This is a genomic window from Pseudomonas sp. Xaverov 259 (assembly GCF_019352915.1).
GTDB lineage: Bacteria > Pseudomonadota > Gammaproteobacteria > Pseudomonadales > Pseudomonadaceae > Aquipseudomonas.
This window is the reverse complement of sequence record NZ_JAAAFV010000018.1, coordinates 148,411-206,081: the sequence shown is the minus strand read 5'-3', so window position 1 is coordinate 206,081 and position 57,671 is coordinate 148,411. Positions and strand designations below refer to the sequence as shown.

Below are 57,671 nucleotides of genomic sequence, written 5' to 3'. Positions count from 1 at the left end.
CGGGCGATGGTCTATTCAGGGCACCAGTTCGGCGGCTATACCCCACAACTAGGCGATGGCCGGGGGTTGTTGCTGGGCGAGGTGTACAACCAGGCTGGCGAGCATTGGGACCTGCACCTCAAGGGCGCCGGGATGACGCCGTACTCACGCATGGGCGATGGGCGTGCGGTGTTGCGCTCCTCGATTCGTGAGTTTCTCGCTTCCGAAGCCCTGCATGCACTGGGTATCCCGAGCAGCCGCGCCTTGTGCGTGATTGGCTCCGACACACCGGTGTGGCGCGAGAAACAGGAGCGCGGCGCCATGGTGCTGCGCCTGGCTCACAGCCATATCCGCTTTGGGCATTTCGAGTATTTCTACTACACCAAAAAGCCCGAACAGCAGGCTGAACTGGCCGAACACGTGCTTAACCTGCACTACCCCGAGTGCCGCGAACAGCCCGAGCCGTACCTGGCAATGTTCCGCGAAATCGTCGAGCGCAATGCCGAAATGATCGCCAAATGGCAGGCCTATGGCTTCTGCCACGGGGTGATGAACACCGACAATATGTCGATCCTGGGCATCACCTTCGACTTCGGGCCGTTTGCGTTTCTGGATGATTTTGACGCGCACTTCATCTGCAACCACTCCGATCATGAAGGGCGCTACTCCTTCAGCAATCAGGTGCCGATTGGGCAGTGGAACCTCAGCGCGCTGGCCCAGGCGCTGACGCCGTTTATCAGTGTGGATGCCTTAAAAGAAGCCCTTGGCCTGTACCTGCCGCTGTATCAGGCGCACTACCTGGACCTGATGCGCCGCCGCCTGGGGCTCACCACCGCCGAAGACGATGACCAGCCACTGGTGGAACGCTTGCTGAAACTGATGCAGAACAGTGGCGTGGATTACACGCTGTTCTTCCGCCGCCTGGGTGATGAGTCGGCGGCACTGGCCGTGGCGCACTTACGCGATGACTTTGTCGACCTCGCCGGCTTCGATGCCTGGGCCGAACAGTACAAGGCTCGCGTCGCACGGGATGGCGATTACAGCCAAGAGCAACGCCGTGACCGCATGCACGCGGTTAACCCGCTGTACATCCTGCGCAACTATCTGGCGCAAAACGCCATCGCGGCTGCCGAGTCAGGCGACTACAGCGAAGTGCGCCGGCTGCATGAAGCGCTTTCCAAACCGTTTGAAGAACAGCCCGGGATGGAGCAATACGCCCAGCGGCCACCGGACTGGGGCAAGCATTTGGAGATTAGTTGCTCGTCGTAAGATGATCGTTCCCACGCTCTGCGTGGGAACGATCAGAACGGCACTAAATGAAGGTTTCGACCGTTACGCCAAAACGTTCGGCCAACCAACGAATTTGCCGCAGGTTGAGCTTACGTTTGCCACTCAATACCTCAGAGACGACAGATTGCGCCCCCACTCCGGGTAAGTCGCTCTGAGTGAGACCGTGTTCGCGCATCATGTATCGCAGCACATCAACACCACTGGCGACCGGCATTGGACGGTGCTCATGGTCGTAGGCCTCGATCCAGTCACTGAGAATATCCACCAGGCTCATCAGCGGGCTGTCTTCGTTTTCACCGATCAGGCTCAACAACTCGTCCAAGCCACACACCAGCGCGTCGTAGTCCGACTCGTTTTCTGGTTTGCGCATCACGGGTGAAACAAACTGCCAGTGTTCGGCCGCTACTCGCATAAGCGCGCTCATTTTATCTTTTCCTTCCATTTGTCTTTCTCATAATCTCGGTGATCAAGCAGATACTTGATGTAAACGCGCTGCGTCCGATACTCCACGCTAGCGATCAACCTCAGCTTGTTGCCTCCGATATCGAATACGTGGAACTCCCCGACCTTATCCGTGGCGGGAAACGTGGCTTTCATCGCAGCGAAGTCTTTGGGAGTGTTTCGCCTCATTAGCCGATACCACTGGTCCAACGCTGTTGCTGAACGCGGCCACTTTTCCTTTGCTTCCCAAATCCTTTTCTCAGTGATCACTCGCATGCAACATCCTTATCGCATCTTGCTATGAAGGTTAAACCCGATTCCTGGCTATCGCAATTTGCGATAGCCGCAAACAGACAGATGGCGCAAAACAGAACACGCTCGAACAGCCTAGATACTGGGCCTCGCATCGACACGGGCAAACTGTGAGCGGATGAGTCACTGCCTGCGCATCTTGATAAACCCCGGACCTGGCTCCAAATACAGTCTATTGGCCGTACCTAAGGAGCCCACCATGTCCGAACCTCTTTTAATCCCCTGCCCGCATTGCAACGGTCTCAACCGCATCCCCGGCGAGCGCCTGGATGATGCGCCTAAATGCGGGCGCTGCAAGCAGCCTGTGTTGTTGAACAAGCCTTTCGAGCTGAAACAAGGCGACTACGCCAGCCAGATCAAGGGCGACCTGCCGTTGCTGGTGGATGTGTGGGCTGAGTGGTGCGGGCCGTGCAAGTCGTTTGCGCCGGTGTTTGAGCAGGCGGCTGGGCAGTTGGAGGGCAAGTGCCGATTGGCCAAGCTTGATAGTGAGGCTAATCAACAGCTTTCCGCGCAGCTGGGGATTCGCTCGATTCCGAGTTTGATTCTGTTCAAGAACGGCCGTGAGGTGGCACGCCAGAGTGGCGCGTTTCCGTTACCGCAGTTGATGAGTTGGTTGCGTAGCCAAGGGGTGTAAACCAGCCCCTCAAGCAACGGGGTCAAATGTGGGAGCTGGCTTGCCTGCGATGGCATCACCTCGGTCCAACTGATAGACCGAGTTGTCTGCATCGCAGGCAAGCCAGCTCCCACACTGACCGCGTCTTAGGCTCGGGCTACGGGGGCTTCGCGGTCCATCATTTGGCCTACGAGTTGTACGCCGAGTTCGCTTAATTGATGGATGGCCAGGGCCACGTCACGGTGTTCGCCGGTGAGGTCGTTGGACAGGTTGAGCAATAGGGTTCGAACGGAAGAGAAGGTTTCGTAGCTGTTGAGCACGAGTGTTTCGGTAGGGAGGTTGGGGGTGATGCTGTAGAGGCTGCTAGTTTTCATCGTCATTCCCAGATTGGGCCGCCCTTCCCTCGCTACTAAACGAGGGTGGCAGCTGCGCGCAGGTTAGTAGACCGGGGAACGACGCAAAGCCGGCGCACCCGAAGATGCCCTACGCACAGCCGCCATCAAACACAGACAAAAGTCTGCTAGATGAAGCTCATGCACTCTACGACGCTCTTCGGGCTACTAAACCCGATCACTGAACATTCAGTGACCCGAGAACCTTAGAGACGCCCATCCAGACGCACAAGCCGGGCGATTCTGGCTTAGCTGTAGGCAACGATACAAGCCACAACCCCATTTGCCAGACCCTTCCTACAGCCTTCGTAGGAACAATCCAAATCCCATGCTGAAACACAACATAAATGTGGGAGCGGGCTTGCTCGCGAATGCGGTAGTTCAGTCAGCTCATGTGGCGACTGACACACCGCATTCGCGAGCAAGCCCGCTCCCACAGGGGACTTGCATCGCCTGTAAAATCAGGCATTTTCCAGCAAGTTATGCAGCTCCACAAACTGCAACGTCAGCTTGTGTCGTGGGTCCAGGTGGATCAGCGGCTTGCTCTCCTGGTGCGACTCGCGCATGCGCACCGAGCTGGCCAGGTACACCGGCAGTACCGGCAAACCTTCGGCAATCAACTCATCCAGCATCTGCTGCGGCAGGCTCGCACGGGCCTGGAACTGGTTGACCACAATGCCTTCCACTTCCAGGCCTTCGTTGTGGTCTTCCTTCAGTTCTTCGATTTCACGCAAAAGGCCATACAGCGCCTGGCGCGAGAAGCTGTCGCAATCAAACGGGATCAGCACGCGATCAGCGGCAATCAACGCCGAAACCGCATAAAAATTCAGTGCCGGCGGCGTATCCAGGTAAATTCGGTCGTAGTCTTCGCTCAACTCATCCAGCAGTTTTCGCAGCTTGTTGATCTTGTGCTTGGCCTCAAGCTTGGGCTGCAGGTCTGCAAGCTCGGCGGTCGCGGTGATCACATGCAGGTTGTCGAACGGCGTTTCGTAGATATCCACCTGGTTCTTCTTCGAAAACGGCCCGGAAGACAGGGTTTGCTTGAAGAAGTCGGCAATGCCCATCGGGATATCGTCGCCGGTCAGCCCCGTGAGGTACTGGGTTGAGTTGGCCTGTGCATCGAGGTCCACCAACAGGGTCCGATAGCCTTCACTGGCGCTCACCGCCGCCAGGTTGCAGGCGATGCTGGACTTGCCAACCCCGCCTTTTTGATTGAACACCACACGCCGCATGGAAAAAACCTCCGTGTATCAATGAATGTCCGAGTGTAGAGGGCAAAAGCGCCTGTTAGCTACCTCGTTCATCGCATCAGCCGCCGCACAAAAGGAAGAGTCCTACAATCCACACACGGCGCGGGTAAAGGACAATCTGTAAATCTTTCCGGGCAAATTGTATTCACTCGTGAACAATTCTTTACCAAAGTTTGCTAGAACCCCACGGCACCGGGATAATGCGCGCCATTCGGCCATGGTTCCCTGTCCCGGTATTCGGGGCCAACGGCTGCACATGGAAGCCCGCAGGGGCGGGATAACTTCTCAGTGATCACTTTCAATATCGACCAATGGCGCGCCTGGGCTCCGGGCCTGGAGACTGCGCACGACTGGCGCGCCTGGTGCCAGGCTCCGTTGGTACTGCCGGCCAGCGATGCGTCACCCGACGTGTCCTTCCTGCCCGCCATGCAGCGCCGCCGCCTGAGCCGGCTGGCGCGCATGGCGTTCAGCGTGGGCTGGCCATTGGCCGAGGGTCGGCAAGACCTGCCGCTGGTGTTTATTTCCCGGCACGGCGAAACCCCGCGCACCCTCGACATCCTCAGCGACCTGGCCAACGACGAGCCGCTGTCGCCCACCCAGTTCAGCCTGTCGGTGCATAACGCAGTGATTGGCCTGTGGTCGATCCTGCGCAATGAGACCTGCGAAATGACCGCCCTCGCCGCCGCCGGCGACGGCCTGGAACACGGCATGCTCGAAGCGGCCGCGCTGCTCAACGAAGGCGCGCCGGCGGTATTGCTGGTGATCACCGAAGAACAACCGCCTGCGGCCTACGCCGACTGGATCCATGATGTGCCCTTCCCCTACGCCCTCGGCTTGCTGCTGACCCCGGGCGACGAGTGGCGACTGGAACTAAACAGCGGCGCTGTCCAACTCACTCAAACCCAGTGGCCACACGCCCTGAACCTGCTGCGCACCCTGCTTACCGAGCAGGCCACCTGCCAACATGCCTGGAAGAACCGTGTATGGAACTGGCAACGCAAGCTCTGACCGACAAGCCACGGGACGCCTACTACTGGCGCCTGTTCGCCACCGCCGCGAGCTTCTTCTGCTTTGGCGTCGGCGGGCTGTGCCTGCGTTTGCTGGTGTTCCCGCTGCTCAGTTGCCTGCCAGGCAGCGCGGCCAAGCACCAGCGCCGCGCCCGCCACACCATCAGCAAACTGTTCTGGCTGTTTATTCGCCTGATGCAACGCGCCGGTGTGCTGACCTACAGCGTTGAAGGCGCCGAAAAACTCGGCCGCCCAGGCCAGATGATCGTCGCCAACCACCCGTCGCTGATCGACGTGGTGTTTTTGATCGGCCTGATGCGCCAGACCAACTGCGTGGTCAAGCAGAGCCTGTTCCAGAACCCGTTCACCCGTGGGCCGGTGCGCGACGCCGGTTACATCAGCAATGACGGCAGTGCCGACATGCTCGATGCGGCGGCCGATGCGCTGCGCGAAGGCCAGACGCTGATCATCTTTCCCGAGGGCACGCGCACCACGCCCGGCGCACCACCGGCCTTTCATCGCGGTGGCGCCGCCATTGCACTGCGCGGTGCGACAATCATCACCCCGGTGGTGATCAAGGTCAGCCCCACCACCCTGACCAAGGCCGAACCCTGGTATCGCATTCCCAAGCGCCGTTTTCACTTCAGTTTGCGCGTAGGTGCCGATATAGACCCACAGGCGTTTGCCACACTGGGGCCCGCGCCCCAGGCTTCACGCAAGCTCAACGATTACCTGCATCACTATTTCATTAAGGAGCTCGCCGAAGATGAGCGACCAATACAGCCTTGAGCACGACATAAAGGTGCTGATCATCGAGGCCCTGGGCCTGGAAGACATCAGCCCCGACGACATTGGCAGCGACCAGACCCTGTTCGGCGAAGGCCTGGGCCTGGATTCGGTGGACGCCCTGGAGTTGGGCCTGGCGATCCAGAAAAAGTACGGCATCAAGATCGATGCCGACGCCAAAGACACGCGCAATCACTTCACCAACGTGGCCAGCCTTGCGGCATTCGTCACGGCCAAAAAGGCAGCTTGAGACCGGACCATGCAAACTCGTGACGATATTTTCAACACCCTGCGCGATGCCTTGGTGGAGCTGTTTGAACTGCCGCCTGAGCGCGTCACCCTCGACGCCAACCTGTACCAGGACCTGGAAATCGACAGCATCGATGCCGTGGACCTGATCGACCATATCAAGCGCAAGACCGGCAAGAAGATCGCCGCCGAAGAGTTCAAGGCAGTGCGCACCGTCAACGACGTGGTTGAGGCGGTGTACCGTCTGGTCCAGCCTGCCGCATGAGCCGGCTGATCGGCCTTGGCCTGTTGCTGGCGGGGCTGCTGTACCCTTTTGCAGTGTATTACGGCACCGAGCACTTCGCGCCGTGGCAATTCGGTTTGCTGCTGGGCAGCCTGTGGCTGCTGCGTGCGCTGACCGGTGCGCGCCGCCCCGGCAGCCGCTGGATGGCCGTGGCGGTGATCGTGTTCTGCCTGCTGCTGGCCTGGTTCGACAACCCGCAGTTGCTGCGCTGGTACCCGAGCCTGGTCAGCGCGTTCATGCTGGCGCTGTTCGGCCTGAGCCTCAAATACGGGCCGCCGATGGTCGAGCGCCTGGCGCGCATGACCGACCCGCAGCTGCCGCCCAACGCAATTGTGTACACGCGCAAGGTCACCGTGGTGTGGAGCGTGTTTTTTCTGTGTAATGGCTTGCTCGCCGCCGCCCTCACGCTGTGGGCGCCGCTGAGCTGGTGGACGTTGTACAACGGCCTCATCGCCTACGGGCTGATGGGGCTGCTGTTTGCCGTGGAATGGCTGGTACGACAAAGGGTTCGAGGCCGCGTATGAATGGGTTGAAACTTGAGCACTTGCTGCTTGAGCCGCTGGAACAACGTTCGGTCACCACCGAACCTGCGATGAATCACGCCCAACTCTGTGAGCAGGCCCTGAGCCTCGCGGCGGGCCTGCAGGCGCGCGGTATCCAGCGCTTGGCGGTACACCTGGAAGATGCAGGCGTGCTGGCCATTGCCCTGCTGGGCGCCTGGCGTGCCGGGGTCAGCGTGCTGTTGCCTGCCGACCTGCAACCGCAGACCCGCCAACGCTGGGACGACAGCGTAGACGCCTGGCTGGTTGAGGCCGCCGATCTGGACGCGCTGTATCAAGCGCCGTTGAGCCCTGCCGCGCTCGATCTCGACGCCTGCCAATTGAGCCTGTGTACTTCCGGCTCCAGCGGCGAGCCCAAGCGCATCGACAAGACCCTGCGCCAACTGGCCAACGAAGTGGCAGCGCTGGAAGCGCTGTGGGGCGCCGACCTCAAAGACGCCTGCATCATCGGCAGCGTGGCCACCCAGCATATCTATGGTTTGCTGTTTCGCGTGTTGTGGCCGTTGTGCGCCGGTCGCACCTTTGTGCGCAAGCAGCTGGCCTTCCCTGAAGACATGCAGCGCGCCAGCCGCGAGCATGGGCAATTTGCCTGGGTCGCGAGCCCCGCGCTGCTCAAGCGCATGGGCGACAACCTCGATTGGCCCGCGCTGAGCCAAGTGTCGCGGGTGTTCTCATCCGGCGGCGCGCTGCCGATGGAAGCCGCCGGCAGCCTGTACGACCGCTTACAGCAATGGCCGACGGAAATCCTCGGCAGCTCGGAAACCGGTGGCATCGCCTGGCGCCAGGGCGCACAGCCGTGGCAGCCGTTTGCCGATGTGGAACTGAGCCAGGATGCCGACGGCGCCCTGCGCATTGCCTCGCCGTACCTGCCGGCCGGGCATATCGAACAAACCGCCGACGCGGCGCGCATTCATTCCGATGGCCGCTTCGAGCTGCTCGGGCGCCTGGATCGGATCGTCAAACTGGAAGAAAAACGCATCTCCCTGCCCATGCTCGAACAGGCACTGCTGACCCACGCCTGGGTCGCTGAAACCCGCCTGGGCGTGGTGCAGGAAAACCGCGCCTCACTCGGCGCGCTAGTGGTGCTGAGCGCCGATGGCCTGCATGCACTGCGCAACCAGGGGCGCCGCACCGTTACGCAAACCCTGCGCGAACATTTGAGCCAACATTGCGAAGCCCTGGCCCTGCCACGACGCTGGCGCCTGCTGCGCCAATTGCCGCTGAACAGCCAAGGCAAACTGCCCCAGGCTGACGTAGAAGCATTGCTGCTGGCACCACGACCAAAGGCGCCGCAAGTGCTGGAGCAAGTCGAAGCCAACGGCGAATGGACCCTGCAACTGAGCATCCCGCCGGACCTGGCCTACTTCAGCGGCCACTTCCCGGTCACGCCGGTGCTGCCGGGTGTTGTGCAGGTGGAATGGGCCTTCAACCTGGGCCAGCAACTGCTGGATTTACCCGAGACCTTTGCCGGAATGGAAGTGCTCAAGTTCCAGCAACTGGTGCGCCCAGGTGACCAGATCGAACTGCACCTGCGCTTTGATCAAGAGCGCGGCAAGCTGTACTTCGCCTACCGCAACGGCATCGCAGCCTGCTCCAGCGGCCGGATTCAATTGGTGGCTGCGCATGCTTAAGCTCTTGTGGCTAACAGGCTTAATGTGGCGAGCAGGCTTGCCCTGCGTTGGGCTGCGAAGCGGCCCCAAAACCTGTAATGGAGTACTGCCTGATTCACGGAGGTTACCTTACTGGGGCCGCTGCGCAGCCCAACGCAGGCGGTGCGACGATTCGACAAGCCTGCTCGCCACAGGTTGTTCAATCGCTGGCTGGGTACACCATGCATAACCCCTGCGCCCTCATCCCGGTCTACAACCACGAAACCGCCGTACCCGCCGTGGTGCACAGCCTGTTGAACAGCGGCTTGCCGTGCTTGCTGGTCGATGATGGCAGCAGCCCGGCGTGCGCGGCGATATTGGCGCAACTGGCAACGCTCGATCACGTCACTTTGCTGACCCTGCCAAACAACCAAGGCAAAGGCGGCGCCGTGATGGCCGGGTTCCGCGAAGCCGCGCGCCTGGGCTACACCCACGCCCTGCAAGTGGACGCCGACGGCCAGCACGACCTGCGCGAAGTCGACAGTTTCCTCGACGCCTCGCGCACGCACCCAAACGCGGTGATCTGCGGCTACCCCGAATACGACGACAGCGTGCCCAAAGGCCGCTTGTACGCACGCTACCTGACCCACGTGTGGGTGTGGATCAACACCCTGTCACTGCAGATTCGCGACTCGATGTGCGGCTTTCGCGTGTACCCGCTGGCGCCGACCCTGGCCTTGATGGATTCGGCGTACATCGGCACGCGCATGGATTTTGACTCCGACATCCTGGTGCGCCTGGCCTGGCGCAACCAGCCGATGCGCTGGCTGCCGACCCAAGTGCATTACCCCACTGACGGCGTGTCGCACTTCCGCCTGTTCCGCGACAACGTACGCATCAGCGCCATGCACACCCGGCTGTTCTTCGGCATGCTGGTACGCGCACCGATGATTGTGTGGCGACGGTGGCAGGCATGAGCGACAACACCAAACACTGGGCCGACCGCGAAGAGCGCGGCAGCTTCTGGCTGATGAAACTCACCGCCGTCGCCGCCAAAGTGCTGGGCCGTCGCCTGTTGAGCCCGGTGCTGTACGGCATTGTTTTGTACTTTTTCCTGTTCGGCCGCACAGCGCGCCAAAGCGCCTGGGAGTACCAGCAGCGCCTGGCCGACTGGAGCGGGCGCGATGCGTTGCGGCCCAGCCATAAAAGCGTGTTCGCGCAGTTCATGGCCTTCGCCGACTCCCTGCTCGACAAGCTCGACGTGTGGAACGGCAAGCTGCGTATCGAACAGATCGAAATCAACGATCCGGCGCAATTGCGCGGGCAACTGCGTGGCGAGCGCGGCCAGATGCTGGTGGGCGCGCACTTGGGCAACCTTGAGGTGTGCCGCGCACTCGCAGAGATTGGCGAGCAAGTCACCATGAACGTGCTGGTGCACACCAAACACGCTGAACAATTCAACCGCCTGCTGGGCGAAGCCGGGGCCACGCATTTGCGCCTGATTCAGGTCAGCGAGCTGGACCCGGCGACCATGTTGCTGCTCAGCCAGCGCCTGGACGAGGGCGAGTGGCTGGCGATTGCCGGTGACCGCGTGCCGCTGCACGGCGGGCGCAAAGTGCGGGTGGATTTTCTCGGGTATGCCGCCGCCTTCCCGCAAGGCCCTTGGCTGCTGGCCGGTTTGCTCAAATGCCCGGTCAACCTGCTGATGTGCCTTAAGCACAATGGCCGCTACCGCCTGACCATCGAGCCGTTCGCCGCCTTGATCGAATGGAAGCGCAGCACCCGCGAGCAGGTCATCGCCCAGTGGACCGCCCGCTACGCCGCACGCCTGGGCGAGTTTTGCCTGGAAGCGCCCCAACAATGGTTCAACTTTTACCCTTTCTGGAAGACCGATGACCCCGCATCTTGAGCCGGTAATTTTTGGCGAACGCCATCTGCCAATCGAAGACGTGCTGGCCCTGGCCAACCGCCAGGCGCCCACGCAATTGCAGGCTGACGCCGCTTATCGCCAGCGCATCGCCATGGGCGCGCAGTTCCTCGACTCGCTGCTGGACAAGGAAGGCGTGATCTACGGCGTGACCACCGGCTACGGCGACTCCTGCGTGGTGGCGGTGCCGTTGCAGCACGTCGAGGCGTTGCCGCGTCACCTCTACACCTTCCACGGTTGCGGCCTGGGCAAGTTGCTCGACGCCCAAGCCACCCGTGCCGTGCTCGCCGCACGCTTGCAGTCGCTGTGCCACGGCGTGTCCGGTGTGCGTGTGGAGCTGCTGGAGCGCCTGCATGCCTTCCTCGAACACGATGTGCTGCCGCTGATCCCGGAAGAAGGTTCGGTGGGCGCCAGCGGCGATCTGACGCCGCTGTCCTACGTGGCCGCGACCCTGTCCGGTGAGCGCGAAGTGCTGTTCCGTGGCGAACGCCGCCAGGCTGCCGACGTGCATCGTGAACTCGGCTGGGAACCGCTGGTGTTGCGCCCCAAAGAAGCCCTGGCCTTGATGAACGGCACCGCCGTGATGACCGGCCTCGCCTGCCTGGCCTTCGCTCGCGCCGACTACCTGCTGCAACTGGCCACGCGCATTACCGCGTTGAACGTGGTGGCGCTGCAAGGCAACCCGGAACACTTCGACGAGCGCCTGTTCGCCGCCAAGCCGCACCCGGGGCAGATGCAAGTGGCCGCCTGGCTGCGCAAGGACCTGGCGATTGATGCGCCGACTGCGCCACTGCACCGCTTGCAGGATCGCTACTCGCTGCGCTGCGCACCGCATGTGCTGGGCGTGCTGGCCGACAGCCTGAACTGGCTGCGTTCGTTTATCGAAATCGAACTGAACAGCGCCAACGACAACCCGATTATCGACGCCGAAGCAGAACGCGTGCTGCACGGCGGGCACTTCTACGGCGGGCATATCGCCTTTGCCATGGACAGCCTCAAGACCCTGGTGGCCAACGTCGCCGACCTGCTCGACCGCCAGCTCGCGCTGCTGGTGGATGTGCGCTACAACCATGGCCTGCCGAGCAACCTGTCCGGCGCGCCAGCCGACCGCGCGATGATCAACCACGGCTTCAAGGCCGTGCAGATCGGCACCAGCGCCTGGACCGCCGAAGCGCTGAAAAACACCATGCCGGCCAGCGTGTTCTCGCGCTCCACCGAGTGCCACAACCAGGACAAGGTGAGCATGGGCACCATCGCCGCCCGCGACGCGATCCGCGTACTGGAGCTGACCGAACAGGTCGCCGCCGCCACCTTGCTCGCCGCCAACCAAGGCGTGTGGCTGCGCGCCCAGGCTGAAGACGCGCGCCCCCTGCCACCGGCCTTGGCGGCCATGCATATCGAGCTGACCAAAGACTTCCCGCCGGTGATCGAAGACCGCGCCCTGGAAGGCGAACTGCGCCTGTGCCTCAAACGTATCGCCGAACAACACTGGAGGCTGCATGCGTAGCCAAGGCGTTTTGCACTGCGACACGCAAATCCTCGTGCCGTTTTTTGATATCGACACCATGAACGTGGTGTGGCACGGGCACTACGTGAAGTACCTGGAAGTGGCGCGCTGTGCGTTGCTGGACAAGCTCGGCCACAACTACACGGCGATGCTCGAATCCGGCTACGCCTGGCCGGTGATCGACATGCAGCTGCGCTATGTGCGCGAGGCTGTGTTCGGCCAGACCATCAACGTGCGCGCCAGTTTGGTGGAATGGGAGAACCGTTTGAAGGTGAATTACCTGATCACCGACCTGGCCAGCGGCGAACGTTTGACCCGCGCCAGCACCGTGCAAGTGGCGGTAGAGATCGCCAGCCGCGAGATGCAACTGGCCTCGCCCGCAGTCTTCACCAACGCCGTAGAAAGGGCCCTGAAATGAGATCTAATGTGGGAGCGGGCTTGCTCGCGAAGGTCGTTAACGATAACGCGGGTCCACTGACATTACGCGGCGCCCTCAGGTCCTTCGCGAGCAAGTCGAATCGTCGCACCGCCGCTCCCACATTGATCGCATTCGTTCTGTCGTTTTGTATTCCAGGTCTGGCCCACGCTTTCGACTTGCAACAGCTAAGCAACCAGCTAGCCAAACCCTCTGTAATCCACGGCAGCTTCACCCAGGAAAAACACCTGCGCGCCCTGCCCCAGCCCTTGGTCAGCAAAGGCACCTTCGTACTCGCCAAAGACCACGGCCTGCTGTGGCTGCTGAAAACCCCGCTGCAACAGGACTACCGCATCAGCGCCCAAGGCATCGCCCGGCGTGACGCCAATGGCTGGCAATTGCTGCCGAACAAGAGCGCCGGTGCCGAGCAGAATCGCCTGTTCCTGGCCGTGCTTCAGGGCGACAGCAGTGGCTTGCAGCGTGATTTCGAATTGCAGCTGCAAGGCGAAGCCCAACAGTGGAAGCTGACGCTGGTCCCACGTTCGCTGCTGCTCAAGCAGGTGTTCACCCAGATCAATATCGACGGCGGCGAGCTGGTGCAAAAAATCGAACTGCTCGAAACCCAGGGCGACAGCACCGTGCTGCGCATGCAGGACAGCACTGCCGGCCGACCGTTGAGCGAATCGGAGCAACACGACTTTGCCCAGTGAGCGCTGGCTGCCACGCCTGTTCCTGATCCTGCTGGCGGCGGTATTGGCCCTGGCCGGCTGGCAATGGCGCCATGGCGCGCCGTTGTCGGCCAACCTGATGGAACTGGTGCCGGGCAGCACGCCGGATGCGCTGGAACTCAAGGCCGAACAGCGCATGCAGGAGCCACTGAACCGCGAGATGCTGGTGCTGGTAGGGCATGCCGACCGGCAAAAAGCCGTAGCAGTGGCGCAGCAAATGGGCGAACGCTGGCAAGCCAGCGGGCTGTTTGAAAAAGTGCAGTGGAACCTGCAAGCGGACTTGCCCGCCCTGCGTGAGCAACTGCTGCGCGGTCGGCTGGCGATGCTCTCGGCCAAGGACCGCGAGCAACTGATCGAACAGCCCGACGCGTTCATTCAGCAGCGCGTGCAAGCCTTGTTCGACCCGTTCACCGGGTTCAGCCTGGTGCCGAGCCAGGACGACTGGCTGGGCCTCACCGGGCGCATCCAGAACAGCCAGCCGCAGCACGGTTCGGTGCAGCTGGATATCGGCAGCGGCGCATTGATTGCCGATGCCGACGGCAAAAGCTGGGTGCTGCTGCGTGCGCGCACCACCGGCAATGCCTTTGACATGAAACTGCCGCTGCAAGTGGCGGATCTGCTCCAGGCCAGTCGCGAACAGGCCCGCGAGCAAGGCGCACAATTGCTCGCCGCCAGCGGCCTGCTTTACGCTGCCAACGGGCAGCAACAGGCCACGCGGGAAATCACCTGGGTCGGCGGCGGCGCCACGCTGGGCATCCTGTTGTTGCTGTTGCTGGCGTTCCGGCGCTGGCGCGTGTTGCTGGCGTTTGTGCCGGTGCTGGTGGGCATGCTGTTTGGCGCGGTGGCCTGTGTGGCGCTGTTCGGCCATATGCATGTGATGACCCTGGTGCTGGGCTCCAGCCTGATCGGCGTGGCGGTGGATTACCCGCTGCATTACCTGTCCAAAAGCTGGAGCCTGCAACCCTGGCGCAGCTGGCCGGCCTTGCGCCTGACCCTGCCGGGGCTGAGCCTGAGCCTGGCGACCAGTTGCATTGGCTACTTGGCGCTGGCCTGGACGCCGTTCCCGGCGCTCACACAAATCGCGGTGTTCTCCGCTGCCGGTTTAGTCGGTGCTTACCTGTCGGCGGTGTGCCTGCTGCCCGCGCTGCTCAAGGGCGTGGAACTGCGCCCGGCACAGTGGCCGCTGCGGGTTGCCGAATGCCTGTGGCTATTGCGCGCCGCGTTGCTCAAGCGCGTGCCAAGCCCAGTGCTGCTGGCGCTGTTGCTGCTGTTTTGCGCAGGCGGCCTGTGGCACTTGAACAGTAAAAACGATATCCGCCAATGGATCGGCGCACCGCCACAATTGCTGCAAGAAGCCCAGGCCGTGGCGCGTATCACCGGTTTCCAGCCCACCAGCCAGTTTTTCCTGGTGCGCGCCGACAACCAGCAGCAGTTGCTGGAACGCCAGGCCGCCTTGGGCGAGCGCCTGGATCAGTTGGTGAACATGGGCAAGCTGCAAGGCTACCTGGCGCTCAACCAACTGGTGAGCCTGCCGGCTGAGCAGCAACAACTGCGTGCTGCGCTGAACAACCTCGCGCCGCACTGGCAGCCGTTGCTGGACCTGGGCGTGCCGGCCAGCGCGCTGCAAGCCGAAGTCACGCAACTGCAAGCGCTGCCCACCGAAGACATCGATGCCGCGCTGGTTGGGCCATTGGCTGAGCCTTGGCGCACCTTGTGGCTGGGGCCAGTGGACGGCGGTGTGGCGGCGTTGGTCAGCCTGCAAGGCTTGAACAACCCGGCGCTGTTGCGTGTGCAGGCGCTGGATTTACCCGGCGTGCAACTGGTCGACCGGCTGGGTGATTTGAACCGGGTGTTTGCCGACACGCAGATCAGCGCGGCTGAATTGAAGCTGATGTCGTGTGTGCTGATCGTGCTGTTACTGATCATGCCGTTCGGTGTTGGCGGTGCGTTGCGCATCGTCGCCCTGCCACTCCTCGCGGCGCTGTGCAGCCTCGCCAGCCTCGGTTGGCTGGGCCAGCCGCTGACCTTGTTCAGCCTGTTCGGCCTGCTGTTGGTCACCGCCATCAGCGTCGACTATGCGATCTTGATGCGCGAGCAGATCGGCGGCGCGGCCGTGAGTCTTTTAGGTACGCTGCTGGCGGCGCTGACGACCTGGTTGTCGTTTGGCCTGCTGGCGGTGTCGAGTACACCCGCCGTGAGTAATTTCGGCCTGTCGGTCAGCCTCGGCCTGGCGTTCAGCTTTATGCTGGCGCCTTGGGCCGGGCATCAGAAGCACGCCTTATGAATGTGTTAATCGCCAAAGTGGCAAGGAGCCCTCGTGCCCACAGTTGAAATGGAACGTCGCCAGGTGGTGGTGATCGGTGCCGGGCCATCCGGCGCTATCGCCGCCGCGCTGTTAAAGCGCAACGGGCATGATGTATTGATCATCGAGCGCGAGCATTTCCCACGCTTCTCGATTGGCGAAAGCCTGCTGTCGCACTGCATCGACTTTATCGAAGAAGCCGGCATGCTCGACGCCGTGCAGGCGGCAGGTTTCCAGGTAAAAACCGGTGCGGCGTTCGCCTGGGGCGAGCGCTACAGTGCGTTTGATTTCAGTGACACCTTCAGCAACGGCAAGCCGACCACCTTCCAGGTGCAGCGCGGCGAGTTCGACAAGTTGCTGGCCGATCAGGCAGCACTGCAAGGCGTAGAGATTCGCTACGGCGAAAGCATCGTCGGCGTGGATTTCGTCGGCGAAAGCCGCTACCTGCATGTGCGCCGCGAGAATGGCAGCGCGTATCACCTCAAGGCCAAATTCGTGCTCGATGCCAGCGGCTACGGCCGCGTGTTGCCGCGCCTGCTGGAACTGGAAGCGCCGTCGAATTTCCCGGTGCGCCAGGCGGTGTTTACCCACGTTGAAGATCACATCACACACCCAGGTTTTGATCGCAGCAAAATCCTCGTCACCACTCATCCGACCCAGCGCGATATCTGGTTCTGGACCATCCCGTTCAGCAATGGCCGCTGCTCGGTAGGCGTGGTGGCGGCGAAAGAACATTTCGCCGGCCGCGACAGTGATCTCGATGCTTGCCTGCGCGGTTTCATCGCTGAGACGCCAAGCCTGGCGGGCGTGCTGCAACACGCCGTGTGGGATACACCCGCACGCACCCTCGCCGGCTATTCGGCCAACGTTAAAACCCTGCACGGCCCAGGCTTTGCGCTGCTGGGCAATGCGGCGGAATTCCTCGACCCGGTATTCTCCTCCGGTGTGACCATCGCCATGCGCTCGGCGAGCATGGCGGCGGGTTTGCTCAGTCGCCAACTCAAGGGCGAAACCGTCGACTGGCAAACCGAGTTTGCCGAGCCGCTGAAACGCGGGGTCGACACCTTCCGTTGCTATGTCGAAGGCTGGTATGCAGGCACCTTCCAGGATGTGATTTTTCACCCAGGCAGCTCACCCGAGATTCGCCGGATGATCAGCTCGATCCTCGCCGGTTACGCCTGGGATGAGCGCAACCCGTTTGTCAGCGAGCCCAAGCGGCGCCTGCGGATGCTCTCGGAAATTTGCGCGGATGAGCCAGTATGAGTAGCCAATACCTGAGTAAAAACTACGTCGAAGAAACCCGGTTCGGCTTCTGGTTCCTGCGCAGCCACACCTGGCAGCACCACGTCTTGCGCGTGGCGATCAACGACCTACGCGGCTTGTTCACCGACCCGCTGCCGGTGGCGCCGGTGTTGCTGGATGCCGGTTGCGGCCAGGGCAAGTCGTTCCAGTATTTGCAGCAGGTGTTCGCACCACAGCGCTTGATCGGCCTGGATGCCGACCCGCACAGCCTCGAGCTGAGCCAGGCGGAAGCCAAGCGCCAAGGCTTGGCCATCGAGCTGATCGGCAGCGACTGCGCCACGCTCGATGTGCCGGACGCAAGCGTCGATATTGTGTTCTGCCACCAGACCTTCCACCATCTGGTTGAACAGCATCGCGCCTTAAAAGAGTTCTATCGCGTGCTCAAGCCGGGCGGCTATCTGCTGTTTGCCGAATCCACCGAAGCCTATATCGACACCTGGGTGATTCGCTGGTTGTTCCGCCACCCGATGCATGTGCAAAAAAGCGCCGAAGAGTACCTGCAGATGCTGCGCGAGCAGGGTTTTGAGTTCGGCCCGCAGAACGTTTCGTACCCGTATTTGTGGTGGAGTCGCTCCAGCGATTTCGGCCTGCTGGAACGCTGGGGCCTGCGCAACCCGCCGCCGGTTGGCCAACGCGAAGAAACCCTGGTCAACTGCGTGGCGCGTAAACCTTTAGCGAGCGCCGAAACATGATTCGTATGCTGTTGATAGGTTGCCTGTTGCTGCTGAGCGCCTGTGTCAGCCAGCCGCCGCTGCCCGAAAAAACCCCGGCCCTGGCCTTGCCCATGCAACTGCATGTGCAGCGCCGCGCCGACGGCCAAACCCAGGATTGGCTGCTGGTGATCCAACGCGAAGGCGCGGCCATTCGCTGGTCGATGATGGACCCATTGGGCATTCCTCAGGCCCGGCAAAAGCTGGTCAATGGCCAGTGGCAGGCCGACGGCTTGCTGCCGCCCAATCCGCAGGCACGTGAGTTGTTTGCGGCGCTGTTGTTTGCGCTGACCTCGGCCGATGACGTGCCCACGCTGTACCCGCGTGCCCAGGCGATGGACCTGACGCGCACGCTGCCGGGGCATTGGCAGATCGTCTATCAGTCCTCCGAGGTGTTCAGCGTGAACATGGCGGGCCAGCCGTTGAGCTACCGCATCACGCCACTTGGGGCGGCGCGATGACGGCTTACCTGAATGCCCTGGGCGTGATCTGCGCCCTGGGCCGAGGCCAGGCTGAAGTCAGCCGCAACCTGTTTGCCGGCGATTGTTCCGGCATGCGCGCCGAAAGCGGTTGGGTGCCGGAACGCGTGCTGCCGGTGGGCGGTGTGCGCAGCGAGCTGGTGGCAATCCCGGCTGAGCTACGCCCGCAGAGCAGCCGCAATAACCAGTTGCTGCTGGAAGCGGCCGTGCAGATTGAAAGCGAGCTGCGCCAGGCAATCCACACCTACGGCGCCTCGCGGGTTGGCATTGTGCTGGGCACCAGCACATCGGGCATCGACGAGGCCAGCCGTGGCATCGCGCATTACCTGCGTGGGCAGCAGTTCCCCGGCGACTATGACTACCAGCAACAGGAACTCAGCGCTCCGGCGAATTTTCTCGCCGACTGGTTGCACGTCAGCGGCCCGGCCTATGTGATTTCTACTGCTTGCACCTCCAGCGCCCGTGCGCTGATGAGCGCCCAGCGCTTGCTCGACCTCGGCGTGTGCGACGCGGTGATCTGCGGCGGTGTCGACAGCCTGTGCAAGCTGACGCTGAACGGCTTTACCGCGCTGGAAGCGGTTTCCAGCGAGCGTTGCAATCCGTTTTCGGTGAACCGCAACGGCATCAATATCGGCGAAGCGGCGGTGCTGTTCCTGATGACCAAAACGCCTGCGCCGATTGCCTTGCTCGGCAGCGGCGCCAGTTGCGATGCGCACCATATCTCCGCGCCAGAGCCCAGCGGCAAAGGTGCGTTGCAGTCGATGCGCAAGGCCTTGGCCAGTGCCAAACTTGAACCGGAACACATCGGCTACCTGAACCTGCACGGCACCGCCACGCAGCATAACGACGCCATGGAAAGCCTGGCCGTCGCCAGCCTGTTTCCTCAAGGCGTAGCCTGTTCGTCGACCAAGCCCATGAGCGGCCACACCCTCGGTGCCGCAGGCGCGCTGGAAGCGGCGTTCTGTTGGTTGAGCCTGATGCATGACCGTGTGCCGCCGCATGTGTGGGACGGCCAAGCCGATCCGGCGCTGCCCGCGTTGCAGTGGGCACAGACCGGCGACACCTTGAAAAAACGCTGCCTGATGAGCAACTCGTTTGCCTTCGGCGGCAATAACGTCAGCCTGATAATCGCGGAGGCCCCATGATCGATTGGCCACTCGCCGAACTGCTGCCCCATGCGGGCGACATGATCCTGATCGACCAGGTGCTGTCGTTCGATGAAGAGCAGGTCCACACCCGCGCCACCGTCAAGCCCGGCGGCCTGTTCAACCGGCCAGACGGCAGCCTGCCGGCCTGGGTCGGCATTGAGCTGATGGCGCAGAGCGTCGCCGCCTATGCCGGTTGCCGCGCGCGCCAGAATGGCGAGGCAGTGGAACTGGGTTTCCTGCTCGGCACGCGCAAATTTGAATGCAACGTGGAGCACTTCCCGGCCGGTGCCGAGCTACGCATCCACGGCCTGCGCTCGCTGGAAGACGACAACGGCATGGGTGTGTTCGAATGCCACCTCACCGGCGACGGTATCCAGGCCAGCGCACGCTTGAACGTATTTCGACCGCCCCAGGCGGCCAATTATTTAGAAGAACCGAAGGACGCAACGCCATGACTGAATCCGTACTGGTCACCGGCTCCAGCCGTGGCATCGGCCGCGCCATTGCCCTGCGCCTGGCCCAGGCCGGGCATGACATCGTGCTGCATTGCCGCAGTGGCCGCGCTGAAGCGGACGCGGTAAAAGTCGAGATCGAGGCATTGGGTCGCAAGGCACGGGTGCTGCAATTTGATGTGGCGGATCGCGCCAGCTGCAAGCAAATCCTTGAGGCCGACGTGGAGCAATATGGCGCCTATTACGGCGTGGTGCTCAACGCCGGCCTGACCCGCGACGGTGCGTTCCCGGCTCTCTCGGAAGACGATTGGGATGTGGTGATGCGCACCAATCTGGACGGTTTTTACAACGTGCTGCACCCGGTGATGATGCCGATGATTCGTCGTCGCGCGGCTGGCCGTATCGTCTGTATCACTTCGGTTTCCGGATTGATCGGCAACCGTGGCCAGGTCAACTACAGTGCCTCCAAAGCCGGGTTGATCGGCGCAGCCAAGGCGCTGGCGATTGAGCTGGGCAAGCGCAAGATCACTGTCAACTGCGTCGCCCCAGGCTTGATCGACACGGCAATGCTGGATGAAAACGTGCCGGTGGAAGAACTGATGAAGATGATCCCGGCGCAGCGCATGGGCACCCCGGAAGAAGTCGCCGGTGCGGTGAACTTCCTGATGTCGGCCGAAGCCGGCTATATCACGCGCCAAGTGCTGGCCGTGAATGGGGGCTTGTGCTGATGAAACGCGTCGTCGTCACCGGCATGGCCGGCATGACCTCCCTGGGCAGCGATTGGGACAGCATCGCCGCCAACTTTCGCGCCAACCGCAGCGGTATTCGGCGCATGGATGAGTGGGACCGTTTTACCGAATTGAACACGCGCCTGGCCGGGCCTATCGATGATTTTGTCGTGCCTGCGCACTGGACGCGCAAGCAGCTGCGCAGCATGGGCCGCGTCTCACGCTTGGCGGTGTGGGCGGCGGAGCAAGCGTTGCAGGATGCCGGCTTGCTCGGTGACGAATCGATCAAGGACGGGCGCATGGGCGTGGCCTGTGGCTCATCCACCGGCAGCACCGATGAGATCAAGGCGTTCGGCAATATGCTGCTGAACTCGGTGGCCGAGGGGCTGAATGCCAACTCCTATGTGCGCATGATGCCGCACACCACGGCGGCAAATATCAGCATCTTCTTTGGCCTCACCGGGCGGCTGATCCCGACCTCCAGCGCCTGCACCAGCGGCAGCCAGGGCATTGGTTACGCCTACGAGGCGATCAAGTTCGGCCGCTTGCCGTTGATGCTTGCCGGCGGCGCTGAAGAGCTGTGCCCCACCGAAGCCATGGTGTTCGACGCGCTGTACGCCACCAGCCTCAAAAACGACGCGCCGCAAACCAGCCCACGCCCTTACGACAGCGGCCGCGACGGCTTGGTGATCGGCGAAGGCGGCGGCATGCTGGTGCTCGAAGAACTGGAACACGCCCTGGCACGCGGTGCGCATATCCACGCCGAACTGGTGGGTTTTGGCAGCAACGCCGACGGCCAGCACACCACACGCCCGGAGCAGAAAACCATGCGCCGCGCCATGGAGCTGGCGCTGGAAGATGCCGGGCTTGAGCCATCCGCCATCGGCTACGTCAACGGCCATGGCACCGCCACCGACCAGGGCGACATTGCCGAGACGCTGGCCACCAGCAGCCTGTTCGGCAGCCGCATGCCGATCAGTTCGCAGAAGAGCTTTCTGGGCCACACCTTGGGCGCGTGCGGTGCGCTGGAGTCGTGGTTCAGCATCGAAATGATGAACCGCGACCAGTACGTGCACACCTTCAACCTGGATACCGTCGACCCGCAATGCGGCGAGCTGGATTACCTGCAAGGTGGGTTTCGCGAGATGCACAACGACTACGTGATGAACAACAACTTTGCCTTTGGCGGCGTCAACACTTCGCTGATCTTTCGCCGCTGGTGCTGATTTTTTAATTGATTGGAGAAAACGGAATGTCTTCCTTGCTACGCGCCACCCTGATCACTCTGGCCCTGCTGACCACCGCCGGTTGCACCAACAAACCTGTGCTCAACACCCAGCACGACTTGCCGGTCACGGCCCAGCTCAGCGAAGCGAAAATCAAACAGGTGATCGTCGCGGCCCTGCAAAAACGCGAGTGGACCGTGCAACGCCTGAGCCCGCAATTGGTGCAGGCCGAAATCACCGTGCGCAACCAATTCCACGCCGAAATCGATATCCGCTACACCCGCACCAGCTACGCCATCACCTACCGCGACAGCCGCGACCTGGGCTACAAGGACGGCAAGATCCATCGCAACTACAACCGCTGGGTGAGCATGCTGGATCGCGACATCATGGCGGGCTTGCAGAGTGCGGGTATGAATGGCGTGGAGGCGTTGAAACAGAACTAAGGCTTTGCGTTCTGCAGAAACGACAAAGGGCGCCTTTCGGCGCCCTCTTCACAAACAGGTCGGCTTGTCATCGCCACTTCCTGCCCGGCTCTGCGATGGCTGGTTACCCAGGATCCTCAGAGTCTCACAAGCCCCTTTCGGGAACCCGGCCAGTATGCCTGAAAACAGGTCGCCTGCAATCGGTGGCAAAGCGCCGCCGTCCTTACCGCTAGCACCGTACATGTGGCGAGCGGGCTTGCCCCGCGTTGGGTTGCGCAGCAGCCCCAAAACCTGACAACGTGATCAACATGAAATAACGCGGTGATTTTTATTGGGGTCGCTGCGCAACCCAACGCGGGGCAAGCCCGCTCGCCACAACAAGCCCGCTCGCCACTAGCAACTCCACAAAGGCCTTGGCCATCGGCGTTTGCGTGCCCTTGCGCTGCACCAGCCATACCGCCGTCACGGCCTCCTGATCGAGCAAGGTGCGATAGGCCACGCCATCAATGCGGATGCGCTGGTAAGACGCCGGCAGCACCGACACCCCCAGCCCCGCCGCCACCAGGCCGATGATGGTCATTGCTTCTCCGGCCTCCTGGGCGAAGTGCGGGCTGAAGCCGGCATCGCGGGCCAGGTTAAGCAGTTGAGCGTAGAGGCCGCTGCCGTAGGTACGCGGGAAAAATACAAATGGCTCCTCAGCCAGTTGCGCCAGGTGCAGGCCGCGCTCGCTGCCTTCCACCAACGGATGGCCAGCGTTCAATACTGCGACCAAAGGCTCACGCATCAACTCGATCACGCTCAGAGAATCCGGCAACGGCAGCGGGCGCATCAGGCCGACCTGAATCGACTCATCCACCAGCGACTCGGCCACCTCGGTGCTGCTCATTTCCTGCAAATTCAGGTGCACCGCCGGGTAGGCTTTACGAAACGCAAAGATCGCCTGTGGAATGCTGGAGTTGAATGGCGCCGACGAGGTGAAACCGATCTTCAGTTCGCCCAGCTCGCCCAATTGCGCGCGGCGGGCAACGTCGGCGGCTTTATCCACTTGCGTCAGCACCAAGCGCGCCTCTTGCAGGAACAACCGGCCAGCCTCGCTCAGCTCCACCCGACGATTGGTACGCTCAAACAAACGTGCGCCCACTTCCTGTTCCAGCGCCTGGATCTGCTGGCTCAACGGCGGTTGCGAGATGCCCAGCACCTGCGCGGCGCGGCCAAAATGCAGCTCTTCGGCGACGGCAATGAAGTACCGAAAGTGACGCAATTCCATGCAAACCTCATTAGGTCGTAAAAGCTCTTAAACAGGTCGAACAATATATTGGAAAGAATCATTAGGCAGCTATATTCTTTTTCGTATTGCCAGTCCTGGCAGGCTTTTCCTCCCCGAGGTCCCCGTGAAATCTGCTGTCGCGCCATTCGCTCAAGAAGTCCCGCCCACCGCTTTGGATGAGGTGGTCGCTCAGCTCAATGACGAGTACATCGAAAAAGGCACGCCGATGTTCATGCGCACGGTGCTGGCGCTGTTCTCCGGCGGGTTTGCCACCTTTGCCCTGCTGTACTGCGTGCAACCGATGATGCCGGCGCTGTCCCACGAGTTTTCCATCAATGCGGCGCAAAGCAGCCTGATCCTCTCTGTCGCCACGGCGATGCTGGCGCTGGGCCTGCTGATCACCGGGCCGATTTCCGACCGTTTGGGACGCAAGCCGGTGATGGTTGCTGCATTGTTCTGTGCCGCGCTGGCGACCATCGCCAGCGGCTTGATGCCGACCTGGGAAGGCATTCTGCTGATGCGTGCGCTGGTGGGCCTGTCGTTAAGCGGCTTGGCCGCCGTGGCGATGACGTACCTGAGTGAAGAGATCCACCCCCAGCACATCGGCCTGGCCATGGGCCTGTACATCGGCGGCAACGCGATTGGCGGCATGAGCGGGCGCCTGATCATCGGCGTGTTGATCGACTTTGTCAGCTGGCACACCGCGATGCTGATCATCGGCGCCTTGGCGCTGATCGCCGCCACGGTGTTCTGGAAAATCCTCCCCGAATCGCGCAACTTCCGCGCCAGCAGCCTCAAGCCGCGCAACCTGGTGGACGGTTTTGTCATGCACTTCAAGGACGCGGGCCTGCCGTGGTTGTTCCTCGAAGCCTTCCTGCTGATGGGCGCGTTTGTGACGATGTTCAACTACATCGGCTATCGCCTGTTGGCCTCACCCTACGAGCTGAGCCAGGCGGTGGTCGGCCTGCTGTCGCTGGTGTACCTGTCGGGCATCTACAGCTCGGCGAAAATCGGCTCCCTGGCTGACCGCCTCGGCCGCCGTCGCGTGCTGTGGGGCACCATCGTCCTGATGCTGTCAGGGATGCTGCTGACCCTGTTCACGCCGCTGTGGCTGGTGGTGCCGGGCATGCTGATCTTCACCTTCGGCTTCTTCGGCGCGCATTCGGTGGCCAGCAGCTGGATTGGGCGGCGCGCAGTGAAGGCCAAAGGACAGGCGTCGTCGCTGTACCTGTTCTGTTACTACGTGGGGTCGAGTATCGCGGGGACGGCGGGCGGGTTCTTCTGGCACTTTGCCGGGTGGAACGGGATTGGCGGGTTTATCGTGGCGTTGCTGATGGGTGCGCTGCTGGTGGCGCTGAAGCTGGCGAAGTTGCCGCCGCTGGGGCACGTAAAAGCCTGACGCAGTCATGCTTTTAATGTGTGAGCTGGCTTGCCTGCGATAGCAATAGTGAATTCACCACCGCTATCGCAGCGGTGCGACGATTCGACAGGCCAGCTCCCACATTTGGTTTGAGTTTTACTCGTGGTATTGCGCCGACAGCTCATGCACTGCGCGCAGGAACGCGCCAGCGTGCTCGGGGTTCACTTCCGGGGTGATGCCATGGCCGAGGTTGAACACGTGCCCGCTGCCCTTGCCATAACTGGCCAGGATGCGGCCGACTTCGGTGCGGATCGCTTCCGGGTTGGCGTACAGCACGGTCGGGTCCATGTTGCCTTGCAGCGCTACCTGGTTGCCGACGCGACGGCGGGCGTCGCCGAGGTCGCAGGTCCAATCCAGGCCCAGTGCATCGGCGCCCGCATCAGCAATGCTTTCCAGCCACAGGCCGCCGCCTTTGGTGAACATGATCACCGGCACTTTGCGGCCCTCGTGTTCACGGATCAGGCCGCTGACGATTTTGCGCATATAGGCCAGGGAGAACTCCTGGTACGCCGCCGCCGACAGGTTGCCGCCCCAGGTGTCGAAGATCTGCACCGCTTGCGCGCCGGCCATGATCTGGCCGTTGAGGTAGCTGGTGACCGACTGCGCCAGCTTGTCCAGCAGCAGGTGCATGGCTTGCGGGTTGTCGTAGAGCATGGCCTTGGTCTTGCGGAAGTCTTTCGACGAGCCGCCTTCGACCATATAGGTGGCCAGGGTCCATGGGCTGCCGGAGAAGCCGATCAGCGGCACGCGGCCATTAAGCTCGCGGCGGATGGTGCTCACGGCGTCCATCACGTAGCCCAGGTCTTTGTGCGGGTCCGGGATCGGCAGGGCTTCGATATCCGCCAGGGTGCTGACGACTTTCTTGAAGCGCGGGCCTTCGCCGGTCTCGAAGTACAGGCCTTGGCCCATGGCGTCAGGGATGGTGAGGATGTCGGAGAAGAGGATGGCCGCGTCCAGTTGTGGGTAGCGGTCCAGCGGCTGCATCGTGACTTCGCAGGCGAACTCCGGGTTCATGCACAGGCTCATGAAGTCGCCGGCATTGGCGCGACTGGCGCGGTATTCCGGCAGGTAGCGACCGGCCTGACGCATCATCCACACGGGCGTGACGTCTACGGGTTGCTTGAGCAGGGCACGAAGGAAACGGTCGTTCTTGAGGGCAGTCATGTCGGCATCCGCAAAAAAAGTGCGGGCATTTTCTCAGAGCGCGACGCAAAAGGCACGGAGTGAGCCGTGCCTTTTGTCTATCGGGTCAATTTGTCGCGGTAATGCCGCCGCAAGATCGTTCCCACGCTCCGCGTGGTAACGCCTCCTGTGACGCTCCGCGTCACGCCAGTCGGGACGCAGAGCGTCCCTGGCTGCATTCCCACGCAGAGCGTGGGAACGATCATCAGACCTGCAGGTAATCCAGGATGCCTTCGGCGGCGTTGCGGCCTTCGAAGATCGCGGTCACTACCAGGTCAGAACCGCGCACCATATCGCCACCGGCGAAGATTTTCGGGTTGCTGGTCTGGTGCTTGTACTGGCCTTGTTCCGGGGCTACCACGCGGCCCTGGCTGTCGGTCTGGATTTCGAACTGCTCGAACCACGGCGCCGGGCTTGGGCGGAAACCGAAGGCGATGACCACGGCGTCAGCCGGGATGATTTCTTCGGAGCCCGGGATCGGCTCAGGGCTGCGACGGCCACGGGCGTCCGGCTCGCCGAGACGGGTCTCGACCACCTTCACACCTTCAACACGGTCTTCACCGACGATGGCGATCGGCTGACGGTTGTAGAGGAATTTCACGCCTTCTTCTTTGGCGTTCTTCACCTCTTTGCGCGAGCCGGGCATGTTGGCCTCGTCACGGCGATAAGCACAGGTCACCGACTTGGCGCCCTGGCGAATCGAAGTACGGTTGCAGTCCATCGCGGTGTCACCACCGCCCAACACCACGACCTTCTTGCCTTTCATGTCGACGAAATCTTCCGGCGACTTTTCAAAGCCCAGGTTGCGGTTGACGTTGGCGATCAGGAAGTCCAGCGCGTCATACACGCCCGGCAGGTCCTCACCGGCAAAGCCGCCCTTCATGTAGGTGTAGGTGCCCATGCCCATGAACACGGCATCGTATTCGGCGAGCAGTTGCTCCATGGTGATGTCTTTGCCGATTTCGGTATTGAGACGGAACTCGATACCCATGCCGGTGAAGACTTCACGACGATGGCTCAGTACGGTTTTTTCCAGCTTGAACTCGGGAATGCCGAAGGTCAGCAGGCCGCCGATTTCCGGGTTCTTGTCGAACACCACCGGGGTCACGCCGCCACGCACCAGCACGTCGGCACAGCCCAGGCCCGCCGGGCCTGCGCCGATGATCGCAACGCGCTTGCCGGTCGGCTTGACCTTGGACATGTCCGGGCGCCAGCCCATGGCGAACGCGGTGTCGGTGATGTACTTCTCCACCGAACCGATGGTCACCGCGCCGAAACCGTCGTTAAGGGTGCAGGCACCCTCGCACAGACGATCTTGCGGGCACACCCGGCCGCAGACTTCCGGCAGGGTGTTGGTCTGGTGCGACAGCTCGGCGGCGGCGAGGATGTTGCCCTCGGCCACCAGCTTGAGCCAGTTGGGAATGAAGTTGTGCACCGGGCACTTCCATTCGCAATACGGGTTACCGCAACCCAGGCAGCGGTGGGCCTGGTCGGCCGAGTGCTGGGGTTTGAAGGGTTCGTAGATTTCCACGAACTCTTTCTTGCGTTGACGCAACAGTTTCTTCTTCGGATCTTTGCGCCCGACATCGATGAACTGGAAGTCGTTATTCAGACGTTCAGCCATGTTAAAACCTCATCAAACTCTTCAGGCGCATATCACTGCGGGTTGGCACGGATGCTGGAAAGCAACGATTTCAGGTTGGCAGCCTTGGGCTTGACCAGCCAGAAACGACGCAGGTAATCATCGAGGTTTTCGGCGAGGTTACGGCCCCATTCGCTGTTTGTTTCCTCAACGTACTCGTCCAGCACGTGCTGCAAGTGGTTCCGGTAGGATTCCATGGCTTCGCCGCTGATCCGCTGGATCTCGACCAACTCGTGGTTGACCTTGTCGACGAAGGTGTTGTCCTGGTCGAGCACGTAGGCGAAACCGCCGGTCATGCCCGAACCGAAGTTGTAACCGGTCTTGCCCAGTACCGCGACAAAACCACCGGTCATGTACTCGCAGCAGTGATCGCCAGTGCCTTCCACCACGGTGTGGGCACCGGAGTTACGCACGGCGAAGCGCTCACCGGCAGTACCCGCCGCAAACAGCTTGCCACCGGTGGCACCGTACAAGCAGGTGTTGCCGATGATGGCACTGTCCTGGGTCTTGTAGATGCTGCCTTTAGGCGGAACGATCACCAGCTTGCCGCCGGTCATGCCCTTGCCCACGTAGTCGTTGGCGTCGCCTTCGAGGTACATGTGCAGGCCGCCAGCGTTCCACACGCCGAAGCTCTGGCCGGCAGTGCCGTTGAAGCGGAAGGTGATCGGCGCTTTCGCCATGCCTTGGTTGCCGTGCTTGCGCGCGATTTCGCCGGAGATACGTGCGCCGATCGAACGGTCGCAGTTGCAGATATCCAGGGCAAAGTCGCCACCGCTGGCGTCATTGATCGAGGAACTGGCCATTTCGACCATCTTCTCGGCCAACAGGCCTTTGTCGAACGGCGGGTTGCGGTCCACCTGGCAGAATTGTGGCTTGTCTGCCGGGATGTGATCGCTGCCCAACAGCGGCGTCAGGTCCAGGTGCTGTTGCTTGGCGGTCTGGCCTTCGAGGATGTCGAGCAAGTCGGTACGACCGATCAGCTCTTCCAGCGAACGCACGCCCAGCTTGGCCAGCCACTCACGGGTCTCTTCGGCGACGTAGGTGAAGAAATTCACCACCATGTCGACGGTGCCGATGTAGTGATCCTTGCGCAGCTTCTCGTTCTGAGTGGCGACGCCGGTGGCGCAGTTGTTCAGGTGGCAGATGCGCAGGTATTTGCAGCCCAGGGCGATCATGGGCGCGGTGCCGAAGCCGAAGCTTTCGGCTCCGAGGATCGCAGCCTTGATCACGTCGAGGCCGGTTTTCAGGCCGCCGTCGGTCTGCACCCGCACCTTGCCGCGCAGGTCGTTGCCGCGCAGGGTCTGGTGGGTTTCGGCCAGGCCGAGTTCCCAGGGTGCGCCGGCATACTTGATGGACGTCAGCGGTGAAGCGCCGGTGCCGCCGTCATAGCCGGAAATGGTGATCAGGTCAGCATAGGCCTTGGCCACACCGGCAGCGATGGTGCCCACGCCGGCTTCTGCCACGAGTTTCACCGAGACCAGCGCCTGCGGGTTGACTTGTTTCAAGTCGAAAATCAGCTGCGACAAGTCTTCAATCGAATAGATGTCGTGGTGCGGCGGCGGCGAAATCAGGGTGACGCCCGGCACTGCGTAACGCAGCTTGGCGATCAAACCGTTGACCTTGCCGCCAGGCAGCTGGCCGCCTTCACCGGGCTTGGCGCCTTGGGCGACTTTGATCTGCAGCACTTCGGCGTTGACCAGGTATTCCGGGGTCACACCAAAGCGGCCAGTGGCGACCTGCTTGATTTTCGAACTCTTGATGGTGCCGTAGCGCGCCGGGTCTTCACCGCCTTCGCCGGAGTTGGAACGCGCACCCAGGCGGTTCATGGCTTCAGCCAGGGCTTCGTGGGCCTCGGGCGACAAGGCACCCAAAGAGATACCGGCGGAATCGAAGCGCTTGAGGATCGATTCCAGTGGCTCGATTTCGCTGATGGCCAGCGGCGTGTCCAGGGTCTTCACCTTGAACAAATCGCGGATCATCGACACCGGGCGGTTATCCACCAGCGCGGTGTATTCCTTGAACTTGGCGTAGTCGCCCTGCTGCACAGCGGCTTGCAGGGTGCTGACCACGTCCGGGTTGTAGGCGTGGTATTCGCCACCGTGTACGAACTTGAGCAGGCCGCCTTGCTGGATCGGCTTGCGCGCGCTCCAGGCTTCGGCTGCCAGGGCTTTCTGTTCGGCCTCGATGTCGACGAAACGCGCGCCCTTGATACGGCTTGGCACGCCACGGAAGCTCAGCTCGCAGACTTCTTCGGAGAGGCCGATGGCTTCGAACAGCTGTGCGCCACGGTAAGACGTGACGGTGGAGATGCCCATCTTCGACAGGATCTTCAGCAAGCCCTTGGTGATGCCCTTACGGTAGTTCTTGAACACCTCATAGAGGTCGCCCAGCACTTCACCGGTACGGATCAAATCACCCAGCACTTCGTAGGCCAGGAACGGGTAAACCGCCGAGGCGCCGAAACCGATCAACACGGCAAAGTGATGCGGGTCGCGGGCAGTAGCCGTTTCCACGAGGATGTTGGAGTCGCAGCGCAGGCCCTTTTCGGTCAGGCGGTGGTGCACCGCGCCGGTGGCCAGGGAGGCGTGGATCGGTAGCTTGCCTGGGGCGATGTGACGGTCGGTCAGCACGATCTGGGTACGGCCGGCGCGCACAGCTTCTTCAGCCTGATCGGCGACGTTACGCACAGCGGCTTCAAGGCCGAGGCTCTCGTCGTAGTTCAGGTCGATGATCTGGCGGTCGAAACCTGGACGCTCCAGGGTCATCAACGAGCGCCATTTGGCCGGGGAAATGACCGGCGAGCTGAGGATCACACGGGAGGCGTGCTCAGGCGATTCCTGGAAGATGTTGCGCTCGGCACCGAGGCACACTTCCAACGACATCACGATGGCTTCGCGCAGCGGGTCGATCGGCGGGTTGGTGACCTGCGCAAACTGCTGACGGAAATAGTCGTACGGCGTGCGCACGCGCTGGGACAGCACGGCCATTGGCGTGTCATCGCCCATGGAGCCGACCGCCTCATAGCCTTGCTCGCCGAGCGGACGCAGCACTTGGTCGCGCTCTTCGAACGTGACCTGGTACATCTTCATGTACTGCTTGAGCTGGTCGACGTCGTAAAACGCCGAACCGTGGTCGTTGTCTTCCATGGTCGCCTGGATGCGCAGGGCGTTCTTGCGCAGCCATTGCTTGTACGGGTGACGTGACTTCAAGCGGTTGTCGATCGCGTCGGTGTCGAGGATCTGCCCGGTTTCGGTGTCCACGGCCAGGATCTGGCCTGGGCCTACACGGCCTTTAGCGATCACGTCTTCGGGCTTGTAGTCCCACACGCCGATTTCCGACGCCAGGGTGATGAAACCGTTGGTGGTGGTGACCCAACGCGCCGGGCGCAGACCGTTACGGTCGAGCAGGCACACCGCATAGCGGCCGTCGGTCATCACCACGCCGGCCGGGCCGTCCCACGGCTCCATGTGCATCGAGTTGTACTCGTAGAATGCACGCAGGTCCGGGTCCATGGTCTCGACGTTCTGCCACGCAGGCGGAATGATCATGCGCACACCACGGAACAGGTCGATGCCGCCGGTGACCATCAGTTCGAGCATGTTGTCCATGCTGGAGGAGTCGGAACCCACGCGGTTAACCAGCGGGCCGAGCTCTTCGAGGTCCATCAAGTCGTTGGCGAACTTGGTGCGACGGGCCACGGCCCAGTTGCGGTTGCCGGTGATGGTGTTGATCTCGCCGTTGTGGGCGAGGAAGCGGAATGGCTGAGCCAGCGGCCATTTCGGCAGGGTGTTGGTGGAGAAGCGCTGGTGGAACACGCAGATCGCGGTTTGCAGGCGCTCGTCGCTCAGGTCCGGATAAAAGGCGGTCAAATCCGCCGGCATCATCAGGCCTTTATAAATGATGGTCTTGTGCGAAAAGCTGCAGATGTAGTGGTCGGTATCCAAGGCGTTGGAGACCGACGAACGACGACGCGAGGTGAACAGCTTGATCGCCATGTCCTGATCGCTGAGGCCATCGCCTGCGATGAACACTTGCTCGATCTGCGGCAGGCGCTCCAGGGCCAGGCGGCCGAGCACGCTGGTGTCGATCGGCACTTTGCGCCAGCCAACCAGTTGCAGGCCGGCGGCGACGATTTCGCGGTTCATGTTCTCGCGAGCGGCTTGGGCTTTAACCGGGTCCTGGTTGAAAAACACCATGCCCACGGCGTACTGCTTGGGCAGGTCGACAGCAAATTGCTCTTTTGCGACAGCGCGCAGGAACTGGTCGGGCTTTTGAATCAGCAAGCCGCAACCGTCACCGGTCTTGCCGTCGGCGTTGATCCCACCGCGGTGGGTCATGCAGGTCAGGGCCTCGATGGCCGTTTGCAAAAGGGTATGACTGGGCTCGCCCTGCATGTGGGCTATCAGGCCGAAACCGCAGTTATCCTTGAATTCATCGGGTTGGTACAGACCTGCTTTCATAGACACTTTCTCACCAGGCTGCCTCTTATACCGAGGCAAATTTCTTTTCAATTCAACCGGTTACCTTCCGCGCCGAACGTACGCCGGCTTAGCGGGGGCAAAAGGGAGGTCATTGTACACACCGACACGAACGCTCACAAATTTAGCGACGAAATGTCGCAAATCTATGTCGCATTTATGAAAGGTTTAAAGCGATATGCTGTGCTAGTCAAAACTTTTTTAATTCTGACCGCTACGACTCAAAAGCTACGTGACGCAGACACCACAAAGCGCGCGGCCTTCAGGGCTGCACGCTTTGTTGTTTTTTTTGAGGTGCTGAGAGAAGCGGCCTGGGTAAGGCCGCCGGGTCTTCAGCGAGCTGTTGCGAGTTCTTGTTGAACGCTGGCGACAGTGCGAGGCCAAGGTTTACCAGCCTGAACCTTCGCTGGCAAGGCCTTGATAGCGGATTCCGCTGCGTCACGGCTGGAGAAGTTGCCGTACGTGATCACGTAGAGAGGCTTGCCGTTGAGCACTTTCTTGAAATAACGGTACTGGCCGCCCTGTTCTTTCACAAACGCTTGGGCGTTGGCTTCGGAGCTGGTACCCAGGATCTGCACCACAAAATTACCCGTTGGCTGGCTGCTGTACCAGCTGCTGCCCGCGGCGGCAGGCGCGGCAGCCTTGGCAACAGCGGCAGGTTTTTCAGCAGGCTTGGCAGCCGGTGCCGGCTTGGCCACTGGCGCAGGCGCGACAGGTTTGGCAACCGGGGCAGGCTTGGCGGTAGCAACAGTCGGTGCCGGCGTCGGCTTGGCAACTGGAGCGGCGGCCGGGCCAGCCGGAACGCCGGCAGGCGGTGCGGTGGTGGTCACGGTTGGTGGTGTGGCGCTGGAGCCTTCGACCGGCACACCGTCGTCACCTTCGGAGATACCACCGGCGGCTTCAGCGAGCGGGCCGCGCATGACCGGCTGGCCGACCATCGGCAGGTTGGTCGGTTGGCCGGAGTTGGCGAATTCGACATTTGGCGTGGGCTTGCCCAGTGGCAACTGCGCCTGTTCGGTTGGCGCGCCGGCGGTGGCGGGTGCCTTGCTGCGACCCGGGATCAACCAGGCAGCGGCGACAGCCACCACGACAACGGCAGAAATCGCCAATACGTGCTTCTTAGGCATAGTAAACCCCATCTTTGGACGCTTAACCGCAGAGCGGCTGGCAATCATGGCTTCGATCAAGGCATCGCGGGCGACCTGGTTGATGGTGCCAGGCCAGCCGTCGGAGCTTTCGTGAATATCAGAGATCTGATTTGCCGTGAAAAGTTCGATACCGGCACCGGCGCCTTCGAGGCGTTGAGCCAGGTATTCGCGGGTTTCTTCCTCTTCGTAGGGCTGCAGTTCGATAACGTGAAACAGCTCCTGCTCGCCGCTGATCTGCTCCAGATCGGCAATCAACGACGACTCACCAAACAGGAATACGTGCGGGCGCCCTTCCGGTGTGCCCGCCGCCAGCGCCAGCAGCGCTTCCAGGGCGGATTCGTCAAGCTGCTCGGCGTCGTCCACCAGCAAGTAGACTTCCTGGCCGGTCAGGCCCAACTGCACAACCTGCTTGAGGATCGCGTTCGGCTCGGCATTGGCAACGTCCAGCGCCTGGGCCACCTGGCGCAGTACGCCGGCTGCATCACCGGCGCCACGGGCCGACACCACCACGCTCTGTACCGATTGCTTGTTGGTACTCGCAACCAGCGCCTGGCGCAGCAGGGTCTTGCCGCTGCCCAACGGGCCGGTCACTACCAGCAACAGTTGGCTGTAGCGCGCCAGGTGGTGCAACTGACCGAGCACCGGCTTGCGCTGGGCAGGGAAGAATTTGAAGCCAGGCACCCGCGGAGCAAATGGGTCGTGGCTTAACTGGTAGTGGCCGAGGAACGCCTCGTCGGCATGCAAACTAGTCATCGGGATCTTATTAACCTTTAAGCTGGGCCAGGGCGCGGTAATCCGCTCCCAGCGTGGCCTGTAAAATCTCTTTCGGATAATCGTCGGTCACTACCGCTTCGCCCATATGGCGCAGCAGTACCAGTCGCAGGCGACCGTCGATCACTTTCTTGTCGATTGCCATATGTTCGAGGAAATCCGCCTCGGTCATCTCTTGCGGCGGAATAACCGGCAAACCGGCGCGCTGGAACAGCTGGATGCCGCGATCACGCTCCTGGGCGCTGATCCAGCCCAGGCGTTGCGACATTTCCAGAGCCATTACCGTGCCAGCCGCTACGGCTTCCCCATGCAACCACACACCATAGCCCATGTGCGTTTCGATCGCATGGCCGAAGGTGTGGCCCAGGTTCAGGGTGGCGCGTACGCCGGACTCCCGTTCGTCGGCGTTCACCACCAGCGCCTTGGCGGCGCATGAGCGGGAAATCGCTTCGGTGAGTGCCACCTGGTCCAGGGCACGCAGGGCGTCCATGTGTTCTTCGAGCCAGGTCAGGAACGGTTCGTCACAAATCAGCCCGTACTTGATGACTTCTGCCAGGCCGGCCGACAGCTCTCGCGGCGGCAGGGTGTTGAGGGTTGCGGTGTCGATCAGCACGGCTTGCGGCTGATAGAACGCGCCGACCATGTTCTTGCCCAGCGGGTGATTGATGCCGGTCTTGCCGCCCACCGACGAATCGACCTGGGACAACAAGGTGGTCGGCACCTGGATAAAGTCCACGCCGCGCTGGTAGCAGGCTGCGGCAAAGCCGGCCATGTCGCCGATCACGCCGCCGCCCAGGGCAACCACCGTGGTACGCCGGTCATGCCGTGCAGTCAGCAGGCCATCAAAAATCAGTTGCAGGGTTTCCCAATTCTTGTGCGCCTCGCCGTCAGGCAGGATCACCGAAATCACCGAGTAGGCCGCAAGGCTGCGGCTCAGACGCTCAAGATACAGCGGCGCGACCGTTTCATTGGAGATGATCGCCACTTGCCGACCGGCAATGTGCGGTGCGAGCAACTCGGGCAGGTCCAACAAACCTTCGCCAATATGGATTGGGTAGCTGCGCTCGCCTAGATCGACCTTAAGTGTCTGCATGTGTCCCCGCGTGAAGAAATATGTACGATCGGCAACGCTCGGATTTTCGTCGCCTGATGGCTCTGCGCCATACCCCGAAGGGTGATGGCACGCCGCCGAGAATAGCGCATTTCGGGCCTGGCTTTAACGGGGTGGCAACTGCTGCAAACGCTCAAGAATGTCGAGAACCACCATTCGAGGCGGCCGCTCATCGGTTTCGACCACCAGATCGGCGATTTCCCGATACAGCGGATCGCGCAGCGTCAGCAGGTCCCGCAAGGTTTTTGCCGGGTCAGCTGTGCGCAGCAATGGGCGGTTGCGATCGCGAGCGGTACGGCCCACCTGCTGCTCGACCGATGCATGCAGATACACCACGCGCCCCCCGGCATGCAGCGCACGGCGGTTCTCATCGCGCATCACTGCACCGCCGCCGGTGGCCAATACCACGCCATCGCAGCCGCACAGCTCGGCAATCATCGCCTGCTCGCGGTCGCGAAAGCCCAGTTCGCCTTCCTTATCGAAGATCCATGGGATATTGGCACCCGTGCGCAATTCAATTTCCTTGTCGGAATCTTTGAACGGCAGGCGCAGCTCTTTGGCCAGCAAACGGCCGATGGTGCTTTTTCCAGCCCCCATCGGTCCTACAAGAATCAAATTTCGCACAGAATCAACGACTCACAGCAATCGCCTGGTTATTCATAATACGCGGAGTCAGGAATACCAGCAGCTCGGATTTTCTTTCCGCCAGCACATCGCGCCGGAAAAGGCGGCCAAGATACGGCACATCGCCCAAAAATGGCACTTTATCTACCACTTTGCTCTGGGTATTGGAGAAAACCCCGCCAATGACGATGGTCTCGCCATCCTTGACCCGCACCTTGGCGTTGACCTCGTTTTTCTTGATCGGCGGTACGTCGTTGAGCTTGTTCAGGTAGTCCGGCTCGTCCTTGGTGACCTTGACCTCCATGATCACCCAGCCATCCGGGGTGATTTGCGGGGTCACCTCCAGCGACAGCGAGGCCTCCTTGAACGACACCGAGGTGGCGCCGCGCGAGCTGGATTCCTGGTAAGGAATCTCGGTACCCTTGAGGATGCGCGCGGTTTCCTTGTCGGAAGTGACCACCTTGGGCTGTGAGACGATCTCGCCATTGCCGGTTTTTTCCATGGCCGTCAGTTCCAGGTCCAGTAACAGGTTGTCGGTAATAAAAGCGATGCCCAGGCCAGCCGTACCGGTCAGCGAGCCCATGTCGACAAACGGTGAGCTGGGCGGATTCGCCGGTGGCTCCGCACCTTCGGCCAACGGTTTGCTGATACCGCCCGCGCCCCAGTTGCCGCGATTGAGCCGCCCACCCCAGCGCACGCCCAGGCTTTTGTCGTAATCGACATTGGCTTCGACAATCCGTGCTTCGATCATGACTTGGCGTACCGGCACATCCAGCTGCGCCACGATCCGCCGCAGTTCGTCAATTCGCTCGCGGGTCTGGTAGGCGATGATGTTATTGGTGCGATCATCCACCGCCACCGAGCCGCGCTCATCGGTAAAGCCGTCAACCCCGGTCACTGACTGAAACAGCTTGGCCAGGTCCGCCGCCTTGGCGTAATTGACCTGCAGCAACTCGCGACGCAAGGGCGCCAATTCCTCCATTTGCTTGAGCGACTCCAGCGCCAGCAGTTCGCGGGCGGCCAGCTCTTCGGCGGGTGCCACCAGCAAAACGCCGGCCTTCACGCGCTTATCCAAGCCCTTGGTTTGCAGCACCAGATCCAGTGCCTGGTCCCAGGGCACGTCCTTGAGCCGCAACGTGATCGAGCCTTGCACTTCGTCACCGGCCACCAGATTAAGCCCGGCCACATCCGCAATTTGCTGCAACACGGCGCGCAAATCGATGTTCTGGAAGTTGAGGGTGAGCTTGTCGCCTTTGTAGGCGCCACTTGCAACCATGCTGCCGGGAGGCGGCAGTTGGATCAGATCGATGCGATTGGGCACAGCAAATGCCATCGGTGCCGTGAACGCTATCCATAGCGCCACACCGAAGGACGAGAAAGTCCTTTTCATTATTTGATTCCGTTATGAGTTGACGTTTAACACCAGGGTTCGAGAACGCGCGAGCCATGCGCCTTGTTCATCCGGGACGCCTTGTTCATCCGGGAATAGCTCGGCCAGTTCGATGTGGCTGGGAAAAATGGCCGTGACCCGGCCATGGTTGGGCCCCAGGTAATCGCCGACCGCCAGCCGGTACACACCAGAAGGTGCGCGCAGCAGGGCGAAGGTCTGCGGGCTACCGGGCAATGTATTGATTGAAAGTGTGCCCACCATTTCAAACTGGTCGACAGCCAGGCTTTCCAACAGACTCCGCTTGCGTGCCAGGTCCGGCGCAAGCGCGGGCCGGCCAGGCCGGTGATCGATCTGCGCGGCGGGCGGCTGGAACGGATCACGCAGGGCTGCCGCGTCGTAGACAAAACGTGCGCCCTGCTCGGCTACCGCCTCAGGTTGGCCAGATGCGCCCAGGCCACGATAAGACTTGGCCAGCAAATCAAGGCGCAATAACGCCCCATCAGACCGAAGCACCACATCCTGCACAGTGACGATCCGCGGCAAACCGCCCAAGGCACTCACGAAGCTCGCCAGGTCGTGGTAGGCGCCAAACACACCGACCTGTACCGGCTCCTCGATGTAGAACGGCTGCGGTTGTTCGCTCAACACCGTGACACCTTCGACCACCAAGCCGTTGGCCGCCGCCAACCGCGCCATGTCGTCGAGCAAGCCCGGCATGTCCGACTCGCTCGGCAGCTGCCGTAAAAGCCCGGCAACCTGCCCCTGCATCAGCCGGGCCTGATGGGCACGCGCCTCAAGATCGGCGGCCACACCGGCCCTTTGCGTAAGTTGCTCCTGCAAAGCCAGCGTCTGCACTTGCAGCGCGTTCAGCCGCTCACGTGCCGGGGCCAGCAGCCATCCATCGCCCACCACCCACACCAGCCCCGCCAGCGCGCAGCCGAGCAGAGCCTTGCCCGGCAAGGGCCATTTAGCAGCGTTGTGAGTGAGCGTGGAAAAGTCGAGCCTGGGCAGGCTCAAGGCTGGGCCTCGGTGGATTCCCCTTGGCGCACCATCAATTGGAATTCGCTGCCGCCACCTTGGCCCTGCGCACGTACATGCTGCAATCGAGCGGCATGCGCGCCTTCAGAAGCCTCCAGGCGGCGCATCAGTTGGGCGATATCCTGGCTGGATTCGGCACTGCCGCTGACACTCACCGTATTGCCCTTGGCAACCACCTCATGCAGGTGCACGCCATCGGGCACGGCACGGGCGAGTTGGTCCAATAGCTGTGCGCTGGCCGAGCGGGATTCGTGCAGGTCCTGCACGACCTTCATACGCGCGGCCAACTGCTGGCTCTGCTCCTGCAAGTCATCGATGGTCTTGAGCCGCGAGTCCTGAATGGCAACGTCTTTGTTCAGGTGGCTATTGCGCGTCACTTGCCGGTCGATCGCCTGATCGATGACCTGATCCGCCAGCCACACCGCTGCGAGTGCGACTGCGGCGAACGCCAGCAGAAACACCAGGAAGTACTTACGCCGCCGCTCTGCCTGAGCCTGGCGCCAAGGCAAAAGATTGATTCGTGTCATCCAGCGAAACTCCTCAGGGCCAGCCCACAAGCAATTCCCATCCCGTGAGCATCCACGGCCCATTGTGCGCCATCGACTCGATGGCCCGGCATGAAGCTGGCGAAATCCTGACGGCAAGCGCGCTCCAATGCAAACCCTTCGACGTCCACCACCCGCGCGACCAGCCCGGCCTGGGCCAAAACCGCTGCGCGGGCCTCGACCTGTTCCTTCAGGCATGCAGCCAGCACCACTTCGACCCGCGCCGAGTCTTGAGGCGAAGGGCCGCGCACCTGAAAGTCGATGGCGACGTCATCCAGTGGGTAAGGAATGTACTGGTCGGCTTCCATCTGAATCATCCAGGCCATCTCTTCGTCGCTGAGCCCCGCCTCCAGGTCGATAACCCGTGTGATGACCGACGGCCCCGACACCGCCACCGCGGCCTGCCGGGCGGACGTGTGCAACCGAGACAGTGCCTGTTGCAGCGCCTGCCCTACCCGTTCAAGGTCCAACAGCGTGCCATCGACGACCGCATTGGCGGGCAGCCCCTGCGTGACGTATGTCTTGACGCTGAAGGCGCCGGCGCTGTGGTCCAATTCAATAAGCTTGATACCGGTGTCATTGATGTCGACGCCCAGCAGGGTGTCGGCTTTACGCCTGAAAAATCCCTTTCTCATAAAACTCCCTAAAACTTTGCCTGTCATACCGCCTGATTGCGGCTGGGAATCGTGCATTCGGTCGACTTGTTTGGCCGCCACGAATGACGCCCCAGGCCGAAAATGCTTTAATGCCCAGCGTTTTTTCCCGCTTTTTCCTGCTGCTCGGGTCGATCCATCGTTTGCCATGCATGCCCCGACGCGTAACTCATTCTTTTCTCTGGAAATCCAAAAGCCTTGATTCGTCTGCTGAAGTTTTTCGGGTACTCCATTGTCGCGATCGTCTGCGGGCTGCTGCTCGTACTCAGCGGGGCCTACCTCTACCTTAGTCCGGGTTTGCCCTCAGTAGAGGCACTCAGAAGTATCCAGTTGCAGATTCCTTTGCGGGTCTACAGCAGCGATGAAAAACTGATCGCGGAGTTCGGCGAAATGCGCCGCACACCGATCCGTTTCGCCGACATTCCACCCAATTTCATCAACGCCCTGCTCTCGGCTGAAGACGATAATTTCGCCAACCACTACGGCGTCGACCCGAGCAGCCTTGTGCGCGCAGCCACCCAGTTGGTAAAAAGCGGACACATTCAATCCGGTGGCAGCACCATCACCATGCAGGTGGCGAAGAACTTCTTCCTCACCAGCGAACGCAGTTTTTCGCGCAAGGCCACCGAGATTCTGTTGGCGTTGCAGATCGAACGTCAGTTGACCAAGGATGAAATCCTTGAGCTGTACGTGAACAAGATCTACCTGGGCAACCGCGCCTACGGGATCGAGGCCGCTTCGCAGGTGTACTACGGCAAGTCGATTCGTGACGCCAGCCTGGCGCAGATGGCAATGATCGCGGGCCTGCCCAAGGCGCCGTCGCGTTTCAACCCGCTGGCCAACCCGGCGCGCAGCAAGGAGCGTCGCGACTGGATCCTGGGGCGCATGTACAAGTTGGGCAAAATCGACCAGGCCGCCTATGAGAGCGCCGTGGCCGAGCCGCTGAACGCCAGCTACCACGTGCCGACGCCGGAAGTGAATGCCCCGTATATCGCTGAAATGGCGCGTGCCGAGATGGTCGGGCGTTATGGCAGCGAGGCCTACACCGAAGGCTTCCGCGTAACCACCACCATTCCGAGCAACCTGCAGGAAATTGCCAACAACTCGGTACGCGACGGCTTGGTGACCTACGACCAGCGCCATGGCTACCGTGGCCCCGAATCGCGCCTGCCAGGCAAAACCCTGAGCGCCTGGACCACCGAGCTGGGTAAACAGCGCCCGATCAGCGGCCTGGAGCCTGCCATCGTCACCCAGGTGAAGAAGGATGGCGTGCAAGTGCTCACCCGCAGCGGCGAAGGCCATGTGTCGTGGGACAGCATGAAGTGGGCACGCCCGTTCCTGAACACCAACAGCATGGGCCCGATGCCCAAGCAGCCGTCGGACGTGGCGCAGGTGGGTGACTTGATCCGCGTGCAACGCCAGAAAGACGACAGCCTGAAATTCAGCCAGGTGCCCGTGGCCCAGGGCGCTCTGGTGTCCCTGGACCCGCAGAACGGTGCGATCCGCGCCCTGGTCGGCGGCTTTGCCTTCGAACAGAGCAACTACAACCGCGCCACCCAGGCCAAGCGCCAGCCGGGCTCAAGCTTCAAACCGTTCGTCTACAGTGCTGCACTGGACAACGGCTACACCGCCGCCAGCCTGGTCAACGACGCACCGATCGTGTTTGTCGATGAGTACCTGGACAAGGTCTGGCGCCCGAAGAACGACACCAACACCTTCCTCGGCCCGATCCGCATCCGCGAGGCGCTGTACAAGTCGCGTAACCTGGTATCGATCCGCCTGCTGCAGGCGATGGGCGTGGGCAAGACCATCGACTACATGACGCGCTTCGGTTTCGCCAAGTCGGATCTGCCACCGAACCTGTCACTGGCGCTGGGCACCGCGACCCTCACGCCGATGGAAATCGCCACCGGCTGGAGCACCTTTGCCAACGGCGGTTACAAGATCACGCCGTACTTGATCGACAAAATCGAAAGCCGCAATGGCGACACGCTGTTCACCGCCAACCCGCCACGCGTGCCGGGTGACGTGGTTAATGGCGTGGCTGCACCCGATGGCATCGCAGCGCCGACCAACGGCGGCATCACCATTGAGCCGACGCCAGGCGCAGCACCGGCCGCCAATGCTGCCGTGCCCACCGAGCCACAAGCGCCAGCAGTGGCCGAGCGTGTGGTGGATGGCCGTACCACCTACATCCTCAACAGCATCCTGGAAGACGTGATCAAGAAAGGCACCGGGCGTCGCGCACTGGCCTTGGGCCGCGCGGATATCGCTGGCAAGACCGGTACCACCAACGAATCCAAGGACGCCTGGTTCTCCGGCTACAACGCCGACTACGTGACCACCGTATGGACCGGCTACGACCAACCGGAAAGCCTGGGCCGTCGCGAGTTTGGCGGCACCGTCGCACTGCCGATCTGGATGAGCTACATGGGCGCAGCCTTGAAAGACAAGCCGCTGCACACCCAGGCTGAGCCGGAAGGCATCCTCAGCCTGCGGATCGACCCGGTGAGCGGCCGTGCAGCATCGCCAAGCACGCCGAATGCGTACTTCGAGCTGTTCAAGAGCGAAGACACGCCGCCGTCGGTCAACGAGCTGGGCAACGGCGTTGCACCGGGCAGCCCGCTGCCGGCGGATGAGGCGGCGCCGATCGATTTGTTCTGATGAAATCAATGGCCTGGCACAGCTCCACTGTGGGAGCTGGCTTGCCTGCGATGACGGTGTATCAGCCCCCTATTCACCCCCTGATACACCGCCATCGCGGGCAAGCCCGGCTCCCACAGGATTCACCTGCTGCCTGAAGACCGCATCAGCCAGCTACAAAAAAGCCCCGACTCGCAAGAGCCGGGGCTTTTTGTTGGTGCGCTATAACGGCTTAGCCGTTGAACACATCATCCACGCTTTGCAGCGGGTAGTGCTTCGGATACGGCAGGGTAGCCACACCGGTCTCGATCGCGGCTTTGGCCACGGCATCGGAGATCAGGGTAATCAGGCGCTTATCCATTGGTTTCGGAATGATGTACTCACGACCGAATGCCAGCGGGGCACCACCGTAGGCATCGCAGACGTCCTGAGGTACCGGCAGCTTGGCCAGTTCGCGCAGGGCGTTGGCGGCAGCCACTTTCATTTCTTCGTTGATGCGCTTGGCGCGAACGTCCAGGGCACCACGGAAGATGAACGGGAAGCCCAACACGTTGTTGACCTGGTTCGGGTAGTCCGAACGGCCGGTGGCCATGATCACGTCGCTGCGAGTGGCGTGGGCCAGCTCAGGCGAGATCTCTGGGTCCGGGTTGGAGCAGGCGAACACGATCGGGTTGGCCGCCATGGACTTGAGGCCTTCGGCGCTCAGCAGGTTCGGGCCGGACAGGCCGACGAACACGTCGGCACCGTCGAGGGCGTCAGCCAGGGTGCGCTTGTCGGTAGCGTGGGCAAACATCGCCTTGTACTGGTTCAGGTCGGTACGCTCGGACTGCACAACGCCCTTGCTGTCGACCATGAAGATGTTTTCAAGCCGGGCGCCCATGCTCACCAGCAACTTCATGCAGGAGATGGCCGCAGCACCAGCGCCCAGGCAGACGATCTGTGCGTCAGCCAGGGTTTTGCCAGCGATTTCCAGGGCGTTGATCATGCCGGCCGCAGTAACGATTGCGGTGCCGTGCTGGTCATCGTGGAATACCGGGATGTCGCACTGTTCGATCAGGGCCTTTTCGATCTCGAAGCACTCAGGTGCCTTGATGTCTTCCAGGTTGATGCCACCGAAGGTGATGGAAATGCGCTTTACGGTGTCGATGAAAGCTTGCGGGCTTTCGGAGTCGACTTCGATGTCGAAAACGTCAATGCCGGCAAAGCGCTTGAACAGCACGCCTTTACCTTCCATGACTGGCTTGGAAGCCAACGGACCGAGGTTGCCCAGGCCGAGAATCGCGGTGCCATCGGAAATCACTGCAACCAGGTTGCCTTTGCCGGTGTACTTGTACGCCAGTTCAGGGTCGCGGGCGATTTCACGTACGGGCTCGGCAACGCCAGGGCTGTAGGCCAGCGACAGGTCGCGAGCGGTGGCAGTGGCTTTGGTGAGCTCTACACTCAGCTTTCCTGGACGAGGATGGGCATGATATTCGAGAGCGGCAGTTTTCAAATCAGACATATCGGCATTCCGCTTTTACTGTTGGTCGACGGACCGCCGAGGATACGCGTGTGAGAAAGTCCCCACAAGACTGACCAGTCACTCCCGTCAAGGGCCGCGCACTACGACTTTCGGCCAAGAGCCACGGGATACAAGGGCTTAACTGTTCACAATCGGGATAAAAAATGTCTACAATTTTTTATTAAAAATTGCTTTGAGTGCAGCGCGGTGAAATCGCAGGTACAAAAAAGGCGCCCACAAGGGGCGCCTTTTTCAACAGCTGGCAAAAGCCTGAAAGGCTTTTGAGCCTTACTCTGCTGGAGTAGCAGCAGGCTTCTTGCCGAAAGCACCAAAGCGATCTGCGAAGCGCTGTACACGGCCGCCGGTGTCCAGAGTTTTCTGCTTACCGGTGTAGAACGGGTGGCACTCGTTGCATACGTCAGTACCCAGTGGCTTGCACAGGTTCGAACGCGTTTCGAACTTGTTGCCGCAGCTGCAGGTTACTTCGATGGTTTCGTACGCTGGATGGATATCGGCTTTCATGGTGACTTCCTCGGGCTAGCGTGCCGCCACTCGACACTATTGTCGAATACCGCACGTAATTAGGCCGCGGATTCTACCAGACCTTTTTAAACGCGCAAGCGGCGCCTCCCGTGGTTTACCCACATAAAAGCCCCTTTCATCAGAAAAAACCCAATACACCAGCGTTCACCTGCCAGGCCGGATTTCTATTGTGGCGAGCAGGCTTGCCCTGCGCTGGGCTGCGAAGCAGCCCCAACTAAGGCTAAGGCTAATGCCGCTTTCAGCCAAACCTCGCGCATAGGTCGTCAGGGCCGCTGCGCGCCCCAGCGCAGGGCAAGCCTGCTCGCCACTACAAGCCCGGCTCCCACAGTTGAGCTGGCGTATTCCGAACAACGCGGGACACCTCCACCGCAGGTCTGCTAGGCTCCCGCCCCTGCGCCACCGCCTGCCTTTATATGAGACCCCCCGCGTGCCCGACGCCATTTTGCGCCTTGCCCTGCCCTCGCCCCTGCGCCGCCTGTTCGACTACCGGGCCCCGGCCGGTGTGTTGCGGGCGCAGTTGCAGCCGGGCATGCGTGTGCGCGTGCCGTTTGGCCGTCGCGAGATGATCGGCATCCTGATCGAGGTGGCCAACCACAGTGAAGTCCCCGCCGAAAAGCTCAAGCCGGCCCTGGCCATCCTCGACGCCACGCCGCCACTGCCGCCCGCGCTGTTCAAGCTGTGCCTGTGGACCGCCCAGTATTACCAGCACAGCCTCGGCGATACCTTGAGCTGGGCGCTGCCGGTGCTGCTGCGCCAGGGCGAGCTGGCCGAGGCCCGTCAGGAACGCTTTTGGTCAACGGTGCCTGGCGCGCGCCTGGATGACCCGCGCATCACCCGCGCCCCGCGCCAGCGTGAAGCCCTCGCAACCCTGGCCCAACACCCCCACGGCGTGGCCCACCAGCTGTTAAGCAAGTTGATGCTAAGCAAAGACAGCCTCGATCTGCTACTGGCCAAGGGCTTGGTGCAGGTAGAAATCCGCAAACACACGCCAGACCCGCGCCACGACCATTGGCTGGCCCAGCCGGAACTACCGCTGAACCCCGAGCAACGCGCCGCCTATGAAGCCATTCGCGCAGGTTTCGACAGTTTCCACGCCTTCCTGTTGGCGGGTGTCACCGGCAGCGGCAAGACCGAAGTTTATTTGCAGCTCATCCGCGAAACCCTGCAGGCCGGCAAACAGGCGCTGGTGCTGATCCCGGAGATCAACCTGGGCCCGCAAACCCTGGCGCGTTTCGAGCAGCGCTTTAACGCGCGCATTGCGCTGGTGCATTCGGCGGTCAATGACCGCGAGCGCCTGGAATCGTGGCTGGCAGCTCGGGACGGCGATGCCGACATTATCATCGGCACTCGCTCGGCACTGTTCACGCCGATGAAAAACCCCGGGCTGATCATCATCGACGAAGAGCACGACGGCTCTTATAAACAGCAGGAAGGCCTGCGCTATCACGCCCGCGACTTGGCGCTGGTGCGCGCGCGCCAGGAAGACATCCCGATTGTGCTGGGTTCGGCCACGCCTTCGCTGGAAAGTTTGCACAACGCCTACACCGGCCGTTATGGCCTGCTGCGCCTCAACCAGCGCGCAGGCGGCGCCAAGCAACCACGCTTCCTGCGCCTGGATGTAAAAAGTCGCCCGCTGGACAGCGGCATTTCCGGGCCGATGCAGCAAGCCATCGGCCAGACCCTCGCCGCCGGCCAGCAAGTGCTGGTGTTTCTTAACCGCCGAGGCTTTGCGCCGACACTGCTATGCCATGACTGCGGCTGGATGTCCGAGTGCAACCGCTGCGATGCGCGCATGACCGTACACCAGCGCCACGGCGAGCTGCGCTGCCACCATTGCGGCCATGTGGAGCGCGTGCCGCGCCATTGCCCACAATGCGGCAAAGTGGATTTGCGCCCCGTGGGTGCGGGCACCGAGCGCGCCGAAGAGCGCCTGGGCATTCTGTTCCCGGATTACCCGGTGCTGCGCGTCGACCGCGACAGCACCTCACGCAAAGATGCGATGAACCAGCTGTTCGCGACCATCCAGAAAGGCCAGCCGTGCATCTTGATCGGCACGCAGATGCTCGCCAAAGGGCACCACTTCCCTCGGGTAACGCTGGTGTCGATCCTGGACGCCGACGGTGGTTTGTTCTCCGGCGACTTCCGCGCCAGCGAACGCATGGCGCAGTTGATCGTGCAGGTGGCAGGCCGTGCCGGGCGGGCCGAAGAACCGGGCAGAGTGATTATCCAGACGCACTTGGCCGACCATCCGCTGCTGATTCAACTGACAGAACAAGGCTACTTCGCTTTCGCCGAACAGGCCCTGAGCGAACGCCGCTCTGCCGGCCTGCCGCCGTTTGCCCACCTGGCGCTGTTGCGCGCCGAAGCGCACAAGCCAGGGCAGGCCGAAAGTTTTCTCGACGAGGCCTGCAGCGCCGCCGAACGTTTGCTCGGCGAGTTGGGTCTGACCGGCATCGAATTGCTCGGCCCGGTGCCCGCACCGATGGAGCGCCGCGCCGGGCGCTATCGCGCTCAGCTACTCTTGCAGGCAACGTCGCGTGCACCGCTGCATCGGCTATTAAGTAGCTGGATGCTTGCTCTGGAGCAAATGCCCAGCGGCCGCCAAGTGCGATGGTCGTTGGATGTGGATCCAGTGGACCTGTATTGATAGCAAGCCAACCCACACATGTAGAAGTATTCACCCATTAAAATGTGGGAGCGGGCTTGCCCGCGATGAGGCCCGCAGGTCTACCAACCTGTCTGAACGGTTGGCAAGCCCGCCCTCGCCACGGATAATGCCCAGTTTTTCCACCTGCGCATCGCGCGCCGCCGCTTGCGGTCGAAAGAGAACACCATGAAAGACACCATTCGCCAGCTGATCCAACAAGCCCTCACCCAACTCGTCAACGAAGGTGTGTTGCCTGAAGGCCTGTCGCCGGCGATCCAGGTGGAAAACACCCGCGACAAGACCCACGGCGACTTCGCCAGCAACATCGCGATGATGCTGTCCAAGCCTGCCGGCATGAAACCGCGCGACCTGGCGGAGAAAATCATCGCTGCGTTGCCGGCCGACGCGAGTGTGACCAAGGCCGAAATCGCCGGCCCGGGCTTTATCAACTTCTTCCAGAACACCCAGGCCCTGGCTTCGCGCCTGGACGCGGCCCTGGCCGACGCCAAGATCGGCGTGCGCAAGGCCGGCCCCGTGGAGCGTGTGGCGATTGACCTGTCGGCGCCCAACCTGGCCAAAGAGATGCACGTGGGCCACTTGCGTTCGACCATCATTGGCGATGGCGTGGCTCGGGTGCTGGAGTTTCTCGGCGACACCGTGATCCGTCAGAACCACGTGGGCGACTGGGGCACTCAGTTCGGCATGCTGATGGCTTATCTGCAGGAAAACCCAATCACCAGCAACGAGCTGGCCGACCTGGAAAACTTCTACCGCGCCGCCAAAAAGCGCTTCGACGAATCCGAAGAGTTTGCCGACTGCGCCCGTGGCCTGGTGGTCAAGCTGCAAGCCGGCGACTCGGAATGCCTGGCACTGTGGTCGCGCTTCCGGGATATCTCGCTGTCGCACTGCCAGGAAATCTACGAGCTGCTCAACGTGAAGCTGACCATGGCCGATGTGATGGGCGAAAGCGCCTACAACGACGACCTGATCAACGTGGTCAACGACCTCAAGGCCGCAGGCCTGTTGGTTGAGAGCAACGGCGCGCAGTGCGTGTTCCTCGAAGAATTCAAGACCGCCGACGGCGAGCCGCTGCCGGTGATCATCGTCAAGGCCGATGGCGGCTACCTCTACGCCACCACCGACCTGGCAGCCGTGCGTTATCGCAGCGGCGTGCTCAAGGCCGACCGCGCGCTGTACTTTGTCGACCAGCGCCAGGCCCTGCACTTCCAGCAGGTGTTCGAAGTGGCGCGCCGCGCAGGTTTCGTCACCCACCCGATGCACATGGAGCACATGGGTTTTGGCACCATGAACGGCGCCGATGGCCGCCCGTTCAAGACCCGCGACGGCGGCACCGTGAAGCTGATCGACCTGCTCAACGAAGCCCAGGAACGTGCCTACAGCCTGGTGAAGGAAAAGAACCCGGAGCTGGCCGAGGCCGACCTGCGCAACATCGCCCGCGTAGTGGGCATTGGCGCAGTGAAGTACGCCGACCTGTGCAAGCACCGCACCAGCGACTACAGCTTCAACTTCGAACTGATGCTCAACTTCGAAGGCAACACCGCGCCGTACCTGCTGTACGCCTACACCCGTGTGGCCGGTGTGTTCCGCAAGCTGGGCAAGGACTTCAGCCAGGTTGAAGGCCAGATCGTGCTGGATGCCCCGCACGAGCAGGAACTGGCGGCCAAACTGGCGCAATTCGGCGAAGTGCTGAACAGCGTCGGCGAAAAAGGCACGCCGCATATCCTCTGCACGTATTTGTACGAAGTTGCCGGCCTGTTCTCCAGCTTCTACGAGAACTGCCCGATCCTCACTGCCGACGATGAAGCCCAAAAGCAAAGTCGCCTGCGCCTCGCCGCACTGGCTGGACGGACCCTCAAGCAAGGCCTGGAACTGTTAGGCCTGGAAACCCTGGAGCGTATGTAAGTTGGCTGCCAAGAAAAAACCTGCACCCAAGCGCGGCGCCAGCCGCTATCAGGCACCGGCGAAGAAACCAATCCCGGGCTGGCTATGGATGGCTATCGGCCTGGCGGTCGGCGCGTTTGTGGTGATCCTGATGAAGCTGGAGCCCGGCAAGGGCGATGACGTCAAGCGGGTCAAGCAAGAACAGCAGAAAGCCACGAAAATCGCCGAGGCCAATAAAACAGCACCAAGCCCGACTGCACCCGTGAAGCCGAAATATGACTTCTACACGCTGCTGCCGGAATCGGAAGTGATCGTGCCGCCTGATGCCGTGCCGGAGAAAACCCTGCCGACGCCGCAAGTGCCAACCACGCCGGTGACGCCAGCGGAAGCGGCGAAAATCGACACTGCACGTGCCCAGGCTGCACTGGCCGGGATTACCCCGCCACCAGCGCCACCGGTAGCGGCCACCAAGGCGGCGCCGGTGACCAAGTTCTTCCTGCAAGCGGGCTCGTTCCCGAAACAGGCAGATGCGGATCGCGTGCGTGCGCAGATCATTCTGTTGGGCCAGTCGGTGACGGTTGAGTCTGGTACGGTGAAGGATGCGACCTGGTATCGCGTATTGGTGGGGCCGTTCAGCAACCGTGAACAGCTGACTGTGGCGCAGAAACAACTGGCGGGTGCAGGCTTTAGCAATTTGTTGTTACAACAACGCCAGAGTCGCTGAGCCCCTGCGTATGATCGTTCCCACGCTCCGCGTGGGAATGCCGCCACGGACGCTCTGCGTCCGCTTTGTGACGCGGAGCGTCACAGGATGCGTTCCCACGCAGAGCGTGGGGACGATCATTTCGTATAAACACCACTCGTCCGCACACACGTCCTACGGTTGAAATCCCCCCCGCCACCCCCATATGAGAATCCATCAGGGCATTTTCGCCCCGCTGCGTGGAGACTCTCCCCTTGACCACCATCGTTTCAGTACGTCGCCACGGCAAAGTTGTCATGGGCGGCGACGGCCAGGTTTCCCTGGGCAACACCGTGATGAAAGGCAACGCCAAGAAAGTGCGTCGCCTGTACCACGGCCAGGTGCTCGCCGGTTTCGCTGGCGCCACTGCCGACGCCTTCACCCTCTTCGAACGCTTCGAAGGCCAGCTGGAAAAACACCAGGGCCACCTCGTTCGCGCCGCTGTCGAACTCGCCAAAGAATGGCGCACCGACCGCTCCCTCAGCCGCCTGGAAGCCATGTTGGCCGTTGCCAACAAAGACGCGTCCTTGATCATCACCGGTAACGGCGATGTGGTTGAACCCGAGCACGGCCTGATCGCCATGGGTTCCGGCGGTGGTTACGCCCAGGCGGCAGCCAGCGCCCTGTTGAAGAAAACCGACCTGTCGGCCCGCGAAATCGTTGAGACCGCCCTGGGTATCGCCGGCGATATCTGCGTGTTCACCAACCACAACTTCACCATTGAGGAGCAGGACCTCGCCGAGTAAGCCGTAGGCTTATTCCCGCTTGAGGCCGCCAAACACTATGTCCATGACTCCCCGCGAAATCGTCCATGAACTTAATCGCCATATCATCGGCCAGGACGATGCCAAGCGCGCCGTTGCCATTGCGCTGCGTAACCGCTGGCGCCGGATGCAACTGCCCGAAGAACTGCGCGTTGAAGTAACGCCCAAGAACATCCTGATGATCGGGCCGACAGGCGTGGGTAAAACCGAAATCGCCCGGCGCCTGGCCAAGCTGGCCAACGCCCCGTTCATCAAGGTCGAAGCCACCAAGTTCACCGAAGTGGGCTACGTAGGCCGTGACGTCGAGTCGATCATCCGTGACCTGGCCGACGCCGCGCTGAAGATGCTCCGCGAACAGGAAGTGACCAAGGTCAGCCACCGCGCCGAAGATGCGGCCGAAGAACGTATTCTGGATGCCCTGCTGCCACCGGCACGCATGGGTTTCAACGAAGACGCCGCGCCAAGCTCGGATTCCAACACCCGCCAGCTGTTCCGCAAGCGCCTGCGCGAAGGCCAGCTGGATGACAAGGAAATCGAGATCGAAGTGGCCGAAGTGTCCGGCGTCGACATCTCTGCACCGCCTGGCATGGAAGAAATGACCAGCCAGTTGCAGAACCTGTTCGCCAACATGGGCAAGGGCAAGAAGAAAAGCCGCAAACTCAAGGTGAAGGACGCGCTGAAACTGGTGCGTGACGAAGAAGCCGGGCGCCTGGTGAATGAGGAAGAACTCAAGGCCAAGGCCCTGGAAGCGGTCGAGCAGCACGGTATCGTGTTTATCGACGAGATCGACAAGGTGGCCAAGCGCGGCAACTCCGGCGGCGTCGATGTGTCCCGCGAAGGCGTGCAGCGCGACCTGCTGCCGCTGATCGAAGGTTGCACCGTGAACACCAAGCTGGGCATGGTCAAGACTGACCACATCCTGTTTATCGCCTCCGGCGCGTTCCACCTGAGCAAGCCAAGCGACCTGGTGCCGGAGCTGCAAGGCCGTCTGCCGATTCGCGTGGAACTCAAGGCGCTGACCCCCGGCGACTTCGAGCGCATTCTCAGCGAGCCGCATGCGTCGCTCACCGAGCAATACCGCGAACTGCTGAAAACCGAAGGTTTGGGCATCGAGTTCCAGCCGGACGGCATCAAGCGCCTGGCGGAGATTGCCTGGCAAGTTAACGAGAAGACCGAGAACATCGGTGCCCGTCGACTGCACACCCTGCTCGAGCGCTTGCTGGAGGAAGTGTCCTTCAGTGCGGGCGACATGGCCGGCTTGCAGAATGGCGAAGCGATCAAGATTGATGCTGAGTACGTGAATAGCCACTTGGGCGAATTGGCGCAGAACGAAGATCTGTCTCGTTATATCCTGTAAGCCTCACAGAAAACGGCTTGTGTAGAGCCTGGCTTGTGTGGGAGCTGGCTTGCCTGCGATAGCATCACCTCAGTGTTTCTGAAACACCGAGGTGTCTGCATCGCGGGCAAGCCCGGCTCCCACACAAGCCCGCTCCCACAGTTTTAAGCCGGTTCCTTCAGGACTATCTCTGGGCGGTTCTCCAATGTCGAAATTCCCCACCGCTGTAAACCTGCACAAAACTTCCAACACCCTCGGCCTCACCTATGGGCCGGACGAGGTCTACCAGCTCCCCGCTGAGCTGCTACGCACCCACTCGCCTTCCGCCGAGGTCCAGGGCCACGGCAAACCCATCCTGCAATTCGGCAAGCTCAACGTGCGGCTGATCAAAATTGAACCGGCCGGCCAGTACGCACTGAAATTGACCTTCGACGACGGCCATGACAGCGGACTGTTCACCTGGGACTACCTCTACCAGTTGGCCGTGCGCCAGGAAGACCTGTGGGCGGACTACCTCGCTGAACTCAAAGCCGCCGGCAAAACCCGCGACCCGAGCGAGTCGGTCGTGCGGCTGATGCTCTAACTCGGGCGTCTTGCTCTTTAGAGGGCATTTTCTAATTTCATCTGCTTGAATGCCCTGTCGCGTGGTCAACGATTGGCCCGCTTGCGAAAAAAATTAAACTCGGGTAACCAATGGAACTGGCAAGTTCCCTGCATTTGACGATGCGGTATCAACGGTCACCCGAGTCGCAGTACCAGGCTGGTGTCGTGTATCGAAATTGGGTGCGCAGCAATCGCCGGTACTCGTCTTTCGGACAATGGAGCGTCGTAGATGAGTAACAAGAATAACGATGACTTGAAACGCCAGGCCTCGGAAAACACCCTGGGGCTGAACCCGATCATCGCGTTACGCAAAAAGGATTTATTGGCCTCAGCGAAGATGGTGCTGACCCAAGCCATCAAGCAACCGTTGCACAGCGTCAAACACGTCGCGCATTTTGGCGTGGAATTGAAGAACGTGATGTTCGGCAAGTCCGCATTGGCCCCCGAAGGCGATGACCGTCGCTTCAACGACCCGGCGTGGAGCCAGAACCCGCTCTACAAGCGCTACCTGCAAACCTACCTGGCGTGGCGCAAGGAACTGCACGACTGGATCGGCGACAGCAACCTGTCCGAACAGGACATCAGCCGTGGCCACTTCGTGATCAACCTGATGACCGAAGCCATGGCCCCGACCAACAGCGCGGCCAACCCGGCGGCAGTCAAACGCTTCTTTGAAACCGGCGGCAAAAGCCTGCTTGATGGCCTGTCCCATTTGGCCAAAGACATGGTGCACAACGGCGGCATGCCCAGCCAAGTGAACATGGGCGCCTTTGAAGTGGGCAAGACCCTGGGCACCACCGAAGGCGCGGTGGTATTCCGTAACGACGTGCTGGAGCTGATCCAGTACAAGCCCATCACCGAACAGGTGCACGAGCGCCCACTGCTGGTGGTGCCGCCGCAGATTAACAAATTCTATGTATTCGACCTGAGCCCGGAAAAGAGCTTGGCGCGCTTCTGCCTGCGCAATGGCCAACAGACGTTTATCGTCAGCTGGCGCAACCCGACCAAGGCGCAGCGCGAGTGGGGCCTGTCGACCTATATCGAGGCGCTCAAGGAAGCGGTGGATGTGGTCACGGCGATTACCGGCAGCAAAGACGTGAACATGCTCGGCGCCTGCTCCGGTGGCATCACCTGCACCGCGCTGCTGGGCCACTACGCGGCGCTGGGCGAGAAGAAGGTCAACGCCCTGACCCTGCTGGTGAGTGTGCTGGACACCACGCTGGACACCCAGGTGGCGCTGTTCGTCGACGAACAGACCCTGGAGGCGGCCAAACGCCACTCCTACCAGGCCGGCGTGCTGGAAGGCCGTGACATGGCCAAGGTGTTTGCCTGGATGCGCCCCAATGATCTGATCTGGAACTACTGGGTCAATAACTACTTGCTTGGCAACGAGCCGCCGGTGTTCGACATCCTGTTCTGGAACAACGACACCACGCGCCTGCCGGCCGCCTTCCATGGCGATTTGATTGAGCTGTTCAAGAACAACCCACTGGTTCGCGCCAATGCCCTGGAAGTGTGCGGCACGCCGATCGACCTCAAGCAGGTGACCGCCGATATCTATTCCCTGGCCGGCACCAACGACCACATCACGCCGTGGCAGTCGTGCTACAAGTCGGCGCAGTTGTTTGGTGGCAAAGTGGAATTTGTGCTGTCCAGCAGTGGGCATATCCAGAGCATTCTCAACCCGCCAGGCAATCCCAAGGCGCGTTACCAGACCAGCGATGGTTTGGCCGGCAAGCCGCTGGAGTGGCAGGAGAATGCCACCAAGCATACTGACTCGTGGTGGCTGCATTGGCAGGCGTGGCAGGCAGAGCGGGCTGGCAAACTCAAGAAAGCCCCTACAAGCCTGGGTAACAAAGCCTATGCCGCAGCTGAGGCGGCACCGGGTACTTATGTGCACGAACGATAAACGAAACACTGTTTTGTAGCTGGAATGCGGTCAACTGTGGGAGCGGGCTTGCTCGCGAAAGCGGTGTGTCAGCCACCGGATGCATCAACTGACACACTGCTTTCGCGAGCAAGCCCGCTCCCACATTGATCGGGTTCCGACAGGGAAATATCGCGCCATTTTGCAGGGTAAGCCCATGCCGCAACCGTTCATCTTCCGTACCATCGACCTGGATGGCCAGACCATCCGTACGGCGGTACGCCCGGGCAAGCCGCACCTGACGCCGCTGCTGATCTTCAACGGCATCGGCGCCAACCTGGAGCTGGTGTTTCCGTTCGTCCAGGCGCTGGACCCGGACTTGGAAGTGATCGCCTTCGATGTGCCAGGTGTGGGGGGCTCATCAACACCCAGCGTGCCCTATCGCTTTCCCGGTTTGGCCAAGCTCACCGCACGCATGCTCGACTACCTGGACTATGGCCAAGTGAATGCGGTGGGTGTGTCCTGGGGCGGCGCGTTGGCGCAGCAGTTTGCCTATGACTACCCCGAGCGCTGCAAAAAACTGATCCTGGCGGCGACGGCAGCCGGGGCCTTTATGGTGCCGGGCAAACCCAAGGTGCTATGGCTGATGGCAAGCCCCAGGCGTTATATCCAACCGTCCCACGTGGTGCGCATTGCACCGATGATTTATGGCGGCTCGTTCCGTCGCGATTCCAAACTGGCTGCCGAACACGCCAGCAAAGTGCGCTCGGCGGGCAAGCTCGGTTACTACTGGCAGCTGTTTGCCGGCCTTGGCTGGACCAGCATTCACTGGCTGCACAAGATCCGCCAACCGACCCTGGTGCTGGCGGGCGACGACGACCCTCTGATCCCGCTGATCAATATGCGCATGCTCGCCTGGCGCATTCCCAACGCACAGTTGCACATCATCGATGATGGCCACTTGTTCCTGATCACCCGCGCCGAAGCCGTGGCGCCGATCATCATGAAGTTTCTTGAAGAGGAGCGCCTGCGTGCGGTGATTCACCCACGACCCGCGGTGTAAGGACTACGCCGCCGCGCAACTTGCCAGGAACCGGCTATGGTTCTGAATTGGCGTGCCTGTTGATGGCTTGACGAAGGAGTGTTGGCTCATGCGAGAAAGACCCGTGACGAACCCGGCGCCCACCCCAGCCGCGTTTATCAACGCGCAAAATGCGATCAGTGGCCTGCGGGGCCGGGATTTGCTGGCGACCTTGCGAAGCGTCGCCAACCATGGCTTGCGCAACCCGCTGTACACCGCTCGGCACGCCCTGGCCTTGGGCGGCCAACTCGGCCGCGTGCTGCTGGGTGAAACTGTGCATGCCCCCAACCCCGCCGACAGCCGCTTCGCCGACCCCACTTGGGCGCTTAATCCACTGTACCGGCGCAGCCTGCAAGCCTATTTGAGCTGGCAGAAGCAGACCCGTCACTGGATCGACGATAGCTCGATGAGCGCCGATGACCGCGCCCGCGCACACTTCGCCTTCTCGCTGATCAACGATGCCGTCTCGCCCTCCAACACCTTGCTCAACCCGCTGGCCATCAAGGAGCTGCTCAACTCCGGCGGCAACAGTGTGGTGCGCGGGGTGAGCAATTTGTTTAACGACTTGTTGCACAACAACGGCCTGCCCAGCCAGGTCAGCAAACACGCTTTTGAAGTGGGCAAAACGGTGGCAACCACGCCGGGTTCCGTGGTGTTTCGCAACGAGCTGCTGGAGCTGATCCAATACAAGCCCATGAGCGAAAAGCAGTACGCCAAGCCGTTGTTGATCGTGCCGCCGCAAATCAACAAGTACTACATCTTCGACCTCAGCCCCGCCAACAGCTTTGTGCAATACGCCCTCAAAAACGGCCTGCAGACTTTTATGGTTAGCTGGCGTAACCCCGATGTGCGTCACCGCGAATGGGGCCTGTCCACCTATGTGGCGGCGCTGGAAGAAGCGCTGAATGTGTGCCGGGCAATCACCGGTGCCCGTGAGGTCAACCTGATGGGCGCCTGCGCCGGGGGCCTGACCATCGCCGCGCTGCAAGGCCACCTGCAAGCCAAGCGCCAGCTGCGGCGAATCTCCAGCGCCAGCTACCTGGTGAGCCTGCTGGACAGCCAGATCGACAGCCCCGCCACCTTGTTTGCCGATGAACAGACCCTCGAAGCCGCCAAGCGCCGCTCCTACCAGCAAGGTGTACTCGACGGCCGCGACATGGCCAAGGTCTTCGCCTGGATGCGCCCCAACGACCTGATCTGGAACTACTGGATCAATAACTACCTGCTGGGCAAAGAGCCGCCGGCGTTCGACATCCTCTACTGGAACAACGACAACACGCGCCTGCCCGCCGCGTTGCATGGCGACCTGCTGGACTTCTTCAAGCACAACCCGCTCAGCCACCCGGGCGGCCTGGAGGTGTGCGGCACGCCTATCGACCTGCAAAAAGTCACGGTGGACAGTTTCAGCGTGGCCGGCATCAACGACCACATCACGCCGTGGGACGCGGTGTACCGCTCCACGCAACTGCTGGGCGGCGAGCGGCGCTTTGTGCTGTCCAACAGCGGGCATATCCAGAGCATCCTCAACCCGCCGGGCAACCCCAAGGCCAACTACGTCGAGAACCCCAAGCTGAGCAGCGACCCGCGCGCCTGGTACTACGACGCCAGCCACGTCGAAGGCAGCTGGTGGCCGCAGTGGCTGGCGTGGATCCAGCAACGTTCGGGCGTGCAACGCGAAACCCTCACCGCCCTGGGCAACCAGAATTACCCACCGATGGAAGCGGCGCCGGGCACTTACGTGCGGGTGCGCTGAGCTCAACGATCAGATTAAGAAGACTGGATGAAGACCCGCGACCGTATCCTTGAATGTGCCCTGCAGTTGTTCAACCACAAGGGCGAGCCGAACGTGTCGACCATGGAAGTGGCGAATGAAATGGGGATCAGCCCCGGCAACCTCTACTACCACTTCCATGGCAAGGAGCCGTTGGTGCTCGGGTTGTTCGAGCGTTTCCAGAATGAACTGGCGCCGCTGCTCGACCCGCCGGCGGATGCGCAACTCAAACCCGAAGATTACTGGCTGTTCCTGCACCTGATCATCGAGCGCATGGCCCACTACCGGTTCCTGTTCCAGGACCTGTCGAACCTGGCCGGGCGCCTGCCCAAGCTGGCCAAGGGCATTCGCAACTTGCTCACGGCGCTCAAGCGCACCCTGGCTTCGCTGCTTGCGCGCTTGAAGGCGGCAGGGCAGTTGGTCAGCGATACACAGGCATTGGGGCAATTGGTGGAACAGATCACCATGACCCTGCTGTTTTCCCTAGACTACCAGCGGATTCTCGACCGCGAGGGCGAGGTGCGGGTGGTGGTGTACCAAGTCATGATGCTGGTGGCACCGCACCTGTTGTTACCGGCGCGGCAGGCGACTGAGCGGTTTGCGCTCAAATACCTGGATGACGCGGATTAAAAATGTGGGAGCGGGCTTGCCCGCGATAGCAATTTATCAGCCGATACCCGGGTGGCTGACACTCCGCCATCGCGGGCAAGCCCGCTCCCACATTGGAAGTGCGGTGTATATGAGACTTCCTTAAAAAAACGCCCGACCTTCACAGGCCGGGCGTTTTTTGTGCCCTGAAAAAAATCAGGACTGACTGGATGGCGTCGGGGTTACCGGCGTTGCAGTCGGGGCAGTAGCAGCATGGGTCGGTGCGGACACCGAATTGGCTGTCGAAGCGCTTG

General features: G+C 61.5%; 52 protein-coding genes (2 of these 52 only partly in view). 34 read left to right on the top strand and 18 right to left on the bottom strand.

Annotation, left to right across the window (positions count from 1 at the left end; genetic code table 11):
* Positions 1-1,248 carry the 3' portion of a protein adenylyltransferase SelO gene (gene selO / locus K0H48_RS04045; protein WP_219266484.1) on the top strand. The gene continues 216 nt to the left of window position 1, outside the view, so 1,248 of the gene's 1,464 nt are visible here — the last part of the coding sequence; its start codon lies beyond the left edge, outside the window; its stop codon occupies positions 1,246-1,248.
* 43 nt (positions 1,249-1,291) lie between these two features.
* Here selO and K0H48_RS04040 read toward each other — a convergent pair whose 3' ends face one another.
* The gene (locus K0H48_RS04040; RefSeq protein WP_219266483.1) at positions 1,292-1,693 is read right to left on the bottom strand and encodes a type II toxin-antitoxin system HigA family antitoxin; all 402 of its coding nucleotides are present in this window, start codon (positions 1,691-1,693) and stop codon (positions 1,292-1,294) included.
* Positions 1,690-1,986, bottom strand: a complete 297-nt coding sequence (locus K0H48_RS04035) for a type II toxin-antitoxin system HigB family toxin (RefSeq protein WP_219266482.1) — start codon at positions 1,984-1,986, stop codon at positions 1,690-1,692. Before K0H48_RS04035 ends, K0H48_RS04040 begins: the two co-directional genes overlap by 4 nt.
* A gap of 235 nt (positions 1,987-2,221) precedes the next feature.
* Between K0H48_RS04035 and trxC the strand changes: the two genes are divergently transcribed.
* Positions 2,222-2,656, top strand: coding sequence for a thioredoxin TrxC (gene trxC, locus K0H48_RS04030; protein ID WP_219266481.1), 435 nt, complete (start codon positions 2,222-2,224; stop codon positions 2,654-2,656).
* A gap of 125 nt (positions 2,657-2,781) precedes the next feature.
* Here trxC and K0H48_RS04025 read toward each other — a convergent pair whose 3' ends face one another.
* Positions 2,782-3,009, bottom strand: a complete 228-nt coding sequence (locus tag K0H48_RS04025) for a DUF6124 family protein (protein ID WP_219266480.1) — start codon at positions 3,007-3,009, stop codon at positions 2,782-2,784.
* A 479-nt stretch (positions 3,010-3,488) separates the two neighbouring features.
* Positions 3,489-4,259 (bottom strand): ParA family protein, encoded by a 771-nt coding sequence (locus K0H48_RS04020; protein ID WP_017138539.1) that lies wholly within the window; start codon positions 4,257-4,259, stop codon positions 3,489-3,491.
* 306 nt (positions 4,260-4,565) lie between these two features.
* Here K0H48_RS04020 and K0H48_RS04015 point away from each other — a divergent pair, with 306 nt between their 5' ends.
* The 20 genes from K0H48_RS04015 (at position 4,566) to K0H48_RS03920 (ending at position 22,121) form a co-directional block, all read left to right on the top strand.
* Positions 4,566-5,285, top strand: coding sequence for a beta-ketoacyl synthase chain length factor (locus K0H48_RS04015; protein WP_219266479.1), 720 nt, complete (start codon positions 4,566-4,568; stop codon positions 5,283-5,285).
* On the top strand, positions 5,261-6,073 hold the full coding sequence (locus K0H48_RS04010) for a 1-acyl-sn-glycerol-3-phosphate acyltransferase (protein ID WP_219266478.1): 813 nt from the start codon (positions 5,261-5,263) through the stop codon (positions 6,071-6,073). Before K0H48_RS04015 ends, K0H48_RS04010 begins: the two co-directional genes overlap by 25 nt.
* Positions 6,051-6,320 (top strand): phosphopantetheine-binding protein, encoded by a 270-nt coding sequence (locus tag K0H48_RS04005; RefSeq protein WP_219266477.1) that lies wholly within the window; start codon positions 6,051-6,053, stop codon positions 6,318-6,320. The genes K0H48_RS04010 and K0H48_RS04005 overlap by 23 nt, the downstream gene beginning before the upstream one ends.
* A gap of 9 nt (positions 6,321-6,329) precedes the next feature.
* Positions 6,330-6,584, top strand: a complete 255-nt coding sequence (locus K0H48_RS04000; protein WP_138817182.1) for an acyl carrier protein — start codon at positions 6,330-6,332, stop codon at positions 6,582-6,584.
* Positions 6,581-7,126 carry a hypothetical protein gene (locus tag K0H48_RS03995; RefSeq protein WP_219266476.1) on the top strand — a complete coding sequence of 182 codons (546 nt, stop codon included), beginning with the start codon at positions 6,581-6,583 and terminating at the stop codon, positions 7,124-7,126. Before K0H48_RS04000 ends, K0H48_RS03995 begins: the two co-directional genes overlap by 4 nt.
* Entirely contained in the window at positions 7,123-8,793 is a 1,671-nt protein-coding gene (locus K0H48_RS03990) for an acyl-CoA synthetase family protein (RefSeq protein ID WP_219266475.1), read from the top strand. The genes K0H48_RS03995 and K0H48_RS03990 overlap by 4 nt, the downstream gene beginning before the upstream one ends.
* 200 nt (positions 8,794-8,993) lie before the next feature.
* Positions 8,994-9,728 (top strand): glycosyltransferase family 2 protein, encoded by a 735-nt coding sequence (locus K0H48_RS03985; protein WP_219266474.1) that lies wholly within the window; start codon positions 8,994-8,996, stop codon positions 9,726-9,728.
* Positions 9,725-10,660 (top strand): glycosyl transferase, encoded by a 936-nt coding sequence (locus K0H48_RS03980; protein ID WP_219266473.1) that lies wholly within the window; start codon positions 9,725-9,727, stop codon positions 10,658-10,660. Before K0H48_RS03985 ends, K0H48_RS03980 begins: the two co-directional genes overlap by 4 nt.
* A complete protein-coding gene (gene hutH / locus K0H48_RS03975) occupies positions 10,644-12,185 on the top strand; it encodes a histidine ammonia-lyase (RefSeq protein ID WP_219266472.1) in 1,542 nt (513 codons plus the stop codon). The genes K0H48_RS03980 and hutH overlap by 17 nt, the downstream gene beginning before the upstream one ends.
* A complete protein-coding gene (locus K0H48_RS03970; RefSeq protein ID WP_219266471.1) occupies positions 12,178-12,603 on the top strand; it encodes a thioesterase family protein in 426 nt (141 codons plus the stop codon). Before hutH ends, K0H48_RS03970 begins: the two co-directional genes overlap by 8 nt.
* Positions 12,600-13,310 carry an outer membrane lipoprotein carrier protein LolA gene (locus K0H48_RS03965; RefSeq protein ID WP_219266470.1) on the top strand — a complete coding sequence of 237 codons (711 nt, stop codon included), beginning with the start codon at positions 12,600-12,602 and terminating at the stop codon, positions 13,308-13,310. The genes K0H48_RS03970 and K0H48_RS03965 overlap by 4 nt, the downstream gene beginning before the upstream one ends.
* Positions 13,300-15,612 carry an MMPL family transporter gene (locus K0H48_RS03960; protein ID WP_219266469.1) on the top strand — a complete coding sequence of 771 codons (2,313 nt, stop codon included), beginning with the start codon at positions 13,300-13,302 and terminating at the stop codon, positions 15,610-15,612. Before K0H48_RS03965 ends, K0H48_RS03960 begins: the two co-directional genes overlap by 11 nt.
* Positions 15,613-15,645: 33 nt before the next feature.
* Complete coding sequence (locus K0H48_RS03955; protein WP_368862089.1) at positions 15,646-16,893, top strand: NAD(P)/FAD-dependent oxidoreductase; 1,248 nt, start codon at positions 15,646-15,648, stop codon at positions 16,891-16,893.
* Positions 16,890-17,624: a class I SAM-dependent methyltransferase gene (locus tag K0H48_RS03950; RefSeq protein WP_219266468.1), complete on the top strand. Its 735-nt coding sequence runs from the start codon at positions 16,890-16,892 to the stop codon at positions 17,622-17,624. Before K0H48_RS03955 ends, K0H48_RS03950 begins: the two co-directional genes overlap by 4 nt.
* A complete protein-coding gene (locus K0H48_RS03945) occupies positions 17,621-18,103 on the top strand; it encodes a hypothetical protein (protein WP_219266467.1) in 483 nt (160 codons plus the stop codon). Before K0H48_RS03950 ends, K0H48_RS03945 begins: the two co-directional genes overlap by 4 nt.
* Positions 18,100-19,266, top strand: a complete 1,167-nt coding sequence (locus K0H48_RS03940; RefSeq protein ID WP_219266466.1) for a beta-ketoacyl-[acyl-carrier-protein] synthase family protein — start codon at positions 18,100-18,102, stop codon at positions 19,264-19,266. Before K0H48_RS03945 ends, K0H48_RS03940 begins: the two co-directional genes overlap by 4 nt.
* The gene (locus K0H48_RS03935; RefSeq protein ID WP_056860605.1) at positions 19,263-19,724 is read left to right on the top strand and encodes a hotdog family protein; all 462 of its coding nucleotides are present in this window, start codon (positions 19,263-19,265) and stop codon (positions 19,722-19,724) included. The genes K0H48_RS03940 and K0H48_RS03935 overlap by 4 nt, the downstream gene beginning before the upstream one ends.
* Positions 19,721-20,449: a 3-oxoacyl-ACP reductase FabG gene (gene fabG, locus K0H48_RS03930; RefSeq protein WP_219266465.1), complete on the top strand. Its 729-nt coding sequence runs from the start codon at positions 19,721-19,723 to the stop codon at positions 20,447-20,449. Before K0H48_RS03935 ends, fabG begins: the two co-directional genes overlap by 4 nt.
* Complete coding sequence (locus K0H48_RS03925; RefSeq protein ID WP_219266464.1) at positions 20,449-21,675, top strand: beta-ketoacyl-ACP synthase; 1,227 nt, start codon at positions 20,449-20,451, stop codon at positions 21,673-21,675. The genes fabG and K0H48_RS03925 overlap by 1 nt, the downstream gene beginning before the upstream one ends.
* A gap of 26 nt (positions 21,676-21,701) precedes the next feature.
* On the top strand, positions 21,702-22,121 hold the full coding sequence (locus tag K0H48_RS03920; RefSeq protein WP_219266463.1) for a hypothetical protein: 420 nt from the start codon (positions 21,702-21,704) through the stop codon (positions 22,119-22,121).
* Between the two features lie 307 nt (positions 22,122-22,428).
* Here the strand turns inward: K0H48_RS03920 and K0H48_RS03915 are convergent, their stop codons facing one another.
* The gene (locus K0H48_RS03915; RefSeq protein WP_219266462.1) at positions 22,429-23,367 is read right to left on the bottom strand and encodes a LysR family transcriptional regulator; all 939 of its coding nucleotides are present in this window, start codon (positions 23,365-23,367) and stop codon (positions 22,429-22,431) included.
* 124 nt (positions 23,368-23,491) lie between these two features.
* On the opposite strand from K0H48_RS03915, the gene K0H48_RS03910 reads away from it, so the two are divergent.
* Positions 23,492-24,766, top strand: a complete 1,275-nt coding sequence (locus K0H48_RS03910) for an MFS transporter (RefSeq protein WP_200431715.1) — start codon at positions 23,492-23,494, stop codon at positions 24,764-24,766.
* 117 nt (positions 24,767-24,883) lie between these two features.
* Here K0H48_RS03910 and hemE read toward each other — a convergent pair whose 3' ends face one another.
* The 10 genes from hemE to pilM form a co-directional block, all read right to left on the bottom strand.
* Positions 24,884-25,951, bottom strand: coding sequence for a uroporphyrinogen decarboxylase (gene hemE / locus K0H48_RS03905; RefSeq protein WP_219266461.1), 1,068 nt, complete (start codon positions 25,949-25,951; stop codon positions 24,884-24,886).
* A gap of 223 nt (positions 25,952-26,174) precedes the next feature.
* Positions 26,175-27,593 (bottom strand): FAD-dependent oxidoreductase, encoded by a 1,419-nt coding sequence (locus K0H48_RS03900; protein WP_003187920.1) that lies wholly within the window; start codon positions 27,591-27,593, stop codon positions 26,175-26,177.
* A 32-nt stretch (positions 27,594-27,625) separates the two neighbouring features.
* Positions 27,626-32,071 (bottom strand): glutamate synthase large subunit, encoded by a 4,446-nt coding sequence (gltB, locus tag K0H48_RS03895; RefSeq protein ID WP_219266460.1) that lies wholly within the window; start codon positions 32,069-32,071, stop codon positions 27,626-27,628.
* A 350-nt stretch (positions 32,072-32,421) separates the two neighbouring features.
* On the bottom strand, positions 32,422-33,990 hold the full coding sequence (locus K0H48_RS03890; protein WP_219266459.1) for an AAA family ATPase: 1,569 nt from the start codon (positions 33,988-33,990) through the stop codon (positions 32,422-32,424).
* A gap of 10 nt (positions 33,991-34,000) precedes the next feature.
* Positions 34,001-35,101, bottom strand: a complete 1,101-nt coding sequence (aroB, locus tag K0H48_RS03885; RefSeq protein WP_138817200.1) for a 3-dehydroquinate synthase — start codon at positions 35,099-35,101, stop codon at positions 34,001-34,003.
* Between the two features lie 123 nt (positions 35,102-35,224).
* On the bottom strand, positions 35,225-35,743 hold the full coding sequence (gene aroK, locus K0H48_RS03880; RefSeq protein ID WP_017138567.1) for a shikimate kinase AroK: 519 nt from the start codon (positions 35,741-35,743) through the stop codon (positions 35,225-35,227).
* Positions 35,744-35,747: 4 nt separating this feature from the next.
* Positions 35,748-37,076, bottom strand: coding sequence for a type IV pilus secretin PilQ (locus tag K0H48_RS03875; RefSeq protein ID WP_219266673.1), 1,329 nt, complete (start codon positions 37,074-37,076; stop codon positions 35,748-35,750).
* Between the two features lie 69 nt (positions 37,077-37,145).
* Complete coding sequence (locus K0H48_RS03870; RefSeq protein WP_219266458.1) at positions 37,146-38,150, bottom strand: pilus assembly protein PilP; 1,005 nt, start codon at positions 38,148-38,150, stop codon at positions 37,146-37,148.
* Positions 38,147-38,698 carry a PilN domain-containing protein gene (locus K0H48_RS03865; RefSeq protein ID WP_219266457.1) on the bottom strand — a complete coding sequence of 184 codons (552 nt, stop codon included), beginning with the start codon at positions 38,696-38,698 and terminating at the stop codon, positions 38,147-38,149. The genes K0H48_RS03870 and K0H48_RS03865 overlap by 4 nt, the downstream gene beginning before the upstream one ends.
* Positions 38,695-39,351, bottom strand: a complete 657-nt coding sequence (gene pilM, locus K0H48_RS03860) for a type IV pilus biogenesis protein PilM (protein WP_219266456.1) — start codon at positions 39,349-39,351, stop codon at positions 38,695-38,697. The genes K0H48_RS03865 and pilM overlap by 4 nt, the downstream gene beginning before the upstream one ends.
* 216 nt (positions 39,352-39,567) lie before the next feature.
* Here pilM and K0H48_RS03855 point away from each other — a divergent pair, with 216 nt between their 5' ends.
* On the top strand, positions 39,568-42,033 hold the full coding sequence (locus tag K0H48_RS03855; protein WP_219266455.1) for a penicillin-binding protein 1A: 2,466 nt from the start codon (positions 39,568-39,570) through the stop codon (positions 42,031-42,033).
* A 211-nt stretch (positions 42,034-42,244) separates the two neighbouring features.
* Here the strand turns inward: K0H48_RS03855 and K0H48_RS03850 are convergent, their stop codons facing one another.
* Together K0H48_RS03850 and rpmE are read right to left on the bottom strand one after the other, a co-directional pair.
* Positions 42,245-43,513 carry a malic enzyme-like NAD(P)-binding protein gene (locus tag K0H48_RS03850; RefSeq protein ID WP_138817205.1) on the bottom strand — a complete coding sequence of 423 codons (1,269 nt, stop codon included), beginning with the start codon at positions 43,511-43,513 and terminating at the stop codon, positions 42,245-42,247.
* A 288-nt stretch (positions 43,514-43,801) separates the two neighbouring features.
* Positions 43,802-44,035: a 50S ribosomal protein L31 gene (gene rpmE, locus K0H48_RS03845; RefSeq protein WP_005784030.1), complete on the bottom strand. Its 234-nt coding sequence runs from the start codon at positions 44,033-44,035 to the stop codon at positions 43,802-43,804.
* Between the two features lie 448 nt (positions 44,036-44,483).
* On the opposite strand from rpmE, the gene K0H48_RS03840 reads away from it, so the two are divergent.
* From K0H48_RS03840 to K0H48_RS03795, 10 genes are all read left to right on the top strand, one after another.
* Positions 44,484-46,703 (top strand): primosomal protein N', encoded by a 2,220-nt coding sequence (locus tag K0H48_RS03840; protein WP_219266454.1) that lies wholly within the window; start codon positions 44,484-44,486, stop codon positions 46,701-46,703.
* Between the two features lie 186 nt (positions 46,704-46,889).
* Positions 46,890-48,626 (top strand): arginine--tRNA ligase, encoded by a 1,737-nt coding sequence (gene argS / locus K0H48_RS03835; RefSeq protein ID WP_219266453.1) that lies wholly within the window; start codon positions 46,890-46,892, stop codon positions 48,624-48,626.
* A gap of 1 nt (position 48,627) precedes the next feature.
* Entirely contained in the window at positions 48,628-49,329 is a 702-nt protein-coding gene (locus K0H48_RS03830) for an SPOR domain-containing protein (RefSeq protein WP_138817208.1), read from the top strand.
* A gap of 233 nt (positions 49,330-49,562) precedes the next feature.
* Positions 49,563-50,093, top strand: coding sequence for an ATP-dependent protease subunit HslV (hslV, locus tag K0H48_RS03825; RefSeq protein WP_010563201.1), 531 nt, complete (start codon positions 49,563-49,565; stop codon positions 50,091-50,093).
* Between the two features lie 37 nt (positions 50,094-50,130).
* Complete coding sequence (gene hslU / locus K0H48_RS03820) at positions 50,131-51,468, top strand: ATP-dependent protease ATPase subunit HslU (protein ID WP_138817210.1); 1,338 nt, start codon at positions 50,131-50,133, stop codon at positions 51,466-51,468.
* A gap of 184 nt (positions 51,469-51,652) precedes the next feature.
* Entirely contained in the window at positions 51,653-52,030 is a 378-nt protein-coding gene (locus tag K0H48_RS03815; RefSeq protein ID WP_177017292.1) for a gamma-butyrobetaine hydroxylase-like domain-containing protein, read from the top strand.
* Between the two features lie 249 nt (positions 52,031-52,279).
* Positions 52,280-53,959: a class II poly(R)-hydroxyalkanoic acid synthase gene (gene phaC / locus K0H48_RS03810; RefSeq protein WP_099549478.1), complete on the top strand. Its 1,680-nt coding sequence runs from the start codon at positions 52,280-52,282 to the stop codon at positions 53,957-53,959.
* Between the two features lie 175 nt (positions 53,960-54,134).
* Positions 54,135-54,980 carry a poly(3-hydroxyalkanoate) depolymerase gene (phaZ, locus tag K0H48_RS03805; RefSeq protein ID WP_017138580.1) on the top strand — a complete coding sequence of 282 codons (846 nt, stop codon included), beginning with the start codon at positions 54,135-54,137 and terminating at the stop codon, positions 54,978-54,980.
* Between the two features lie 88 nt (positions 54,981-55,068).
* Positions 55,069-56,751: a class II poly(R)-hydroxyalkanoic acid synthase gene (gene phaC, locus K0H48_RS03800; RefSeq protein WP_219266452.1), complete on the top strand. Its 1,683-nt coding sequence runs from the start codon at positions 55,069-55,071 to the stop codon at positions 56,749-56,751.
* 27 nt (positions 56,752-56,778) lie between these two features.
* Positions 56,779-57,399, top strand: coding sequence for a TetR/AcrR family transcriptional regulator (locus tag K0H48_RS03795; protein ID WP_056860627.1), 621 nt, complete (start codon positions 56,779-56,781; stop codon positions 57,397-57,399).
* Positions 57,400-57,573: 174 nt separating this feature from the next.
* On the opposite strand, the gene K0H48_RS03790 is transcribed toward K0H48_RS03795, so the two are convergent.
* Positions 57,574-57,671, bottom strand: the 3' portion of a protein-coding gene (locus tag K0H48_RS03790; protein ID WP_219266451.1) for a phasin family protein. It continues 916 nt past the right edge of the window; the window shows 98 of its 1,014 coding nt (coding positions 917-1,014); its start codon lies beyond the right edge, outside the window; its stop codon occupies positions 57,574-57,576.

Excerpts from the sequence above, each read along its gene's own strand:
- K0H48_RS04040 (WP_219266483.1), bottom strand. The coding sequence starts at position 1,693 with ATGAGCGCGCTTATGCGAGTAGCGGCCGAACACTGGCAGTTTGTTTCA.
- K0H48_RS04035 (WP_219266482.1), bottom strand. The coding sequence starts at position 1,986 with ATGCGAGTGATCACTGAGAAAAGGATTTGGGAAGCAAAGGAAAAGTGG.
- trxC (WP_219266481.1), top strand. The coding sequence starts at position 2,222 with ATGTCCGAACCTCTTTTAATCCCCTGCCCGCATTGCAACGGTCTCAAC.
- K0H48_RS04025 (WP_219266480.1), bottom strand. The coding sequence starts at position 3,009 with ATGAAAACTAGCAGCCTCTACAGCATCACCCCCAACCTCCCTACCGAA.
- K0H48_RS04020 (WP_017138539.1), bottom strand. The coding sequence starts at position 4,259 with ATGCGGCGTGTGGTGTTCAATCAAAAAGGCGGGGTTGGCAAGTCCAGC.
- K0H48_RS04010 (WP_219266478.1), top strand. The coding sequence starts at position 5,261 with ATGGAACTGGCAACGCAAGCTCTGACCGACAAGCCACGGGACGCCTAC.
- K0H48_RS04005 (WP_219266477.1), top strand. The coding sequence starts at position 6,051 with ATGAGCGACCAATACAGCCTTGAGCACGACATAAAGGTGCTGATCATC.
- K0H48_RS04000 (WP_138817182.1), top strand. The coding sequence starts at position 6,330 with ATGCAAACTCGTGACGATATTTTCAACACCCTGCGCGATGCCTTGGTG.
- K0H48_RS03995 (WP_219266476.1), top strand. The coding sequence starts at position 6,581 with ATGAGCCGGCTGATCGGCCTTGGCCTGTTGCTGGCGGGGCTGCTGTAC.
- K0H48_RS03990 (WP_219266475.1), top strand. The coding sequence starts at position 7,123 with ATGAATGGGTTGAAACTTGAGCACTTGCTGCTTGAGCCGCTGGAACAA.
- K0H48_RS03985 (WP_219266474.1), top strand. The coding sequence starts at position 8,994 with ATGCATAACCCCTGCGCCCTCATCCCGGTCTACAACCACGAAACCGCC.
- K0H48_RS03980 (WP_219266473.1), top strand. The coding sequence starts at position 9,725 with ATGAGCGACAACACCAAACACTGGGCCGACCGCGAAGAGCGCGGCAGC.
- hutH (WP_219266472.1), top strand. The coding sequence starts at position 10,644 with ATGACCCCGCATCTTGAGCCGGTAATTTTTGGCGAACGCCATCTGCCA.
- K0H48_RS03970 (WP_219266471.1), top strand. The coding sequence starts at position 12,178 with ATGCGTAGCCAAGGCGTTTTGCACTGCGACACGCAAATCCTCGTGCCG.
- K0H48_RS03965 (WP_219266470.1), top strand. The coding sequence starts at position 12,600 with ATGAGATCTAATGTGGGAGCGGGCTTGCTCGCGAAGGTCGTTAACGAT.
- K0H48_RS03950 (WP_219266468.1), top strand. The coding sequence starts at position 16,890 with ATGAGTAGCCAATACCTGAGTAAAAACTACGTCGAAGAAACCCGGTTC.
- K0H48_RS03945 (WP_219266467.1), top strand. The coding sequence starts at position 17,621 with ATGATTCGTATGCTGTTGATAGGTTGCCTGTTGCTGCTGAGCGCCTGT.
- K0H48_RS03940 (WP_219266466.1), top strand. The coding sequence starts at position 18,100 with ATGACGGCTTACCTGAATGCCCTGGGCGTGATCTGCGCCCTGGGCCGA.
- K0H48_RS03935 (WP_056860605.1), top strand. The coding sequence starts at position 19,263 with ATGATCGATTGGCCACTCGCCGAACTGCTGCCCCATGCGGGCGACATG.
- fabG (WP_219266465.1), top strand. The coding sequence starts at position 19,721 with ATGACTGAATCCGTACTGGTCACCGGCTCCAGCCGTGGCATCGGCCGC.
- K0H48_RS03925 (WP_219266464.1), top strand. The coding sequence starts at position 20,449 with ATGAAACGCGTCGTCGTCACCGGCATGGCCGGCATGACCTCCCTGGGC.
- K0H48_RS03920 (WP_219266463.1), top strand. The coding sequence starts at position 21,702 with ATGTCTTCCTTGCTACGCGCCACCCTGATCACTCTGGCCCTGCTGACC.
- K0H48_RS03915 (WP_219266462.1), bottom strand. The coding sequence starts at position 23,367 with ATGGAATTGCGTCACTTTCGGTACTTCATTGCCGTCGCCGAAGAGCTG.
- hemE (WP_219266461.1), bottom strand. The coding sequence starts at position 25,951 with ATGACTGCCCTCAAGAACGACCGTTTCCTTCGTGCCCTGCTCAAGCAA.
- K0H48_RS03900 (WP_003187920.1), bottom strand. The coding sequence starts at position 27,593 with ATGGCTGAACGTCTGAATAACGACTTCCAGTTCATCGATGTCGGGCGC.
- gltB (WP_219266460.1), bottom strand. The coding sequence starts at position 32,071 with ATGAAAGCAGGTCTGTACCAACCCGATGAATTCAAGGATAACTGCGGT.
- K0H48_RS03890 (WP_219266459.1), bottom strand. The coding sequence starts at position 33,990 with ATGACTAGTTTGCATGCCGACGAGGCGTTCCTCGGCCACTACCAGTTA.
- aroB (WP_138817200.1), bottom strand. The coding sequence starts at position 35,101 with ATGCAGACACTTAAGGTCGATCTAGGCGAGCGCAGCTACCCAATCCAT.
- K0H48_RS03875 (WP_219266673.1), bottom strand. The coding sequence starts at position 37,076 with ATGGCATTTGCTGTGCCCAATCGCATCGATCTGATCCAACTGCCGCCT.
- K0H48_RS03865 (WP_219266457.1), bottom strand. The coding sequence starts at position 38,698 with ATGACACGAATCAATCTTTTGCCTTGGCGCCAGGCTCAGGCAGAGCGG.
- pilM (WP_219266456.1), bottom strand. The coding sequence starts at position 39,351 with ATGAGAAAGGGATTTTTCAGGCGTAAAGCCGACACCCTGCTGGGCGTC.
- K0H48_RS03850 (WP_138817205.1), bottom strand. The coding sequence starts at position 43,513 with ATGTCTGATTTGAAAACTGCCGCTCTCGAATATCATGCCCATCCTCGT.
- rpmE (WP_005784030.1), bottom strand. The coding sequence starts at position 44,035 with ATGAAAGCCGATATCCATCCAGCGTACGAAACCATCGAAGTAACCTGC.
- argS (WP_219266453.1), top strand. The coding sequence starts at position 46,890 with ATGAAAGACACCATTCGCCAGCTGATCCAACAAGCCCTCACCCAACTC.
- hslU (WP_138817210.1), top strand. The coding sequence starts at position 50,131 with ATGTCCATGACTCCCCGCGAAATCGTCCATGAACTTAATCGCCATATC.
- K0H48_RS03815 (WP_177017292.1), top strand. The coding sequence starts at position 51,653 with ATGTCGAAATTCCCCACCGCTGTAAACCTGCACAAAACTTCCAACACC.
- phaC (WP_099549478.1), top strand. The coding sequence starts at position 52,280 with ATGAGTAACAAGAATAACGATGACTTGAAACGCCAGGCCTCGGAAAAC.
- phaZ (WP_017138580.1), top strand. The coding sequence starts at position 54,135 with ATGCCGCAACCGTTCATCTTCCGTACCATCGACCTGGATGGCCAGACC.
- phaC (WP_219266452.1), top strand. The coding sequence starts at position 55,069 with ATGCGAGAAAGACCCGTGACGAACCCGGCGCCCACCCCAGCCGCGTTT.
- K0H48_RS03795 (WP_056860627.1), top strand. The coding sequence starts at position 56,779 with ATGAAGACCCGCGACCGTATCCTTGAATGTGCCCTGCAGTTGTTCAAC.